49 protein-coding genes and 2 tRNA genes (2 of these 51 running past the window's edge) are annotated in these 57,411 nt (G+C 76.0%); 21 read left to right on the top strand and 30 right to left on the bottom strand.

The features are described 5' to 3' along the window. The 6 genes from AC1050_RS07610 to AC1050_RS07635 form a co-directional block, all read right to left on the bottom strand. Positions 1 to 1,821 carry the 5' portion of a signal peptidase I gene (locus tag AC1050_RS07610; RefSeq protein WP_482386746.1) on the bottom strand. It extends 633 nt beyond the left edge of the window, so 1,821 of the gene's 2,454 nt are visible here — the first part of the coding sequence; the start codon lies at positions 1,819 to 1,821; the stop codon falls past the left edge of the window. Next, complete coding sequence (locus AC1050_RS07615) at positions 1,818 to 2,528, bottom strand: hypothetical protein (RefSeq protein ID WP_482386747.1); 711 nt, start codon at positions 2,526 to 2,528, stop codon at positions 1,818 to 1,820. The genes AC1050_RS07610 and AC1050_RS07615 overlap by 4 nt, the downstream gene beginning before the upstream one ends. Further along, positions 2,525 to 3,229, bottom strand: a complete 705-nt coding sequence (locus tag AC1050_RS07620; protein WP_482386748.1) for a hypothetical protein — start codon at positions 3,227 to 3,229, stop codon at positions 2,525 to 2,527. Before AC1050_RS07620 ends, AC1050_RS07615 begins: the two co-directional genes overlap by 4 nt. A 50-nt stretch (positions 3,230 to 3,279) precedes the next feature. Then, a complete protein-coding gene (locus AC1050_RS07625; RefSeq protein WP_482386749.1) occupies positions 3,280 to 4,659 on the bottom strand; it encodes a hypothetical protein in 1,380 nt (459 codons plus the stop codon). Further along, the gene (locus AC1050_RS07630) at positions 4,656 to 5,207 is read right to left on the bottom strand and encodes a hypothetical protein (protein WP_482386750.1); all 552 of its coding nucleotides are present in this window, start codon (positions 5,205 to 5,207) and stop codon (positions 4,656 to 4,658) included. The genes AC1050_RS07625 and AC1050_RS07630 overlap by 4 nt, the downstream gene beginning before the upstream one ends. A 127-nt stretch (positions 5,208 to 5,334) precedes the next feature. Beyond that, positions 5,335 to 5,988: a hypothetical protein gene (locus tag AC1050_RS07635; protein ID WP_482386751.1), complete on the bottom strand. Its 654-nt coding sequence runs from the start codon at positions 5,986 to 5,988 to the stop codon at positions 5,335 to 5,337. A gap of 523 nt (positions 5,989 to 6,511) precedes the next feature. On the opposite strand from AC1050_RS07635, the gene AC1050_RS07640 reads away from it, so the two are divergent. The 3 genes from AC1050_RS07640 to AC1050_RS07650 all read left to right on the top strand — a co-directional run bounded on the left by AC1050_RS07640 (position 6,512) and on the right by AC1050_RS07650 (position 9,938). Beyond that, positions 6,512 to 9,016: a helix-turn-helix transcriptional regulator gene (locus tag AC1050_RS07640; RefSeq protein WP_482386752.1), complete on the top strand. Its 2,505-nt coding sequence runs from the start codon at positions 6,512 to 6,514 to the stop codon at positions 9,014 to 9,016. A 76-nt stretch (positions 9,017 to 9,092) separates the two neighbouring features. Then, positions 9,093 to 9,164, top strand: a tRNA-Gln gene (locus tag AC1050_RS07645). A gap of 243 nt (positions 9,165 to 9,407) precedes the next feature. Beyond that, entirely contained in the window at positions 9,408 to 9,938 is a 531-nt protein-coding gene (locus AC1050_RS07650; RefSeq protein ID WP_482386753.1) for a MarR family winged helix-turn-helix transcriptional regulator, read from the top strand. A 252-nt stretch (positions 9,939 to 10,190) separates the two neighbouring features. Here the strand turns inward: AC1050_RS07650 and AC1050_RS07655 are convergent, their stop codons facing one another. The 10 genes from AC1050_RS07655 to AC1050_RS07700 form a co-directional block, all read right to left on the bottom strand. Further along, entirely contained in the window at positions 10,191 to 11,360 is a 1,170-nt protein-coding gene (locus tag AC1050_RS07655; protein ID WP_482386754.1) for an ABC transporter permease, read from the bottom strand. Beyond that, positions 11,357 to 12,295, bottom strand: coding sequence for an ABC transporter ATP-binding protein (locus tag AC1050_RS07660; protein ID WP_482386755.1), 939 nt, complete (start codon positions 12,293 to 12,295; stop codon positions 11,357 to 11,359). Before AC1050_RS07660 ends, AC1050_RS07655 begins: the two co-directional genes overlap by 4 nt. A 141-nt stretch (positions 12,296 to 12,436) precedes the next feature. Beyond that, the gene (locus AC1050_RS07665; protein WP_482386756.1) at positions 12,437 to 13,171 is read right to left on the bottom strand and encodes a response regulator; all 735 of its coding nucleotides are present in this window, start codon (positions 13,169 to 13,171) and stop codon (positions 12,437 to 12,439) included. Next, the gene (locus AC1050_RS07670; protein ID WP_482386757.1) at positions 13,168 to 14,493 is read right to left on the bottom strand and encodes a sensor histidine kinase; all 1,326 of its coding nucleotides are present in this window, start codon (positions 14,491 to 14,493) and stop codon (positions 13,168 to 13,170) included. Before AC1050_RS07670 ends, AC1050_RS07665 begins: the two co-directional genes overlap by 4 nt. Positions 14,494 to 14,611: 118 nt before the next feature. Continuing rightward, entirely contained in the window at positions 14,612 to 16,663 is a 2,052-nt protein-coding gene (locus tag AC1050_RS07675; RefSeq protein WP_482386758.1) for a hypothetical protein, read from the bottom strand. A gap of 51 nt (positions 16,664 to 16,714) precedes the next feature. Continuing rightward, positions 16,715 to 17,692: a glycoside hydrolase family 130 protein gene (locus tag AC1050_RS07680; protein WP_482386759.1), complete on the bottom strand. Its 978-nt coding sequence runs from the start codon at positions 17,690 to 17,692 to the stop codon at positions 16,715 to 16,717. A 3-nt stretch (positions 17,693 to 17,695) separates the two neighbouring features. Next, complete coding sequence (locus AC1050_RS07685) at positions 17,696 to 18,532, bottom strand: carbohydrate ABC transporter permease (RefSeq protein WP_482386760.1); 837 nt, start codon at positions 18,530 to 18,532, stop codon at positions 17,696 to 17,698. 1 nt (position 18,533) lies between these two features. Continuing rightward, positions 18,534 to 19,481: a carbohydrate ABC transporter permease gene (locus AC1050_RS07690; protein ID WP_482386761.1), complete on the bottom strand. Its 948-nt coding sequence runs from the start codon at positions 19,479 to 19,481 to the stop codon at positions 18,534 to 18,536. 1 nt (position 19,482) lies between these two features. Further along, positions 19,483 to 20,772 carry an extracellular solute-binding protein gene (locus AC1050_RS07695; RefSeq protein WP_482386762.1) on the bottom strand — a complete coding sequence of 430 codons (1,290 nt, stop codon included), beginning with the start codon at positions 20,770 to 20,772 and terminating at the stop codon, positions 19,483 to 19,485. Then, entirely contained in the window at positions 20,769 to 21,806 is a 1,038-nt protein-coding gene (locus AC1050_RS07700) for a LacI family DNA-binding transcriptional regulator (RefSeq protein WP_482386763.1), read from the bottom strand. Before AC1050_RS07700 ends, AC1050_RS07695 begins: the two co-directional genes overlap by 4 nt. Positions 21,807 to 21,892: 86 nt before the next feature. Here AC1050_RS07700 and AC1050_RS07705 point away from each other — a divergent pair, with 86 nt between their 5' ends. The 8 genes from AC1050_RS07705 to AC1050_RS07740 all read left to right on the top strand — a co-directional run bounded on the left by AC1050_RS07705 (position 21,893) and on the right by AC1050_RS07740 (position 32,274). Continuing rightward, positions 21,893 to 23,704, top strand: a complete 1,812-nt coding sequence (locus AC1050_RS07705) for an ABC-F family ATP-binding cassette domain-containing protein (protein WP_482386764.1) — start codon at positions 21,893 to 21,895, stop codon at positions 23,702 to 23,704. 122 nt (positions 23,705 to 23,826) lie between these two features. Then, positions 23,827 to 24,231 (top strand): hypothetical protein, encoded by a 405-nt coding sequence (locus AC1050_RS07710; RefSeq protein WP_482386765.1) that lies wholly within the window; start codon positions 23,827 to 23,829, stop codon positions 24,229 to 24,231. A 227-nt stretch (positions 24,232 to 24,458) separates the two neighbouring features. Continuing rightward, complete coding sequence (metG, locus tag AC1050_RS07715; RefSeq protein WP_482386766.1) at positions 24,459 to 26,252, top strand: methionine--tRNA ligase; 1,794 nt, start codon at positions 24,459 to 24,461, stop codon at positions 26,250 to 26,252. Beyond that, positions 26,253 to 27,239 (top strand): TatD family hydrolase, encoded by a 987-nt coding sequence (locus tag AC1050_RS07720; protein ID WP_482386767.1) that lies wholly within the window; start codon positions 26,253 to 26,255, stop codon positions 27,237 to 27,239. 285 nt (positions 27,240 to 27,524) lie between these two features. After that, positions 27,525 to 28,745, top strand: coding sequence for an aggregation-promoting factor C-terminal-like domain-containing protein (locus AC1050_RS07725; protein ID WP_482386768.1), 1,221 nt, complete (start codon positions 27,525 to 27,527; stop codon positions 28,743 to 28,745). A gap of 252 nt (positions 28,746 to 28,997) precedes the next feature. Beyond that, a complete protein-coding gene (locus tag AC1050_RS07730; RefSeq protein ID WP_482386769.1) occupies positions 28,998 to 30,284 on the top strand; it encodes a ubiquitin-like domain-containing protein in 1,287 nt (428 codons plus the stop codon). Positions 30,285 to 30,294: 10 nt separating this feature from the next. After that, positions 30,295 to 31,251, top strand: a complete 957-nt coding sequence (locus AC1050_RS07735) for a ribosomal RNA small subunit methyltransferase A (protein WP_482386770.1) — start codon at positions 30,295 to 30,297, stop codon at positions 31,249 to 31,251. Between the two features lie 78 nt (positions 31,252 to 31,329). Then, positions 31,330 to 32,274: a 4-(cytidine 5'-diphospho)-2-C-methyl-D-erythritol kinase gene (locus tag AC1050_RS07740; RefSeq protein ID WP_482386771.1), complete on the top strand. Its 945-nt coding sequence runs from the start codon at positions 31,330 to 31,332 to the stop codon at positions 32,272 to 32,274. Positions 32,275 to 32,298: 24 nt separating this feature from the next. Here the strand turns inward: AC1050_RS07740 and AC1050_RS07745 are convergent, their stop codons facing one another. From AC1050_RS07745 to rsmI, 3 genes are all read right to left on the bottom strand, one after another. Next, positions 32,299 to 33,015 (bottom strand): head GIN domain-containing protein, encoded by a 717-nt coding sequence (locus tag AC1050_RS07745; RefSeq protein ID WP_482386772.1) that lies wholly within the window; start codon positions 33,013 to 33,015, stop codon positions 32,299 to 32,301. Positions 33,016 to 33,161: 146 nt separating this feature from the next. Further along, entirely contained in the window at positions 33,162 to 34,349 is a 1,188-nt protein-coding gene (locus AC1050_RS07750) for an aminotransferase class I/II-fold pyridoxal phosphate-dependent enzyme (RefSeq protein WP_482386773.1), read from the bottom strand. A 63-nt stretch (positions 34,350 to 34,412) separates the two neighbouring features. Continuing rightward, on the bottom strand, positions 34,413 to 35,270 hold the full coding sequence (rsmI, locus tag AC1050_RS07755) for a 16S rRNA (cytidine(1402)-2'-O)-methyltransferase (protein ID WP_482386774.1): 858 nt from the start codon (positions 35,268 to 35,270) through the stop codon (positions 34,413 to 34,415). 68 nt (positions 35,271 to 35,338) lie between these two features. Here rsmI and AC1050_RS07760 point away from each other — a divergent pair, with 68 nt between their 5' ends. Then, complete coding sequence (locus AC1050_RS07760; RefSeq protein WP_482386775.1) at positions 35,339 to 35,803, top strand: DUF2243 domain-containing protein; 465 nt, start codon at positions 35,339 to 35,341, stop codon at positions 35,801 to 35,803. A gap of 10 nt (positions 35,804 to 35,813) precedes the next feature. Continuing rightward, entirely contained in the window at positions 35,814 to 36,644 is an 831-nt protein-coding gene (locus tag AC1050_RS07765; RefSeq protein WP_482386776.1) for a cytochrome c oxidase assembly protein, read from the top strand. On the opposite strand, the gene AC1050_RS07770 is transcribed toward AC1050_RS07765, so the two are convergent. Beyond that, a complete protein-coding gene (locus AC1050_RS07770; RefSeq protein ID WP_482386777.1) occupies positions 36,629 to 36,856 on the bottom strand; it encodes a hypothetical protein in 228 nt (75 codons plus the stop codon). The genes AC1050_RS07765 and AC1050_RS07770 overlap by 16 nt on opposite strands. Beyond that, positions 36,853 to 37,374, bottom strand: a complete 522-nt coding sequence (locus AC1050_RS07775) for a hypothetical protein (protein WP_482386778.1) — start codon at positions 37,372 to 37,374, stop codon at positions 36,853 to 36,855. The genes AC1050_RS07770 and AC1050_RS07775 overlap by 4 nt, the downstream gene beginning before the upstream one ends. Positions 37,375 to 37,568: 194 nt before the next feature. Here AC1050_RS07775 and AC1050_RS07780 point away from each other — a divergent pair, with 194 nt between their 5' ends. Then, complete coding sequence (locus tag AC1050_RS07780) at positions 37,569 to 39,380, top strand: dolichyl-phosphate-mannose--protein mannosyltransferase (RefSeq protein WP_482386779.1); 1,812 nt, start codon at positions 37,569 to 37,571, stop codon at positions 39,378 to 39,380. A 19-nt stretch (positions 39,381 to 39,399) separates the two neighbouring features. On the opposite strand, the gene AC1050_RS07785 is transcribed toward AC1050_RS07780, so the two are convergent. Next, positions 39,400 to 40,887 (bottom strand): family 20 glycosylhydrolase, encoded by a 1,488-nt coding sequence (locus AC1050_RS07785; RefSeq protein WP_482386780.1) that lies wholly within the window; start codon positions 40,885 to 40,887, stop codon positions 39,400 to 39,402. A gap of 288 nt (positions 40,888 to 41,175) precedes the next feature. Here AC1050_RS07785 and AC1050_RS07790 point away from each other — a divergent pair, with 288 nt between their 5' ends. Further along, complete coding sequence (locus AC1050_RS07790; RefSeq protein ID WP_482386781.1) at positions 41,176 to 42,408, top strand: DUF4349 domain-containing protein; 1,233 nt, start codon at positions 41,176 to 41,178, stop codon at positions 42,406 to 42,408. Positions 42,409 to 42,441: 33 nt separating this feature from the next. Here AC1050_RS07790 and AC1050_RS07795 read toward each other — a convergent pair whose 3' ends face one another. The 6 genes from AC1050_RS07795 to AC1050_RS07820 form a co-directional block, all read right to left on the bottom strand. After that, entirely contained in the window at positions 42,442 to 43,473 is a 1,032-nt protein-coding gene (locus AC1050_RS07795) for a bile acid:sodium symporter family protein (protein WP_482386782.1), read from the bottom strand. A 60-nt stretch (positions 43,474 to 43,533) separates the two neighbouring features. Then, positions 43,534 to 44,091 (bottom strand): dihydrofolate reductase family protein, encoded by a 558-nt coding sequence (locus AC1050_RS07800; protein WP_482386783.1) that lies wholly within the window; start codon positions 44,089 to 44,091, stop codon positions 43,534 to 43,536. A 96-nt stretch (positions 44,092 to 44,187) separates the two neighbouring features. Further along, positions 44,188 to 44,260: transfer RNA gene (locus tag AC1050_RS07805), tRNA-Ala, on the bottom strand. Positions 44,261 to 44,330: 70 nt separating this feature from the next. Continuing rightward, positions 44,331 to 45,437, bottom strand: coding sequence for a hypothetical protein (locus AC1050_RS07810; protein WP_482386784.1), 1,107 nt, complete (start codon positions 45,435 to 45,437; stop codon positions 44,331 to 44,333). Positions 45,438 to 45,570: 133 nt separating this feature from the next. Beyond that, positions 45,571 to 46,176, bottom strand: a complete 606-nt coding sequence (locus AC1050_RS07815) for a GNAT family N-acetyltransferase (protein ID WP_482386785.1) — start codon at positions 46,174 to 46,176, stop codon at positions 45,571 to 45,573. Then, a complete protein-coding gene (locus AC1050_RS07820; RefSeq protein WP_482386786.1) occupies positions 46,176 to 47,399 on the bottom strand; it encodes a molybdopterin molybdotransferase MoeA in 1,224 nt (407 codons plus the stop codon). The genes AC1050_RS07815 and AC1050_RS07820 overlap by 1 nt, the downstream gene beginning before the upstream one ends. Positions 47,400 to 47,490: 91 nt before the next feature. Here AC1050_RS07820 and AC1050_RS07825 point away from each other — a divergent pair, with 91 nt between their 5' ends. The 5 genes from AC1050_RS07825 (at position 47,491) to AC1050_RS07845 (ending at position 50,327) form a co-directional block, all read left to right on the top strand. Beyond that, a complete protein-coding gene (locus AC1050_RS07825; RefSeq protein WP_482386787.1) occupies positions 47,491 to 48,141 on the top strand; it encodes a 5-formyltetrahydrofolate cyclo-ligase in 651 nt (216 codons plus the stop codon). Positions 48,142 to 48,227: 86 nt separating this feature from the next. Next, entirely contained in the window at positions 48,228 to 48,560 is a 333-nt protein-coding gene (locus AC1050_RS07830) for an FmdB family zinc ribbon protein (protein ID WP_482386788.1), read from the top strand. Between the two features lie 128 nt (positions 48,561 to 48,688). Next, positions 48,689 to 49,363, top strand: coding sequence for an SAF domain-containing protein (locus AC1050_RS07835; RefSeq protein WP_482386789.1), 675 nt, complete (start codon positions 48,689 to 48,691; stop codon positions 49,361 to 49,363). A gap of 41 nt (positions 49,364 to 49,404) precedes the next feature. Then, positions 49,405 to 49,962 (top strand): large conductance mechanosensitive channel protein MscL, encoded by a 558-nt coding sequence (gene mscL / locus AC1050_RS07840; RefSeq protein ID WP_482386790.1) that lies wholly within the window; start codon positions 49,405 to 49,407, stop codon positions 49,960 to 49,962. Positions 49,963 to 50,150: 188 nt separating this feature from the next. Further along, a complete protein-coding gene (locus tag AC1050_RS07845) occupies positions 50,151 to 50,327 on the top strand; it encodes a hypothetical protein (RefSeq protein WP_482386791.1) in 177 nt (58 codons plus the stop codon). A gap of 207 nt (positions 50,328 to 50,534) precedes the next feature. Here AC1050_RS07845 and AC1050_RS07850 read toward each other — a convergent pair whose 3' ends face one another. Then, entirely contained in the window at positions 50,535 to 55,265 is a 4,731-nt protein-coding gene (locus AC1050_RS07850; RefSeq protein ID WP_482386792.1) for a hypothetical protein, read from the bottom strand. Between the two features lie 646 nt (positions 55,266 to 55,911). Between AC1050_RS07850 and AC1050_RS07855 the strand changes: the two genes are divergently transcribed. Continuing rightward, positions 55,912 to 56,325: an OsmC family protein gene (locus AC1050_RS07855; RefSeq protein ID WP_482386793.1), complete on the top strand. Its 414-nt coding sequence runs from the start codon at positions 55,912 to 55,914 to the stop codon at positions 56,323 to 56,325. Here AC1050_RS07855 and AC1050_RS07860 read toward each other — a convergent pair. Further along, positions 56,291 to 57,411, bottom strand: partial view of a helix-turn-helix transcriptional regulator gene (locus tag AC1050_RS07860; protein ID WP_482386794.1) — the 3' end only. Its footprint extends 1,447 nt past the window's final position; only the last 1,121 of its 2,568 coding nucleotides appear in the window; its start codon lies off the right edge, out of view — the gene reads right to left on this strand; it ends in the stop codon at positions 56,291 to 56,293. The two genes, AC1050_RS07855 and AC1050_RS07860, sit on opposite strands and share 35 nt — an antisense overlap.

Raw genomic sequence — 57,411 nt, forward strand, 5'->3', positions numbered from 1 at the left:
AGCGGTGACGGGAGCGGTGACGGGAGCGGTCACCGGCGCGGTCACCGGCGCGGGGGTGGTGTGCAGCCCGGTCACGAGCCGAACACCACCCGGGTGGCGACGCCCTGCCGGTCCACCGCGGACCCGAACGGCGTCGCGAGCGTCGCGTCGTTGAAGTCGTAGATCCGGTACCCGTGCCCCGCGTTCACGACGCAGTTGCGGTAGTCCGATCCCACGACGGTGCTGCCGCCGAACGCGTACATGGTGCCCTCCTCGTCGGTCATCCAGGTGGTGCAGGCGGTGCCGCCCAGGTCCGTGACCCGGACGTCGTCCGGGACGGCCCACACGCGGGTCGCGTACCAGACGGCACCGGCCGGGCGCAGGCCGGTGGTGGCGGTCGACCCCTGCTGGTGGCAGTTCCCCCCGTTGCGGTCCGGGTCCGCGTAGCCGCCCGTCGAGTGGATCCCGATCGCCTGGCACCAGTTGTTGGCGCCCCAGCCGTAGACCTGGCCGTCGGTGGTGACGACCTGCACCGCGCCGGTGCGCGGAGAAGTGGTGCACGGAGAGCGTCGGGCCGTCCTGCGACGTCTGGATCGGCGCGGGCACGTACCCGCCGGCGGAGGTCGAGGTCGAGGCCACGTAGCGGCCGAGGCTCGGCCAGCCGTAGCTCGCCGTCGAGGCGGCCCAGGTGGACATCTGGTGGTTCGCGAGCAGCACGCGGAAGGTCCGCGCGCCGGTGCTCAGCTGCCGCACCGGGCAGCCGGAGTCGTCGTACGCCCGGGTGACGTCGTACGCGCCCGTGCAGACCTCGCGGCCCTTCATGTCCTGGTAGATGGCGGCGTAGGTGGTCCAGTACGCCGGGTCACCGGCCTGCAGCGTGCGGCCGTCGGCGGCGTGGTAGATCTCCGGGTAGGTCTCGAACAGCAGCGCGTTCACGCCGCGGGCGTCCCGCGGGGCGCGCTGGTTCACGGTGCTCGACTCGGTGGCGACACCGGCGTGCGCGTCGAACCCCCACACGTAGACGAGGCCCTCGCGGGTGACGCCGAACGACGAGTTCTGCCCGCCGTACACGCGGTGCCAGGCGACCGACCGGGCGCCGTCGCCCGTGCCCGGCAGGATCCGACCGTCCTGCACGACGCCCACGGAGTTCACGCCGGTGGCGACGTCGACGGTGATGTTCGCCGGCAGCGGGACCGTGCGGGCCGTGCCGCCGCCGACCGGGTTGGGCAGGTTCTCGCCGGCGTGGCCCCAGACGTACATGGTGCCGTCGGCGTCCAGCGCATAGATCTGGTTCTCGGACGACGTCAGGTCCACGACCGGGGGCAGCGGGTGGGTGCCCGTGGTGCCCCCGCTCGGGGAGTACGTGGTGACCGCCCGGGGCCGGTTGCCCGTGCCGGAGATGCTGCTCCCGTAGTTGGATCCCCACTGGTAGACCACGCCGTCGGTGCCGAGCGCGGCGAACCAGGTGGTCGACGCAGCGGCGCCGTGGTCGAAGTTGTCCGTGGCGCCGACCACCTTGACCACGGGGACCGGCAGGTCCACCTGCGTCGGCGGCTGCGTGGCGCCCACCGTCGCGACCCCGGTGCCCGAGGCCCCGTTGCCGCGGAAGCCGCCCAGGTACACCTTGCCCTCGGCGAGGAACGCCGCCGTGGACGACGTCCAGACGAGCTCGGGCTGCACGGCCGCCCAGGTCTCGGTGGTGAGCTCGGCGACCGCGTGCGTCCGGTCGGTGTAGTCGGCGGCCGTGACCCCGGTCCCCAGGACGAGGGCGGCGGCCGCCGCGACCCCGGCCAGCGCGGCGGCGCGGGCGCGGGGACGGGTGCGGGTGCGCGCGGTGATCATGTCGAGCTCCCTCCGATCGTGATGGCCAGGACGGGCGACCCGCTCTGCCGGCCGGCGGACTCCGGCGTCGGCGCGAGGTGCAGCCACACCTCGACGGTCGCGGCGGAGCCGGCGGCCCCGACGGTGTAGGCGTCGCCGTCGCCCAGCGGGTCGGCGGCGCGCGGGGCGAGCACGCGCCCCACCACCGCGGTGGCCTCGGCGAGCGTCACCGGGCTGGCCGCCGGGTCGGCCGGCGTGCCGAGCAGGTCCTCGACGTGGCCGTCGTCGTGCACGGCGCGGGCGGACACCCGGATCGCGGCGGCGAGCGCCTCGTCGCACTCCGGCCCGGCCGCGACGGCCAGGTCGAGCCGGGCGTCCAGGACCGGGCTGTTGTTGAACACCTCGACCGACGCCGACGCCGTGGTGCCGGGGGTGTACCTGCCGCGCGCCGCCTCCGGGACCGCCAGGTGCATCGCGGTGCCGCCGGGACCCAGCGCGTGCACCGTGCCGCCCGCGGCGTGCACCGCGCCGATCTGGAACGCGCTGGTGAGGTCGTCCAGCCGCAGGTACGCGTCGTCGCGGTAGGCCGCCGTCGTCGCGGCGGCCGGGACCACGAGCACCGCGGCGGCGAGGACACCGCCGGCCGCCAGCAGCCGGCGCGGTCCCCGGGGGCCACGGCGCTGCCTGCGCGGGGTGGCGGCGTGGCGGCCGCGGGACGAGCGGGTCACGTCAGGACCCCCTCGAGCACGACGGGGGCGCCGGCGACGCTGCGGCCCGCGACCGTGACCCCGACGTCGACGGGCAGCAGCGCGTGCTCCGTCGGCGCTGACCGCAGCATCCAGACGCGGACCTCGACGGTCCTGCCGCCCTCGGCCGGTGGCAGGAGGATCCCGCGGCCCTCGTTCAGGGCGTTGATGCCCGCGCCCTCGAGCGGCACCGGACCGGAGAGCAGGCCGTCGTCCGCGGCGACCGCGAACACCAGCGAGGGGAACGGGGACACCCCCGCCGTCCGGTCGGACAGGGTGAGCGTGAGCTCCCCGGTGATGGCCGCGTCGTGGCAGACCGTCACCCGGAACGTCGCGGGCGCCCGGTCGGGGATCCCCGTGAGCGGGACCGGCACGCGGCGGATCTGCTGGGACGACCCGCGGTCCAGGACCAGGTGCGCCTCCTCCTCGGTGCTCGCGGGCACGGTCGCCGAGCAGTCCCCGCCGGCGGCCGGCTGGCTGACCGCGAACGTGCCGTCGAGGCCGTGCACCGGGAGCTCGACCTGGTCGCGGAACGCCGCGGACGTCGCACCCACCAGGCCCACGAGCCCGGCCACGGCGGCCGGGGCCACCAGGGCGGCGAGGGCGGCCAGGGACCCGCGCGACGGCAGGGCCCGGCGTCGGCGCTCCCGTCGTCCGCGTGCGGGCGGGGTGTGCGGTGTCACGGGGTCCCTCCAGGGGCGGTCGGGGCAGGTCGGCTGGTCGGTCGGGTCGGTCAGGTGGTGGCCGTGAGGTGCGCGGTCAGCGACGCGACGCCTCCGTTCGCCAGACGCAGGTCGCCGTCGGCGGGCAACCGCACCTCGAGGCCGACCAGGCGGGCGGTGTCCGCCGGCAGCGTGCCGAGCACCGCCGGGACGTCCTCGACCGGCAGGTCCGCGGCGACCGGCTCGTCGTCCAGCAGGACGTCGACGACGATCTGGTCCAGGTAGGCCGCGTTGGCCTCGCCGACGGTGGCCGCGGTGCCGTCCGCCCGGACCGCCCACGTCGACGGCGTCGGGTCCTCGACGTCGCCGCGGGTGAGCAGGGTGAGCCCGAGGGTCGCGTCGAGGGACGCGGAGGTGTTCCGCACCGGGATGTGCACGGCGACGGGCTCGCCGCCGGGGCGCAGGGTGCCGCCCAGGGGCAGCGGCACGCTGCCGCCCTGGCCGTCCTCCGCGAGGCGCTGCCAGGTGCCGTCGTCCGACAGGTCCCGGGTGTTGTGGTCCTTGACCTCGAGGTGCATCTGCTCGGGGGTGCCGATCCCGGAGCCGCCCAGCCGGAGCCGGGCGCGGTCGGTGAACGCGGCCGCGGTGCCGAGCGCGACGACGACCAGCACGACGCCGCCGGCGACGACGGCGCGGCGCGGGACGCCGCGGGCCGCCCGGGCGGAGCGGGCGGAGCGGACGCCGCGGGCGGAGCGGACGCCGCGGGCGGAGCGGGCGGAGCGGGCGATGGGCGCGAGGCGGGACACGGTCACTCCGGGAGGTCGGTCGAGGGAACGGTCGCCGCAGCCCGGCGCCGCCGGGCCAGGAGCAGCCCGGCCCCGACCAGGGCCGCCGCGACCACGGCGAGGGACAGGACGGACCCGCCGGTGACGGCCAGCCGTCCGGCGTCCGCCGGCCTGCGAGGCGACCAGCGTGAGGCGGAGCGTCATCCCCTCGCCCTGCAGGTCGTCGCCCGCGGTGGCGGGCAGCGTCGCGAGCCCGGCCAGCCGGAGCGGCTCGGACCCGAGGACGCCGAGCGGGACCGGCGCGGCGGCGATCTCGGCCGCGGTGCCCTGCGCGACGACGTGCCCCGCGGGGTCCGTGATCGTGAGCTGCAGGGCGTGCGGGCCGGAAGCCAGGGGGCCGGTGCCGCCGTCCACCAGGAGCACCAGGTCGCTCGATGCGCCGGGGCGGCCGGTCGCGGTGAGGTCGAACGGCACGCTGCGGCCGGGGTAGGGGACGCTCAGCCGCGCGGTGCCGGTGGTGCCCTCGACGAGCGGGAGCACGGTGGCGGCGGCGGGCACCGCGGCGACCAGCGCGAGCGCCAGAGCGAGCGCCAGGGTGACGAGCGGGGTCACCGGCGTGGCGGAGCACGAGGCCGCGGTGCTGCGCGGGCGGCGGGAGCGGGTCATCGGCTCGTCCCCTGGACCAGGACCTGCACGCCGGTCCGGACGCCGGCCCAGCGGTCGTCGCCGGTGGCGGGGGTCTGGATACGGAGGTCCAGGACGCGGTGGCCCTGCCGGTCGGCGGGCACCTCGCCCGCCAGCTCGGCGAGCACCGCGGGGGCCGGACCCTCGGCCAGCAGCACGCCGTCCTCGGCGATCCGCACGTGCAGGGCCTCGAACAGGTCGCCCGCACCCGTCGGGTCGGGGTCGGACAGCACCACCACCGCGGTGGCCGGCACCGCGGCCGCGCTGCGCACGGCCACCCGGACGTCGATCACCCCGCCGGCGGCGGGGGTGTGGTCCGCCACCTGGACCTCGACCGGCCGGTCGCTCGGGTGCCAGTCGGCCTCCACGGGGACCCAGCCGGGCGCCGAGCTGCCCGCGACCTCGAGGTCGAAGGTCACGCCCGCGAACTCGACGGCGGTCTCGTCGCGGTGGACCGGCTGGGCGCCCGTCACGGTGACCAGCAGGCTCAGCGGCACCGCGAGCGCGGCGGTGCGGCGGTACGGGGACATGTCCGTCCTTCCGGTGGGCGGTGCGGTGCCGGTGCTGCCGGGCGGGCTGCGGCGGGCTGCGGCGGGCGGCGGCGGGCGGCGGCGGGCTGCGGCGGGGCGGTCGGGCCCCGCCGCAGGCGCACGCGCGTCAGACGGACGAGCCGTCCAGGACCGCCTGGAGGTGCGCGCCCTTGCCGGAGAGCGTGTTGTCCTCGTGCGCGGCGCCGGAGTCGGCCTGCGACAGCAGCCGGATCCCGAGCGAGACCACGGACTCCTCCTGCGCGGCGAGGTCGTTCAGCGGGAGCGCCCGGACCTCCTGGTAGGTGAGGCCCGTGTGGGTCGACACCGGGGCGAGCGAGGTGGCCGGCATGGTCACGTCGAACCGCAGGCTGGAGAGGTAGCTCGGGTCGGTGACCCGGCCGGCCTCCTCGTCGTCCGCCAGCTGCGCGAGCGTGAGCGCGAGCGACGACGTGAAGGTCGCCGAGTCGTTGCGCACCGGGATGTCGATGCCGATGGCGTCGGAGCCGGGGAACAGCGACTGGGCGCCCTCGAGGTGCACCGGCACGCCGACCGGGTCGTCGGCCTCCTGCCAGCCGTCGACGAAGCGGCCCTCGGCGTCGGTGGCCCCGACCTGGATGTTGTAGGTCGAGTCCGCGCCGCCGATGCCGTTCGCACCGCCGAGGTTGAGGAACGCGTTGTCGGTGAACGCGGCGGTGGTGAGCAGCGCGGCGACGCCGGCGAGCGTCCCCCAGGCGACGAGGCCCTTGCGGCGGCGCTTGCGGTCGTGGGTCTGCGTGGTCATGAGGTTCCTTCAGCAGGGAGGCCCGGGCTCCCGGGCTCGTGAGCGGGGTGGCACGGTCCAGGGTCCCGGCGCGCGGCCTCACGGGCCCCGGCCCCCGCGGGGCGTGTAGGCGACGTCCCCGCCCGGAGCGTCGCGACGTCGCCGCAGGTCACGGCGTCGTCCGGTCCCCCCGCACCCGGTGCCGGCGCCGGGTGCGGACGCGTGCAGGTCGTGGGACGACCCGGGGCCGCTGTGAGTCCGCGGGGCGCGGGCTGTGCGTCGAGCGGCCGCTCGCACGCCCCGGCGTCGGGCCGCCGCGGTCGCGCCGGGCCACGCCCCGGTGCCCGTGCGTGCTCCGGCGACGTCCCGCACGACCCGGCCGATCGAGGACCCCCGGGGTGGTGCACCGGTGCTCCGCACGTGCGCACGGCGCCGCACCCGGGTGGCCCGGGTGGTGCAGGTGGCTCCGGTAGGTGCCCGGGGCCCACGCACCCTGCCCGCTATGGTGAGGACGAGCAGGCAGACGGTGAACAGTCTGGGGGCGGTGACGACGAGCGCAGAGCTGCGCCGGTGGCTGGCGCTCGGGCGGGACGTGGTGCTCCGCGGCGACCACGGCGCCGGCAAGAGCACGGCCCTGCGGAGCCTGCGGGCCGACCTGTCCGGGCGGCGCCGCCCGGGGATCCTGGTGCGCGGCGCGGGGCCCGGTGAGCTCGCCACCCTGCTGGACCACCCGTCCCAGGACGACGACGACCCCACGGGCCACCAGCTGCTGCGCTGGCTGGTCGAGGAGCTCGAGGCACCGCGCAGCGTGCTGATGCTGGACGACCTGGATCAGGTGGACGCCGCGTCGGTGCGGCTGGTGCACCGCGCGCTGCGCCGCACCGGGGCCGCGCTGGTCGCCACGACCACGGTCAACCCGCTGCGCCTCGAGGTGCCGGAGGCCCGCTCGCTGCTCGCGACGCGCGCGCCGGCCGCCGTCCGGGTCCGGCCGCTCGACCTCGCGGCCGTCTCGGCGATGCTCGGGACGCTCCTCGGCGCACCGGCGGACACCGGGCTGACCACCGCGCTGCTGGCCCAGAGCGGTGGCAACCCCGGCGCGATCGCCGCCCTCGTCGCCGCCGCGCGCGCCGGCGGCGCCCTGCGCCAGGTCGACGGGCACTGGACGGTGGCGGGCAGCCTCACCGACGTGCCCGCCGACGCGCTGGCGTTCCAGTTCCTGGGCCGGCTGCGCGAGGAGCTGGTCGCCGGCCTGCTCCAGGTCGCGGCGATCGGGCCCGTGCCCGCCGACGAGGCGATGCGCGTCGTCGACCCGGAGGTGCTGCACGAGCTGATCGACCGCGGGCGGCTGGTGAACCACCCGGTCGCCCCCGCCGGTGACGTCCTGGTGGCCGCGCCTCCCGCGCTGGCGCGTGCGCTGCGCCAGAGCGTGAGCACCGTCGAGCGCCGGCGGGCCGCCGCGCGGGCGAGCGCGAACATCGGGCGGCGGCTGGACCCGGTGCTGCTGCGCGAGGACGACCTGCCGGGGCTGGTCGACGCGGACCTGAGCGAGGAGGAGGGGTTCCTGCGCTGGACGACCGAGCTCGCCGGCCTGGTGCACGAGCAGGAGCAGATCGCCGAGAGCACCGCCCGGGCGGCCTGGCTCGCCGACAGCTCCGTCGCGCACGCCAACGCCTACCTCGCGCTGCTGATGCTCCGGTACGCGACCACGCAGATCGACGGCGTCTTCGCCACCACGGTCCTGTCCCAGCAGGACACCGCCGCCGACCGGCTGACCTTCCGCTCCTACCACCTGTCCTGGCTGAGCGCCCAGGGCGTCGCCGAGGACGAGCTGCGCGCGCGGACCGCCGGCTGGGGCGACGACGCCCGCGCGCTGGTCGACGTGCACGGGCTCAAGGACCGGGCCGTCGCCGCCGTGCGGCAGGGAGAGCCGGCGTCCGCGGTGCTCGCCGTGGAGTCCGCGCGGCACGAGGACCCCCTGGTGCAGGGGCGGCGGGTGCTCGCGCTGGCGGCGGCGGCGCTCGAGGTCGGGCAGCCGGGCACCGCCCTGGCGCTGTGCGACAGCCACCGGGGTGCGGGCACGTCGGTGACCAGCCGGCACCACCTCGCCGCGCTGCGGGTCCTGGCGCTGCTGCTCCTGGGCCGGGTCGCCGAGGCGGAGCGCGACGCCCGCGGGCACCTGTCCGCCGCCTACGACGCGTACGACACCCTCGGGATCCGCCTCTACGCGTGCGTCCTGGCGGAGACGCTCACGTTCGGCGGACGGCTGGCCGCGGCCTGGCGGGTGCTCAGCACGTCGCTGGTGCTCGGCCCCGCCGGCCCGCTCGACGAGGCGTTCTACCGGCGCGGCCTGACCATCGGCGTGATGCTGCAGGTCAACGCGGGGCAGGCCACCATGTCCGCGGCGCTGGTGCGCGAGCTCGACGCGACCGCGCGGGGAGCCCGGTCGATCATCAGCTCCCTGGACGAGCTCGCGCGTGCGGCGCACCTGCGTCGCACCGGCGTACCCGCCGAGGCGGTGGAGGCCGGGTGGCAGGCGGCCCGGAGCTACGCCGACGCGGGTCTGCTGCACCCCGCGCTGCTGTCCTGGGCGTACGGGCCGCCGTCGCTCACCCCCGAGCGCGCGCGGCAGGTCCGCGACGTGTGGGCCCGGGCGTCCGTGCCGCTGCTGGACCCCTACCTCGCCCTGCAGGTCGCGCTGGCCGAGGGCGACGTCGACGCGGGCCGGCGCGCGGTCGGGGGCGTCGACCCGGTCGTCGCGCCGAGCCTGGCGCGCGCGGCGGCCGAGGTGCTCGGGGTCGGCGCCGCGTCGGCGAACCCGGCGGCGGGGGCGGACGGCCGGGTCGCTCCCCCGACCGAGCCGCTGACCGCCCGCGAGCGCGAGATCGCCCAGCTGGTGCGGTCCGGCCTGGCCAACCGGCAGATCGCGGGCCAGCTGCACATCAGCGTGCGGACCGTGGAGAACCACGTGAGCCGGGTGCTGCGCAAGCTCCGGCTGTCCGGGCGCGCGGAGCTGTCCTCGTGGCAGGACGACGGCGCCGGAGCCGCCTGAGGAGCACCGTGCCCGCGCCGGCCTGGCAGACTGGCTCACCGACGCGGTGGGTGCCGGCACGCCGGCCCGGCCGCGGTCCGCCCTGGTGTAACGGCAGCACACAGGCCTTTGGTGCCTCGAGGTCCGGGTTCGAATCCTGGGGGCGGAGCGGTGCCGGGCTGCTCCGGCACCCGGAGGTCACCAGCGTGACGTCGGTGCGCAGCCGGACGGCCCGGCGGGCTCTCGTGGAGGTCCTCGACCACGACGATGCTCTTGCGTCGGGCCTCGGGCGTCCCGGGCCGCGGCGGATCGTCCGGGCGGCTCGGAGGTCGGTGGATCCCGGCATCGACCGATCGGTGGGTGCCGCGCCGCCTCGCAGGCCGGAGCGGTGCCGTCGAGTAACGTCGCCCGCATGTCCGCCCCCGACCCGTCCGCGCCCGCTGCCCCGGGCGCCCGCGACGAGGTCGACCGCATCGTCGAGGCGTGGGCCCGCGAGCGTCCCGACCTCGACGTCGCACCGCTGTCCGTGCTGTCGCGGGTCACCCGGCTCTCCCGGCACCTGGACCTGGCCCGGCGGCAGGCGTTCGCGCGGCACGGGCTCGAGCCGTGGGAGTTCGACGTGCTGTCCGCCCTGCGGCGTGCGGGCGCGCCCTACCGGATGTCCCCGGGCGCGCTGCTGACCCAGACCCTGGTCACGAGCGGCACCATGACCAACCGGATCGACCGGCTCGCGTCCCGTGCGCTGGTCGAGCGGCTGCCCTCCCCCGACGACCGCCGGGGCGTGCTGGTCAGCCTGACCGACGAGGGCCGCACGCGCGTCGACGCCGCGATGTCGACGCTGCTGGAGGTCGAACGCGGGCTGCTGGCGGCGCTCCCGGCGGCCGACCGCGACCGGCTGGCCGACCTGCTCCGCGCGCTGGTCTCCCCCTTCGACACCCCCTGACCCGCACGGCTCTCGCGGCCGCGGCGGCCCTCGACGAATGTCCACAAACTGAGGGACGAACCGGTCGATAGCGCGCGGGTTTCTGGACACTCGTGGGGCCTCGCCACGGAGCGCGGGGTCCGGGCAGCGCGGGGTCCGAGCAGCGCGGGTCCGAGCAGGGCGGGCTCCGGGCGGAGCGCGGTCCGCGGGTCCGCGCAGACGACGGCGCGCGCGGCACCCCCCTGCGGGTGCCGCGCACGCCGGTCTGCGGGGTCAGGCGGCCTTGGTCAGGGCCTCCGACAGCTTCACGCGGCGGCCGGTGCGCAGCACCGAGCGGGAGTAGATCCGCGCGCCGATCGCCGTGACCGCGACAGCGGTCGCCGCGAGGATCACCAGCGAGATGATCGGCTCCCACCAGGACGCCTCGCCGAGGAACAGCCGCACCGGCATCCCGACCGGGGCGCTGAACGGCACGTACGACATGATCGTCAGCACCAGGTCGTTGTCGTTGAAGAAGATGACGCCGAAGTACGGGATCATCACCAGCATCATCACCGGGGTCAGCACCGGGCCGGTGTCCTCGATCCGGGAGACCAGCGACGCGGCGGACGCGAACAGCGCCGCGAGCAGCACGAACCCGACCAGGAAGAACAGCACGAACCAGGCGACCGGCGCCCCGACCAGGCCGAGCAGGTCGTCCTGACCGGTGACCACGAGACCGACCACGGCGACCGCCGCGATGGCCGCGATCTGGCCGACCGCGAGCACCGTGTTGCCCAGGATCTTGCCGGCGAGCAGCGCCCGGGGCGGCAGGGTGGACAGCAGGATCTCGACGATGCGGGACTGCTTCTCCTGGACCGTGTTCTGCGCGATGGTGCTGCCGAACGTCATCGCGGCCATGAAGAACGCGATGCCGAACACGAACGAGACGATGTAGCGCAGGCCCGCGGAGGTGCCGGACTCGTCGAGCAGCTCGACCGGGGGCGTCACCGCGAGCGCGTTCAGCACGCCGTCCGGCGCGGAGTCCAGACCGACCACGACCACGCCGAGCGGGTTGTCGGCGTCGTCGTCGGGCAGCACGGCGGCGGAGACCTCCTCGGACTCCACCAGGGCGCGGGCCTCGTCGGCGTCGGCGGCGTCGACCGCCTCCAGCCCGTCGACGTCGGTCACGACCGAGGCCGTCTCCGGGACCACGGCGACCTTCGTGTCGCCGCCGCCGAACCGGTCGCCCAGCACGGAGGTCAGGATGATGCCGGCCAGCACGAGCACCAGCAGCACGGCCGTCGAGATGAGGAACGACTTGCTGCGGACCTGCGTCATGATCTCGCGCTCGGCGACCATGAGCGTGCCCTGGGCGGTGCTCGGCCGCGCGGGGCGGGCCGGGCGACCGGGGGCGGGCCGCGGCTCCGGGGTGTTCGGGAGCATCGGGGTGCGGGGGCTCATCGGGCCGTCTCCTTCGTCCGCTCGCCGGCGGTCTCGTCGTCGTGGCGCTCCTCGTCGCGGACGATGTCGCGGAAGATCTCCGCGAGCCGCGGCCGCACCGGGGCGAACTGGCTCACCGGGGCGGTGTCCAGCGCGGCGCGCAGCACCCGCTGGGCCGTCGCCTCGTCGGACTCGAACAGCGCGTAGCCGCCGTCGAACTCGACGACCTGGACGCCGGGCTCGGTGCGCAGCCAGCCCATGTCGCCGCCCGAGGTGATCTCGTAGCGCGGCTCGGCGTACCGCTGCCGGAGCGCCTCCTTCTCCCCCGACGCGCGGATCTTGCCGCCGGCGATGACGACCACGTCGTCGCAGAGCCGCTCGACCACGTCGAGCTGGTGCGAGGAGAACAGCACCGGCACCCCGCGGGCCGCGTGCTCGGACAGCACGCCGAGCACGACGTCGACGGCCATCGGGTCGAGGCCGGAGAACGGCTCGTCGAGGATCAGCACCTCCGGCTCGTGCACCAGCGCGGCGGCGATCTGCGCGCGCTGCTGGTTGCCGAGCGACAGGTCGTCGACCGGGTCGTTCAGCCGCTCGGCCAGGCCGAGCTTCTCGAGCAGCTCGCGCGCCCGCTCGGTCGCGGTGCGGCGGTCGTAGCCGTGCAGCCGCGCGAGGTAGGCGATCTGCTCCAGCACCCGCATCTTGGGGTAGAGGCCGCGCTCCTCCGGCATGTAGCCGAAGCCGCGGCGCTGGTCGGCGCCCAGGGGGTCGCCGTCGAGGGTGACGCGGCCGGAGTCCGGCGTGAGCACCCCGAGGATGATCCGCATCGTCGTCGTCTTGCCGGCGCCGTTCCCGCCGACGAACCCGGTGAGCTTGCCCCGCTCCACCGAGAAGCCGACGTCGTCGAGCACCAGGCGGTCCCCGAAGGACCGGTGGATGCCGTCGAGCTGCAGCATGGTGTCTCCCGTTGCTGACCTGTCCGGACGGGCTCGTCCGCTGAGGTCAACGCTAGGAGGGCGCGCCGCGCGGCGCCTCGGCCGCCGGGCGGAACTTCGCGGGCGCCCGCGCCTCCACCCCGGGGCGGAGGCGGCCCGCCCTCAGTCGGTCAGCCCGTTCTCGAAGGCGTACACGACGGCCTGCACCCGGTCCCGCAGGCCGAGCTTGGTCAGCACGTTGGACACGTGCGTCTTCACGGTCGCGCGGCCCAGGACCAGCTCCCCGGCGATCTCGTCGTTGCTCAGGCCGCGCGCGACGAGGCGCAGCACCTCGAGCTCCCGCTCCGTCAGCCCGGCGGCCGACCCGGAGCCGGCAGGCGCCGCGGACGGGGTCCGTCCCGAGGCGGAGCCCGCGGTCATGGCCCGGGCGATGACCGAGCGGGTCACCTCGGGCGAGAGCAGCGCGTCCCCGGCGGCGACGGCGCGGACGGCGTCGGCCAGCTGCTCGGGGCGGGAGTTCTTCAGCAGGAACCCCGCGGCGCCGGCCTGCAGCGACTCCAGCAGGTAGTCGTCCCGGTTGAACGTGGTGAGCACGAGCACGCCGGCGGTCACGTCGGGGTCGGCGACGATCCGCCGGGTGGCCTCCAGACCGTCCATCTCCGGCATCTGCACGTCCATGCAGACGACGTCCGGGCGCAGCGCGCGGGCGAGCTCGACCGCCTCGCGGCCGGTGCCGGCCTGGCCGACGACCTCGATGTCCGGCGACGCGCCGAGGATCGTGGCGAGCCCGGCGCGCAGCAGGGCCTGGTCGTCGGCGAGCAGCACCCGCACCGGGCGGTCCGGCCCGAAGCCGGCCTCCGCCGCGTCGGCCTGCGTCGCGCTGTCGGCGCCGGTCATCGTGCCCCTCCCGTCCGCGGTGCGAGCGGCACCCGCGCCCGCACCAGGTAGCCCCCGCGGCCGCGGGCGCCCGTCTCGAGCGTGCCGCCGTCGGCGGCCACCCGCTCCTGCATGCCGAGCAGCCCCAGGCCGCCCGACCGCATCCGCACCCGCCGGCCGCCCGTGCCGTCGTCGGCGATCTCGAGCTCCACCGCCTCGGCCTCGTACCGCAGCCGCACGTCGACCCGGGCGTTCGCACCGGCGTGCTTGCGCACGTTCGTCAGCGCCTCTTGGCAGATCCGGTACAGGTTGAGCGACGTCAACGGCGGCACCCGCACGGGCTCGCCGATCACCTGGAACGCCGCCGCCAGCCCGGAGTCGGCGGCCTGCTGGACCAGGTCCGGCAGCCGCTCGACGCTGAGCGAGCCCACCGCGGCGGCGTCGGGGTCCAGCCCGGAGTCGCGCAGGGTGCTGAGCAGACCGTGCAGCTCGTCGACCGCCTCGCGCGCCGAGTCCTCGACCTGCTCCAGCGCCGCGGCGGCCTGCTGCGGGTCCTGGGTCAGCACCGTGCGGGCGGCCGCGGCCTGCACGCCCATCATCGACACGTGGTGCGCGACCGCGTCGTGCAGCTCGCGCGCGAGCCGCAGCCGCTCGATGGCGACGGCCTGCTCCTCGACCCGGTGCCGCTCGCCGACCAGCTGCCGGCCGCGGAAGTCCGTGCGGGCGCGCTCCCGGGCGGCGTTCCACGCGTGCTCGCCGAACCACCAGGCCCCCGCGAAGTACAGGACGTTGGTCAGCAGCTGGATCAGCAGGAACGCCACCAGCGGCGAGAACGCCCCGGCATTGGAGAAGCCCTCGACGCCCTCGGGATCGGTGACGGCCTGGAACATGGCGACCAGCAGCCAGCCGAACATGGCCACGACCACCACGCCGCGCACCCACGCCGCCCGGGTCCGGCGCGGCTCCCACGCGCCGACCGTGTACAGCGCCATGAACAGCGCGATGTTGGCGAACAGCGTCTCCGGCACGCGCGCCTCGCCGACCACCACGAACACCACCGCGACGACGACGGCGACCGCCGACGGCCAGCGCCGGCGCACCGCGAGCGGCGCCGTCAGCCCCAGCAGCGTCAGCAGCCCGACCCAGCTCTCCGCGGGCTCCTCGTACATCCCGGCGGTGCGGCCGAGCGCGAGGCTGAGCACGCCGCCGATCAGCAGCCCGGTGGCGAGCAGCAGGTCGACGCGACGCTGGTCGTCGGTGACCGGCTCGCGACGCCAGCCGGGCTGGTCCGGGTCGTCGACGCCGGTCTCGGGGGCGGCGGAGTCGCTCTCGGGCTGCAGCACGAGGCCACCGTAGCCGGACCGGCGGCTGCGGCAGCCCCGCGCCCGGCGCTGCAGCGGGGCAGTCCGGCCGCGCCGACCCCGAGGGCGGGCGGGCGGGGCAGCGGCACGGTGCGCCGGGTCAGCGGGTGATCGTGAAGCCGCCCGCCTCGACCCGGACCGCCGCGCCCGCCTCGACGCGGACCCGGCGGGCCGCCCTCCCGTCGGCCTCGTACGCGGCGCCGCGGCCCGCCGCGAGCGCCGGCACGTCCGTCGCCCGTGCCGTCGACCCGGCGTAGAGCACGGCGTCGCCGCCGGTCGTGGTCCAGCGCGCCGTCGCCACCGCGGGGCGCAGCAGCAGCGCGTCCAGGCGCAGCTCGCCGCTCTCGCAGGTGCACCGCACCGTCACGGTCACGCCCGCGGGCAGCGCCCGGTCCAGCAGCTGCGGCACCAGGCTCCCGTCGGCCTCGGTCAGCCCCGCCGCGCCGGTGCCGCCGTTCGCCGTCCGGCCGAGCCGCGGCCCGCCGACCACGTCCCAGCGTGCGCGCCCGGACTCGGCGGCGGTCCGCCACACCACCGGCAGCGCCCACGCGCCGGCGGCGCCCGGCACGTCGAACTCGACCGTCTCCCCCGCCGGCACCCGCACGTACCCGCCGCCGACCAGGTTGCCCTCGCCGGTCCACGCGCCCTCGGCGGGCCGGACGACCGCGCACCCCGCGCTGAGCCGGGCCCCCTCGGCGTCCAGCACCCGCAGCCCGTCGTGCGCGGCGAGGCCGGTGACGCCCCGCGCGACCTCGGCGACGTCGGGCCGGGCGTCGAGCAGCAGCATGGTCAGCAGCCCGTGGATGGTCGACTCGGCACCGGAGTTCCGGTTGACCCGACCATCGGTCTCGACGCCGTCGAAGGTGACGCCGGTCGCCGGGTCGTAGGTCGGCACGCCCGCGCGGTTCGCGCCGAAGAACCAGCCCGCCGCCAGCCCGCCCAGCACCCGCAGGCCCGGTCCGCCGCCCGCGTCGGCCGCCGCGAGCGCCGCCGCCACCCGCCCGTGCGCGCCGTACGCGATCTGCGCCTCCCCCGGCGCCGGGGTCCACGCGTTGTCCGGGCCGCCGGTGGCGAGCACCAGCGGGGTGAACGTGCCGGCGTCCGCGAGCGCCGCGCGCCGCCACGACCGCTGCCCCCGCAGCGCCCCGGCGGCGGCGAGCGCCTCGGGCGCGGCCGCGCCCCACGCGTGCCAGAACCCGAGCGACCCGGTCCACGGCAGCACGGCGCCGAACGGCCACGCGCGCACGTCGGCGGACCCCATCGCGGCGATCCCCTCGGCGTACCGGTCCAGGGCGCGGCTCAGGCGACGGTCCCCGGGCCGGGCGCGCACCGCGGCCACCAGCCCCAGCACGGCCTCCGCGGTCGCGTCGGCGCCGCCCGCGATCAGCCACGCCGGCAGCCGCACCCCGTCGCTGCGGACCCACGGGCCGTACCGGGACAGCGACTCGCGCTCGAGGGCGCCCACGGCCAGGTGCAGCCGGTCCAGCAGCAGCTGCGCGAACGCGGGGTCGTCGGCGAGGAACGCGGCGTGCCCCTCGCCGAGCGCCCAGACGGTGCGGGCGAGCCAGTACGACTCGGCCGAGTCCGACGGGTCCGGCAGCTCGACGGGCTCGGCGCTCGGGTTCAGCACGCCGTCCGGCTGCTGCCAGAGCACGACCCGGCCGGCGTCGGGACCGACGGCGGTCTGCAGGTACACCAGCGCGCGGAGCACCTGGTAGGCCTGCTGCCGGCTGTCCGCGTCCCCGGTCGCCTGCCAGTGCCGCAGCAGGACCACCGCGCACCGGGCGATGTCGTCCGCGTTGTACGCGCCCTGCGACCAGTGGCCGGTCGCCGGGTCGAGCGTCCCCCCGCCGACCCGCCGGAACGTGCCATCGGCCGCGTCCGCGTAGGTCCACGGCACCAGGGCGGTCGGCTCCTCCGCGATCCGGTACGTCGTGTGCGTGCTGGTCGCCGTCAGCGGCACCGCGTCGAGCAGGAACCGCAGGTGCGCGAGGTTGGTCAGCGGGGCCGCCGGTGGCGCGGACCCGCCGGCGGGCCGGACCGCGGGGGCCCAGGACCCGGTGGTGGTCGTGCCGGCCGCGCCGGGTGCCGTCGCCACCAGGGCGGCGGGCACGGCGGCGCAGGCGGCCAGGAAGGTGCGTCGAGTCGTCATCGTCTCGTCTCCGGGTACAGGTGGTGCCGGGAGGTGCAGGACCGGTGCGGGTCAGGCGCGCAGCGACGCCCCCCACGGACGGGCCGGGTCGTGCACCGCCACGGCGAGTGTGGTGTCCGACTGCCCGTAGTACGCGAACCACTTGCCGTCGAAGTGCACGAGCCCCTCGACGAACGTCACGTTCGACACCAGCCCGTGCCGGTCCTCGAAGGTCTGCGGGCGCAGCCACGGCTCCTGCAGCCGGGCGAGCACCCGGGTCGGCTCGTCGGGGTCGATCGCGATCTGCCCGCACCGGTAGTCGACGTCGACGGAGCCGTCGTCGTGCACGGTGCGGGTCGCGCCGTTGGTCAGCATCACCAGCAGCCCGTTGTCCGTCAGCACCGGCGAGGTGCCGATCTCCACCAGGTCGGCGTCGAACGAACCGGGGGTCGGCGCGTACATCGGCTCGGTGTCCGGGGTGCCGGGCGTCCAGTGGACCAGGTCGTCGCTGGTGGCCCAGTAGATGCCGCCCTCGCCGAAGTACATCCACCACCGGCCCTGCATCCGCACCGGGACGATCACGCCCGCCTTGGACCAGTCGTGGCCGCGGGGGTCCACGGTGGCGAACGTGTCGAACCCGGGGAACAGCGGCCCGTGCCGGGTCCACGTGCGCAGGTCGGTCGACGTCGCCAGGCACAGCCGGGCGGCCTTCCGGTCCCAGCCGGTGTACGTGAGGTAGTACGTGCCGTCGATCAGCGCGATCCGCGGGTCCTCGCAGCCGTACCGCTCGTAGTCCTCCCGCGGGGACAGGATCGGCTCGTCCTCGCGCTCGAAGTGGTAGCCGTCCCGGCTCCGGGCCAGGCCGATGTGGGACACGATGTCCTCGGCGTGCGCCCGGTAGAGCAGCACCACCTCGTCCCCGTCGACCAGCGCCGCCGGGTTGTAGAGGTTGGCAGACTCCCACGAGCCGCCGCGGGGCCGCAGGACGGGGTTGCCCTCGTACGGCACGAACGGGCCGAGCGGGAACGCCGCCCCGGTGAACATGGTCATGGGTCAGCCCTTCACGGCGGAGCCGAGGTCGGTGGCGCGGAAGTACCGCTGGAACAGGCAGAACAGGACGACGACGGGGAACGCCAGCGCGCAGGCGCCCGCGAGGATCGCGCCGTTGGGGTTGGCCGCGGTCTGCGCGACGTTGGAGATGTAGTTGGCCAGCGACACCGCGAGCGGCTGGAGCGTCGCGTCCTTGGTGATGAGGAACGGCCAGAGGAACTCGTTCCACGGCCCGATGAAGGTCACCAGCACCACGGTCGCCAGCGCCGGCCGGACCAGCGGCAGGGCGACCGAGCGCAGGATCCGCAGCTCCCCCGCGCCGTCGATCCGGGCGGCCTCGAACATCTCCCGCGGCAGCGCACGGAAGAACTGGGCGAAGATGAACACGGCCGTGGTGTTGATCGCGAACGGCAGGATCATGCCCAGGTAGGTGTCGCCGAGCCCGAAGCCGCGGGTGATCTGCACGTACAGCGGGATCATCAGCAGCTGGAACGGCACCATCTGCACCAGCAGCATCAGCACCCAGGTGAGCCGCCGCCCGGGGAACTGCAGCCGGGCCACGGCGTAGCCGGCGAGCGTCCCGAGCACGATCGTCCCGAGCAGCACCCCGGCGGTCATGATCAGCGAGTTGACCAGCGACCCGGCCAGGTCGATCCGCGCGTCGATCTGCGCGAAGTTCTGCGTGGTCCAGCCCGAGGTCGGCACCAGCCTGTCCGGGGTGTTGGTCGGGTTCTCCTGGAACGCCCCGACCACCATGAAGTAGAAGGGGAACGCGAACACCAGCGCTGCCACCGCGAGCAGCACCTGGCGCGCGACCGCCCCCGTACGACGTCGTCGCATGTCACCGCTCCCGGTTCAGTCGTTGGGCGACCAGGGACAGCAGCCCGACGACGACCACCAGCAGCATGCCGATGGCGGCCGCGACGTCGGGGTTCTGCTGCTGGATGCCGCGCTGGTAGATGAGCAGCACCGGCGTGACGGACGCCCCGTCGGGGCCACCGCCGCCGGTCAGCAGGTACGGCTCGGTGAACAGGTTGGTGCCGGTGATGATCGCGAGGATCAGCACGAGCGTCGTCGCCGACCGCACGCCGGGCACCGTCACGTTGAGGAACCGCTGGAACCCGTTGGCCCCGTCGGTCTCGGCGGACTCGTGCAGCTCGCGCGGCACGTTCTGCAGCGCGGCCAGGTAGAGCAGCACGTAGAACCCCAGCTGCTTCCAGGTCACGTACAGCGCGATGGTCGGCATCGCCAGCGCCTTGTTCACCAGCCACGACGGGTCGGGCGCGAGCGGCCCCAGCACCTGGTTGACCAGGCCGGTGGACGAGAACAGCAGCATCCACACGCCGACCAGCGACACGCTCGCTGTCAGGTACGGCACGTAGTACGCCACCCGGTAGGCCGCGGCCCACCGCACGCCCGCGTTCAGCGCCGACGCCAGCACCAGCGCGAGCACGACCGTCAGCGGCACGTTGATCACCAGGAACACCGCGGTGTTCCGGAACGACCGCAGCACCTGCGGGTCGGTCAGCACCGCCTGGAAGTTCTCGAGGCCCACGAACGGCTTCGGCACCTCCACGCCGGGCGCCGTGAAGAAGTAGTCGTGCACCGACATGTACCCCGCGAACCCGAGCGGGTAGGCGAACACCACGAGCACGAACACCACGTAGGGCGCCGCGAGCAGCGACCCGATCGGCTGGCCGCCCCACCACCGGCGGCGACCCCGTCCCCCGGGCGGCGGGGCGGGTGCCCGGCCGACACCCGCTCCCGCGCCCGTCGTCAGGGCGGTCACGTCAGCCCTGCACCAGGGCGTCGATCTCCGACGCGGCGGTGCTGAGGAAGTCGTCGACCGACGTGCTGCGGAAGATCACCGCGGACGAGTACGCCTCACGGAACGTCTGCCACGCCTCGATCGAGTTCGGGATGCTCGGCACGTCGCCGGTGCGGGCCGCCTGGTCCGCGAACACCTCGTACTCCGGGTTCGCCGCGAAGTAGTCGGGGTAGGTCGCCGCGAGGTCCTGGCGCAGCGGCATCTGGCCGGTCGCCTCGAGCAGGGCGCCGTCGCTGGCCTCGCTCGTGGAGAACTGCAGGAACTCCCACGCGGTGCCCTGGTTCTCGCAGGACGTGAACATCGAGACGTTCTTGGAGTCCGCGAACGTCGTCACGTCCTCGCGCCCGTCCGAGGTCGGCACCGGCATGAAGCCGACGTCCACGCTGTCCTTGTAGGACGCGATCGCCCACGGGCCGGCCATCTGCATCGCCGTCTGCCCGGTGACCATCGCGTCGTCGGTGGACTCCTCCTGCGGCGCGAGCCCGGCGGCGTAGACCGACGCCCAGAACTCGGCGACCGCGTGCCCGGCCTCGCTGTCGAACGTGGACTTCCCGTCCTCGACCAGCAGGGTGCCGTCGGTCTCGGCCAGGTACGTCGGATAGAAGTCGAACCACGGCTGGTAGAAGTCGTTGGTCGGCGACGGCCAGATCGCGCTGGGCGCGGCGCCGGAGTCGACGATCTGCTGCGCGCCGGCGAGGAAGTCGTCGTAGGTCGCCAGGCCCGGGTCCTCCGGGTCGAGGCCGGCCTGGGCGAACAGCGCCTTGTTGTACATGACCATGACCGGGTTCGACTTCCACGGCAGCTGGTAGTACCCGCCGTCGGTCTCGTACACGGCCACGCCGTCGCCGCCGCGCTCGGTCAGGTACTCGGTGCCGCCGTCCATCGTCGCCAGGTCGACCAGGCCGCCCTGCCGGACCCAGCCCGGCACCGCCGCGCTGGAGATGTTGTAGACGAGGCAGGGCGCCGTCCCGGCGGTGATCGCCGCGGTGATGGCCTCCTCCGACGACGCGCCGGCGGGGATCTCCTGCGCCGTGACCTGCTCGTCGGGGTGCTCGGCGTTCCAGGCGTCCACCACCTCCTGGCCCCAGGCGACCTCCTGCTCGTTGTTCGACAGCCAGATGGTGATCGGGCCGGTGGCCGCGGCGCCGTCGCTGCCGCCCCCGGCGTCGTCCGAGCCGCCCGAGCACGCGGCGGCGGCGAGCGCGACGGCGGCGACCAGGGTGATGCCGGCGGACTTTCGGGTGTGCCTCATCGGAACTCCTCCTCGAGCTCGGGACGGGGATCGCTCGGCGCGGGGGCGTCGGTGCTCGCGCGCAGCTGCAGGACGGTGCAGTCGACCGTCACGGAGGTGGGCGGCTCGCCGGCGAGGTCCGCCAGGAGCCGCGTGGTGGCGACCCGGCCGCGGCGGCCCGGGTCCGTGGAGACGCTGGTGAGCGGCGGGCTGAGGTGCGCCGACAGGTGGTCGTCGTCGAAGCCGGCCACCGCGAGGTCGGCCGGGACGGCCAGCCCGCGGCTCTGCGCGTACGAGGCGCCGGCGATCGCCATCGTGTCGTTCGCGTACAGGATCGCGGTCGGCCGGCGCGGCAGGGCCAGCAGCTCCGCCGTCACCGCGCGCCCGCTGCCGGCGGTGAAGTCGCCCTCGCGCAGCAGCTCCCGCGACCCGACGGCCTGCACGTAGGCCCGGGCCCGCGCGTACGAGTGCACGTAGTCGATCGGGCCCGCGACGTGCGCGATGCGCGTGTGGCCCCGGGCGCGCAGGTGCGCCACCAGCTCGCGCACCGGGGCGTCGTCGTCCGTGCGGACGCAGGACAGCTCGCTCGGGCCGTCGTAGGCGCCGAGCAGCACCGCCGGCAGCCCGAGCTGGCGCAGGAACGGCACCCGCCAGTCCTCGCGGTGCAGGTCCAGCACGATCACGCCGTCGGCGCGGCCCGCCACCATCGCGCGGTACGCCCGCTCCTCCGCCGCCCGGGTGCCGACCACCTGCAGCACCAGGGCGACCTCGCGCTCGGCCAGCGCCTGCTCGACGCCCGCGATGAACGCCGGGAAGAACGAGTCCGACGCCAGGATCGCCGGGTCCCGGCGCAGCACGACGCCGATCGCGTTCGCGCGGCGGATCGCGAGCGCCCGGGCGCTCGAGCTCGGCACCCAGTGCAGCTCCTTCGCGGCCGTGAACACCCGGGCCCGCGTCGCGGCGCTGATCGGGCGGTTGCCGCTGTACGCGTGCGACACGGTGGCCTTCGTGACGCCGGCGGCGCGGGCCACGTCGGAGATCGTCGGGCGGGTCATCACCACTCCCTCGTGATGGACGTGGCTCGACGGTAAAAGCGGTTTGACGATCCGGGCAACCGGTTTGACGACCGTAGGCTGGCCCGATGGCCCACCTGCTCGGCGGCGAAGCGCTGCACCTGTCCTTCCCCACCAAGAACGTCTTCGACGCGGTGACCGTAGGCCTCAACGAGGGCGACCGGGTGGGCATCGTCGGCCGCAACGGCGACGGCAAGTCCTCCCTGCTCGCGCTGCTGTCCGGGCGCCTGTCCCCCGACGCCGGACGCGTCACCGTCCGGGGCGGGGTGCGGATCGGCGTGCTCGACCAGACCGACACCCTGGACCCCGCGCTCACCGTCGGTGCCGCCGTGGTGGGCGACCGGGCGGAGCACGAGTGGGCCGGCGACCCGAAGGTCCGCGACGTGGTGTCCGGCCTGGTCGGCGACCTGCCGTGGGACAAGCTGGTCGGCGACCTGTCGGGCGGCCAGCGCCGCCGGGTCGCCCTGGCCGCGCTGCTGGCCGGCGACGACGACGTGCTCATGCTGGACGAGCCCACCAACCACCTCGACGTCGAGGCCGTGACCTGGCTCGCGCGGCACCTCAACCGCCGCTGGTCGGCCTCGGCCGGCGGGCTGCTGGTCGTCACCCACGACCGGTGGTTCCTCGACGAGGTCTGCACCGCGACCTGGGAGGTGCACGACGGCATCGTCGAGCCGTTCGAGGGCGGGTACGCCGCCTACGTGCTGCAGCGCGTCGAGCGCGACCGGATGGCCGCCGCCAGCGAGGCCAAGCGGCAGAACCTCATGCGCAAGGAGCTCGCCTGGCTGCGCCGCGGCGCCCCGGCCCGCACCTCCAAGCCGAAGTTCCGCATCGAGGCCGCCAACGAGCTGATCGCCGACGAGCCCCCCGTCCGCAACGCGGTCGAGCTGTCCCGGATGGCCACGTCCCGGCTCGGCAAGGACGTCGTCGACATCGAGGACGTCTCCGTGTCCTACGGGGACCACCAGGTGCTGCGCGACGTCACCTGGCGGATCGCGCCCGGCGAGCGGACCGGAGTGCTCGGCGTGAACGGCGCCGGCAAGTCCACGCTGCTCGGCCTGGTCACGGGCAAGGTCACCGCGACCTCCGGCCGGGTCAAGCGCGGCAAGACCATCAAGGTCGCCACCCTCACGCAGGAGCTCGCCGAGCTCGCGGACATCGCCGACACCCGGGTGAACGACGTGATCGCCCGGTACCGCACGTCGTACGTCGCGGGCGGCAAGGAGATGACGCCCGGCCAGCTGCTCGAGCGCCTCGGCTTCACCGCCGTGCAGCTGCAGACCCCCGTCAAGGACCTGTCCGGCGGGCAGCGCCGGCGCCTGCAGCTGCTGCTGATCCTGCTGGACGAGCCCAACGTGCTGGTGCTGGACGAGCCGTCCAACGACCTCGACACCGACATGCTCGCCGCCATGGAGGACCTGCTCGACACCTGGCCCGGCACGCTGCTGGTCGTCAGCCACGACCGGTACCTGCTGGAGCGGGTCACCGACCAGCAGTACGCCGTGCTCGACGGGCACCTCCGGCACGTGCCGGGCGGCGTCGACGAGTACCTGCGGCTGCTCGAGCGGGCCCGCGCCGGTGCCGGGGCGTCGTCGACCGGCGCGCCGACCGAGGCGTCCGGGGCCGTCGGCGGCGAGACCTCCGGCGGCGGGCTGGACGGCGCGGACCTGCGGGTGGCCAAGAAGGAGCTCGGTGCTCTGGAGCGGCGGATCTCCAAGCTGACGGGGCAGATCGAGGCGCTCGACAAGAAGATGACCGAGCACGACCCTGCCGACTACGGCGGTCTCGCCTCGCTCGGCACGGACAAGGCCGCGCTGGAGGCCGAGATCGGCGAGGTCGAGGAGCGGTGGATGGCGCTGGCGGAGGCCGTGGAGGGCTGAGGCGGCGCCCGGGCGGCGGCGAGCGGGCACCGATCCGTCCACAGGCCGCGGGCCCGAGCGTCGTCCCCAGGTCGGTTCCCGGCGTCGGGCAGGTACCGAGCCGGCGACCCTAGCGTCCCCCTATGACGGAGACCGGCTGGCTCGGCACGTTGTCGCTGCTGGGGCCCGTGGCCACGGGAGCGGCGGCGCTGGTCGCGCTGGCCGTCGGCATCGCCACGATCCGGCAGCGCGACCGGGCCGACCGGCGGGAGCAGTGGTGGCGGCGGGCCGAGTGGGCGCTGGGCCTGACGCTGTCCGGCGACGAGGAGGCCGTCCGGCGCGGGTACGCGGTCCTGGACCACCTGGTCCGCTCCGACCTCGCGACCGACGACGAGCGCGGGCTGCTCAGGGCGGCGAGCGAACTGGGGTTGAACACCCCGGACCTGCCGCCGCACGATGGGAGAGGGGCACCGAGGGCCGATGACGGAGGAGAGGTGTCCGGTGGACCGGTTCGACCAGGAGATCGAGGACCAGGTGCGTCGCCGTGAGGCGATCTACCGGCGGCCGGAGGTGCGGCGTGAGGTGGCCCGGCTCCGGGTCTCCGCGGACGAGCAGCTGGGGCTCGAGACCCCGCAGTGGATCCGTGATCTCGCGCAGCGCCCCCTCCCGCCCCGCGGACGCTGAGGTCTCGGCCTCGCCGGCGGGCGCCGTCCGCTGACCGGTGGCGCTCGCGGACCCGTCCCGGCCACCCCGCGCGCCTCACTAGGATCGACGCATGTCCCGCATCCTCAGCGCAGTCGCCTGGCCGTACGCCAACGGCCCGCGTCACATCGGCCACGTCGCCGGCTTCGGCGTCCCCTCCGACGTGTTCAGCCGCTACATGCGGATGGCGGGCCACGACGTCCTCATGGTCTCCGGCACCGACGAGCACGGGACGCCGATCCTCGTGCAGGCCGAGCAGGAGGGCGTCACGCCCCAGGAGCTCGCCGACCGGTACAACCGCGTCATCGTCGAGGACCTCACGCAGCTGGGCCTGAGCTACGACCTGTTCACCCGCACCACCACCCGCAACCACTACGCCGTGGTGCAGGAGATGTTCCGCACGGTGCACAAGAACGGGTACATGGTCGAGAAGACGACCATGAACGCGATCAGCCCGTCGACGGGCCGCACGCTGCCCGACCGCTACATCGAGGGCACGTGCCCGATCTGCGGCTACGACGGCGCGCGCGGCGACCAGTGCGACAACTGCGGCAACCAGCTGGACGCGATCGAGCTGAAGAACCCGCGCAGCCGGATCAACGGCGAGACGCCGAAGTTCGTCGAGTCGAACCACTTCTTCCTGGACCTGCCGGCGTTCGTCGACGCGCTGGGCGACTGGCTGCGGACCCGCACGGAGTGGCGGCCCAACGTCCTGAAGTTCTCGCTGAACCTGCTGGACGACGTCCGCCCGCGCGCGATGTCCCGCGACATCGACTGGGGCATCCCGATCCCGCTGCCGGGCTGGGAGGAGGACTCCCACAAGCGGCTCTACGTGTGGTTCGACGCGGTGATCGGCTACCTGTCCGCGTCGATCGAGTGGGCGCGCCGCTCGGGCGACCCCGAGGCGTGGCGGCAGTTCTGGACCGACCCCGAGTCGCTGTCCTACTACTTCATGGGCAAGGACAACATCACCTTCCACTCGCAGATCTGGCCGGCCGAGCTGCTCGGCTACGCCGGCGGCGGGTCGAAGGGCGGCGAGCCGGGCGCGTTCGGGAGGCTGAACCTGCCGACCGAGGTCGTGTCGTCCGAGTTCCTCACGATGGAGGGCAAGCAGTTCTCGTCCTCGCGCGGGGTGGTCATCTACGTCCGCGACATGCTCAGCCGGTACCAGCCGGACGCGCTGCGCTACTACATCTCGACCGCCGGGCCCGAGGCGCAGGACGCCGACTTCACCTGGGCCGACTTCAAGCGCCGCACCAACGACGAGCTGGTCGCGGGCTGGGGCAACCTGGTCAACCGGACCGCGAGCATGATCCACAAGAACGTCGGCGCGATCCCGGCGCCCGGCCCGCGGCTCGGCGTGGACGAGGCGCTGCTGGCGACGACCACCACGGCGTTCGGCCGGGTGGGCGAGCTGATCGGCACGCACCGGCACCGCGCCGCGATCGGCGAGGCGATGCGGGTGGTCCAGGAGGCCAACCGCTACATCTCCGAGACCGAGCCGTGGAAGCTCAAGACCGACCCCGAGCGCCTGGGCACCGTGCTGCACACCGCGGCGCAGGCCGTGAGCGACTGCAACACGATGCTGTCGCCGTTCCTGCCGCACTCGGCGCAGAAGGTGCACGAGGCGCTCGGCGGCACGGGCCAGTTCTCCCCGCTGCCGCGGATCGACGAGGTCACCGACCTGGACGACCCGTCGCGGCAGTACCCGGTCATCACGGGCGACTACCGCCGCGGCGTGACGCTGCCGGCGTGGCAGCCCCGCGCGCTGGTGCCGGGCACGCCCGTCGCCAAGCCGGAGCCGGTGTTCACCAAGCTCGACGACGACATGGTCGAGGCCGAGCTCGAGCGCATGCGGCAGGACTGAGTGGGGCGCTCGCGCAACCGGCCGACAGGCTGGGCGCCGTCGCCCGAGCCGCTGCCGGTCCCGGTGGCCGACAACCACACCCACCTGGAGTCGGTGCTGGGCGTCGTGGCGCCCGCCGGTGCGGACGCCGACGGCGAGCCCGCGCCGGTCACGCTCGACGACCACCTGGACCGGGCGGCCGCCGCCGGCGTGCCGCGGATGGTGCAGGTCGGCTGCGACCTGGAGGCCGTGGCGTGGACGGACGCGGTGCTGCGGGTCGACGCCGGGGACCCGGACGCGTCCGCCCCGGTGCCGCTGCGCGCCGGCCGCCGCGCGCTGCTCGGTGCCGTCGCGATCCACCCGAACGAGGCGGTGCTGCACGCCGGCGTGCACGAGGTCGCGCCCGACGGCCTCGAGCCGGACCCCCGGCCGCAGCACGACGTGTCCCTGGACGACGCGATCCAGCGGGTCGCCGAGGTCGCGCGCGCCAACGACCGGGTGCGGGCGATCGGCGAGACCGGGCTCGACTTCTTCCGGGCGGGCCCGCGCGGCCGGGAGGTGCAGCGCGCGGCGTTCCGGGCGCACGTCGCGCTGGCCAAGGAGCTCGGCCTCGCGCTGCAGATCCACGACCGCGACGCGCACGACGACGTGGTCGACGTGCTGCTCCGCGACGGCGCCCCGGAGCGCACGGTGTTCCACTGCTTCTCCGGCGGCGCGGCGCTGGCCGAGGTCTGCGCGCGCGAGGGCTGGTTCGCCTCCTTCGCCGGACCGGTCACCTACGGCGCCAACGACGACCTGCGCGCCGCGCTGCGGGTGCTGCCGCCGGACCTGGTGCTGGTGGAGACCGACGCGCCGTACCTGACCGCGCACCCGCTGCGCGGCCGGCCGAACGCGCCGTACCTGCTGCCGCACACGGTCCGCCGGATCGCGCAGGAGCAGGGCGCGGACCTGGCGGACGTCTGCCGGACGCTGGCCGCGACGACCACCCGCGTCTACGGCGACTGGTAGCCCGCCGTTCCCGTGCGGGCCTGCGGCGCCCTGCAGTCCCGGTGCGCCAGGTTGCCCCCTCCTCCTGGTACCCCTCCCCGGGCAGACCCTGAGGTCGTGGTGACGACCTCGCCGAGCCGCGCCGGCCGCGTGCGGGGCGCCGCCCGAGCGGGTGGTTCCGCCCGTCCCGGGTTCCCGTCCGGGTCACGAATCGGTTACGGTCGTGAGGTTGTCCCGGCGTGCGTCCCCCTCCCCGCGCCGAACCGACCTGCTGGAGCCCCCCGCGTGCCTGCGCCCGAGCCCTCCGTGACCGCTGTGCCGTCGACCGGTGACCCCGCCCGTCACCCGGAGCGGGACCGGTCCCGCCGACGAACCCGTCGGCTCCGCCTGGGTGCGCAGGGCCTCGCGCTCGTGCTGGTCGCCGGCGCGACGACCGCGTTCGCCGGCCTGCACAAGACGGTGACCGTCGAGGTCGACGGCGACACGGTCGAGGTCACGGCGTTCGGCCGCACGGTGGGCCAGGTGCTCGCGGCCGGCGACATCACGGTCGGCGACCAGGACCTCGTGGCCCCCGGGCTCGGCGAGACGGTCGGCGACGGTGCGCAGATCGTCGTCCGGCACGGCCGCGAGCTCGCGGTCGAGGTCGACGGCGAGGAGCGCACCGTGTGGACGACCGCGCTCACGGTCGGCGAGGCGGTCGAGGGGCTCGGCCTGCGCGACGACCAGACGATGCTGTCCGCGTCCCGCTCGGCGTCGCTGACCCGCGAGGACGTCCTGCGCGTCTCCACGCAGAAGACCCTGCACCTGGCCGTCGACGGCCAGGTGATCGACGGCGTGACCAGCGCGGGCACCGTCCGCGACGCGCTGCGCGAGATCGGCCTGGTGCTGAACGAGGGCGACCGCGTGTCGGTGCCGCTCGACGCGACCGCGACGGACGGGCTGGTCGTCCTGGTGACCCGCGCCGCGACCGCCGGCGAGACCGTCACCGAGGCGGTGCCGTTCGAGGAGCAGGAGGTCGAGGACCCCACGCTCGCGAAGGGCACCCGCGAGGTCGAGACCGCCGGCCGCGCCGGCGTGCGGACCACCACCTACAGCACCGCGACCGTGGGCGGCGCGGTCGTCGACCGCCAGGTGGTCGCGTCCGCCGTCACCGTGCCGCCGGTGACCCAGGTGGTCAAGGTCGGCACCATGGAGGTCGCCGCCGGCGTGAACATCTCCGTGTCGCCGGGCAGCGCGCAGGAGATCGGCAAGCAGCTCGCCGCCGCGCGCGGCTGGGGCGACGACCAGTTCGCCTGCCTGCTGCAGCTGTGGAACAAGGAGAGCGGCTGGCGCGTCGACGCCGAGAACACGTCGTCCGGCGCCTACGGCATCCCGCAGTCGCTGCCCGGGTCCAAGATGGCCAGCGTCGGCGCGGACTGGCGCACCAACCCCGCGACCCAGATCACCTGGGGCCTGAACTACATCGGCGGCCGGTACGGCGACCCGTGCGGCGCATGGTCCGCCTCCCAGGCCAAGGGCTGGTACTGACCTGCGGGTCCGCCGCGAGCACTTGGCAGAGGGTCACGAATAGGTTACGGTCGCGTGTCGCTCGTGACAGACCGGTGATCCCGGACCACGGGCAGCCACCCCGTGCGAACGCGCGCGGATCGTAGGACCACCGCCGGATCGAGGATCCGGGACCGACGGGTGCGGCACCTCCCTCCAGGTGCTGCCGCCGCCGCGGGGCCACCGGCCCCGGGCACCGCCGGGCGCCGCCTCGCGTGACGCACCCCGAACCTCGTGCCCGGGACCGCCGTCGTCTGGAACACCTTGACCTCCTTCTCCCGTCGCGCCCTCGCGCGTCTCGCCGCCACGCCCGCCGCCCTGCGCACCCGCGTCGTCCGCAACACCACGGACCCCGGGTCCGCGGACGGCACCCAGCCCGCCGACGAGCGCCGGTCGCGCCGGGGACGCGTGCGCCTGATCGGCGCCGCGACCGCGGTCGTGGTGCTCGCCACCGGCGGCGTCGCCGTCGCGGACGCCCACAAGACCGTCACGCTGGACGTCGACGGCGTCGAGACCACCGTCTCCACCTTCGCCGGCAGCGTCGAGGGTCTCCTCGACGAGCAGCAGCTGGACCTGGGCGAGCGGGACACCGTCAGCCCGTCCGGCGCCCTGCAGGACGGCGTCGACGTCGTCGTGCGGCACGCGCACCAGGTGACCATCCAGGCCGACGGCGCCGAGCAGACGGTCTGGACGACCGCGCTCACCGCCGACGAGGCCCTCGAGATGCTGGCCACCCGCGGCGACGACGTGCGCCTGGTCGCCTCCCGCTCCGCCGCCGGCGGCCGCCCGGACCTGTCCCTGGACCTCACCCTCGACGGCCCCGCCGCCGTGCAGGTGGACGGCCAGACGCTCACCGTCCCGGACGGCAGCACCACCGTCGCCGAGGCGCTGGACGCGTTGAAGATCGAGCTCACCGCGCTGGACCGCGTCAGCGTCCAGCACGCCGGGGACCGCGTCACCGTCGTCGTGAACCGCGTCGTCGTGCAGGACGTCACCACCACCAGCGAGGTGCCGTTCAACGCCGTCGAGCAGGAGGACGCCTCGATCTACGTCGGCACCTCCAAGGTGACCACCGCCGGCGTGCCCGGCGTGCGCACGGTCGTCGAGCGCGTCACCACGGTCGACGGGGCCGAGACCGCCCGCGAGCCCGTCTCCGACGCGGTGACCCAGGCGCCGGTCGACCAGGTCACCAACGTCGGCACCAAGAAGAAGCCGGTCGTCACCGCCGCGCCCAGCGCGCCGGCCGGCGGCGGCACCCCCGCGGTCGGCGGCGGCGACGCCGCGGGCCTCAACTGGGGCGCCCTGGCCGCCTGCGAGTCCGGCGGCCGCGTGGACGCCGTCTCCGCGAGCGGCAAGTACCACGGCCTCTACCAGTTCTCGGTGGCGACCTGGGGCGCCGTCGGCGGCGCGGGTCTGCCCTCGCAGGCCTCGGCCGAGGAGCAGACGGCGCGCGCGCAGATGCTCTACAACCGCTCCGGCGCCGGCCAGTGGCCGCACTGCGGGCCGCGCCTGTTCAGCTAGGCTCGCCCGCATGTCCTCGAGCACCGGCCCCGTCGCACCAGCGGCGGGGCCGTTGCTCGGTCCGGCCGAGATCCGCGCGCTCGCCGAGCGCGCCGGGGTCCGGCCGACCAAGACCCTCGGGCAGAACTTCGTGCTCGACGGCGGCACGGTGCGCAAGATCGTGCGCCAGGCCGACGTCGTCGCGGGCGAGCGCGTCGTCGAGGTCGGGCCGGGGCTCGGCTCGCTGACGCTGGGCCTGCTGGAGGCCGGCGCGGACGTCGTCGCCGTCGAGATCGACCCGGTGCTCGGCACGCTGCTGCCCGAGACCGTCCGCCGGCACGTCCCGGGCGTGGTGGTGGACTCCGTCGACCTGCCGGACGTCGTGCCCGGCCCGGCCGGCGAGCCCGACCCCGGCCCGCCCGCGCACCCGTCGCTGACCGTCGTCCGCGGTGACGCGCTCGACGTGACGGCGCTGCCGGGCCGCGCCCCGACCGCGCTGGTCGCCAACCTGCCGTACAACGTGTCGGTCCCGGTGCTGCTGACGTTCCTCGAGCGGTTCCCGACCCTGGAGCGCGTGCTGGTCATGGTGCAGGCCGAGGTCGCCGACCGGCTGGCCGCGCCCCCGGGGAGCCGGACCTACGGCGTGCCGTCCGCCAAGGTCGCCTGGTACGCGTCCGCGCGCCGCACCGCCACCGTCGGCCGGTCCGTGTTCTGGCCCGCGCCGAACGTCGACTCCGCCCTGGTCCGGATGGACCGGCGCGAGCCGCCCGCCACGACCGCGACGCGGGAGCAGGTGTTCGCCGTGATCGACGGGGCGTTCGCGCAGCGGCGCAAGATGCTCCGGTCGGCCCTGGCGTCGATGGCCGGCGGCGCCGAGCACGCCGTCCGCGCGATCCAGGAGGCCGGCGTGGACCCGCAGGCCCGGGGCGAGGCGCTCGACGTGACGGCGCTCGCCCGGGTCGCCGAGCGGCTGCACGCCGGGGCCTGAGCCGGCTCGGCGCACCGGCCGCCCGGCCGGTCCGCAGACCTCGCGCCGGACGCGCGCGGACCTGGCACAGTGGGACCCGTGACCGACCTGCGCCTCGCCCCCCGCACCGGACGTGAGGTGCGGGTCCGGGCGCCCGGCAAGGTCAACCTCTCGCTGCGCGTGGGCCCCCGCCGCCCCGACGGCTACCACCCGCTCGCCACCGTGTTCCAGGCGGTCTCGGTCTACGAGGACGTGGTCGCGTCCGCGGCGGACGACCTGCGGGTGACCGTCTCCGGGCCGCAGGCCGACCTGGTGCCCACCGACGACTCCAACCTCGCGCTGCGCGCGGCCCGGGCCCTCGCCGCCCGCACCGGCGTGGACGACGGCGTGCACCTGCACCTGCACAAGGCCGTGCCCGTCGCGGGCGGCATGGCCGGCGGCTCCGCCGACGCCGCCGCCGCGCTGCTGGCCTGCGACGCGTTCTGGGGCACGGCGCTGCCCCGCGAGGAGCTGCACGAGGTCGCCGCGGAGCTCGGCTCGGACGTGCCGTTCCTGCTCATGGGGCAGACGGCGGTCGGCTCGGGCCGCGGCGACCTGCTGACCGCGGCGCTGTCCCGGGGCGAGTACCACTGGGCCTTCGGCGTCCGGGACTCCGGCCTGTCGACGCCGCGGGTCTACGAGGAGTTCGACGCGCTCGCCCACGGCCGCGACGCCCTCGACACGGACGGCGACGTCGCCCTGCTGCAGGCCCTGCGCGCCGGCGACGCCCCGGCGGTCGGCGCGCTGCTGCACAACGACCTGCAGGACGCGGCCGTCGAGCTCGCGCCCGGCCTGGTCGAGACGCTGGCCGTGGCCGAGGACGCCGGCGCGCTCGGCGTGGTCGTCTCCGGCTCGGGCCCGACCGTCGCGGCGCTGGCCCGCAGCCGGCAGCACGCGCTGGTGATCGCCGCGGCCATGACCGCCGCCGGGGTCGCCGACTCGGTGCTCACCGCCTCCGGGCCGGTGCCCGGCGCGCGGGTGGTGGCCGGCTCGGACGTGCTCTAGCCGACCACCCGGCCGCCGGCGCGGTCAGTCCGCGCGCGTCACGTCGCCCGAGCCGTCGACCTGGCTGGTGACCTCGGGGTCCCCGGCGTAGGTCACCGAGCCCGAGCCGCCGATCGAGGCGTCCAGGCGGCGCGCCGCGTGCACCTCGATGGAGCCCGACCCGCCGATGGCGGCCTCGACGTCGTCGGCGCGGAGGTCCTCGGCCTCGATGCCGCCGGACCCGTCGATGCCGAACCGGGCGGTGGCCGTGCGGCCCGACAGCTCGACGTCGCCGGAGCCGTCGATGGAGGCCGCGACCTCGTCGGCGTCGACCCCGTCGATCTCGATGCTCCCGGAGCCGGAGATCAGCACGCGCAGCTCGTCGCCGGTCACGTCGGACCCGGTGACGTCGCCGGACCCGGAGATGAGGACCTGCTGCAGCTCGCCGACCACCAGCTCGTACTCGACGTCGCCGAGGTCCTGGAACCCGAACGACCCGCGCGCGTCCAGCACCAGCACGCCGTCCCGGACCTCCGACACCAGCCGGTCCTGCGTCCCCTCGGGGGCGCGCACCGTCAGCGACGGGGTGTCGCCGCGGCGCACCGTCAGGTCGCCGGACGACGCGAGCTCCACCGAGCGCACGTCGTCGATCTCGACGTCGCGGCTCACCACCGGCCCGCCGCCGCCCACGCACCCGGTCAGCCCGAGCACCAGCCCCGCACCGACCGCTCCTGCTGCCAGTGCCGTCGTCCGCCGTGCCATGCTCGCTCCTCGTGCCGGGCGCGGGGACGTCCCCCGCGTCGCGCTCCGAGCCTGCCAGCCCGGGGCACCGCGCCGACATCGGGGAGTCCCCTGAACGCACCCTGAGGAGGACCCGAGGGTCCCGCTGCTGGAGCGGCGCGGCGAGGTCAGGACTCCAGGCGGGTCAGCCCCCGGCGCAGCCCGCGGACGGCCTGGGCGATCCGCTGCTCGTTCTCGATCAGCGCGAACCGCACGTGCCCGTCGCCGCCCGGGCCGAACCCGACACCCGGCGAGACGGCGACGTCGCAGTCCCGGACCAGCATCTCGGTGAACTCGATCGAGCCGAGCTCGCGGTACGGCTCCGGGATGCGCGCCCAGGCGAACATGGTGCCGCGGGGCCGCAGGATGTCCCAGCCGATCCGGCCCAGGCCGTCGACCAGCGCGTTGCGCCGGCTCTCGTACACCGACGACAGCTCGGCCGGGTAGTCGAGCGCCTCGTTCAGCGTCACGGTCGCCGCGATCTGGATCGGCTGGAACGTGCCGTAGTCCAGATACGACTTGAGCTTGGCCAGCGCGCCGACCACGTCGCGGCGGCCGACCAGGAACGCGACCCGCCAGCCCGCCATCGAGTACGACTTGGTCATCGAGTACAGCTCGACCGCGACCTCCGTCGCACCGACGCACTGCATGATGGACGGCGGCGTCCAGCCGTCGAAGCACATGTCCGCGTACGCGAGGTCGTGCACCAGGACGACGTCCCGCTCCCGCGCCCAGTCGACCAGCCGCTGCAGGTCGTGCAGCTCGACGGTCGTCGTCGTGGGGTTGTGCGGGAACGACAGCACGACCACCCGCGGCTTGGGCCAGCCCAGGTCCCACGCCTCCATCACGCGGTCGACGTAGCCGGCGCCGTCGGTGCCGTCGCCGATCGGCACCTGGCGGGCGTCCGCCCCGGCGAAGTACGGGCCCCAGATGTGGATCGGGTACGACGGCGTCGGCACGAGCGCGGCGTCCCCGGGCTGCAGCAGCACCCACATGAGGTGGCTGAACCCCTCCTTGGCGCCGATGGTCGAGATGACCTCGGTGTCCGGGTCCAGCGTCACGCCGAACCGGCGCAGGTAGTGGTCCGCCACCGCCTGCCGCAGCTTGGGGATGCCGCGCGAGGCGGAGTACCGGTGGTTGCGGGTGTTCTGCGCCGCCTCGGCCAGCTTGTCGACCGCGATCTGCGGGCTGGGCAGGTCGGGGTTGCCGAACCCCAGGTCCACCACGTCGCGGCCGGCGCGGCGCGCCTCGACCTTGAGCGTGTCGATGATCGTGAACACGTACGGCGGCAGGCCGGGGATGCGACGGAACTCCATGGGCCGACGCTAGACCCGCGGGCCGCGCCGCGCGTGGAGGCCGTGCGGAGGCTTCGGGGCGGGTCAGCGACCGCGCGCCGCGAGCGCCGCCGCGTACAGCTCGCGCTTCGGCACGCCCGCCACCTGCGCGACCTCCGCCACCGCCTCCTTCAGCCGCTCGCCGCCGTCCACCCGGGACAGCACCTCGGCGACCAGGTCCGCCGTCGACGCGACCTCGCGCGCCGGCGCCCCGGCGACGACCACCGCGATCTCGCCGCGGACCTCGCCGGCCGCCGCCCACGCCGCGAGCGCCCCGAGCCCGTCCCGGACGACCTCCTCGTACGTCTTGGTCAGCTCCCGGCACACCGCCGCCGGGCGGTCGGCGCCGAACGCGGTGGCCATGTCCGCCAGGGTCGCCGCGAGCCGGTGCGGCGCCTCGAAGAACACCATCGTGCGGGGCTCGCGGTCCAGCGCGGCGAACGACCGGGCGCGCTCTCCCGGCTTGCGCGGCGGGAAGCCCTCGAAGCAGAACCGGTCCGTCGGCAGGCCCGACAGCGCGAGCGCGGTCAGCACCGCGCTCGGCCCGGGCGCGGCCGTGACCGTCAGCCCCGCGTCCACCGCGGCGGCCACCACCCGGAACCCGGGGTCCGAGACCGCCGGCATGCCCGCGTCGGTGACGACCAGCACCGTGCCGCCGTCCGCGACCACCGCGAGCAGCTCCGGGGTGCTGGCCGCCTCGTTGTGCTCGTGGTGGCTCATGACGCGGCCGCCGACGGTCACGCCCATCCGGGCGGCGAGCGCGCGCAGCCGGCGGGTGTCCTCGGCGGCGACGACGTCGGCCTCCTGGAGCAGCCGGCGCAGCCGGGGCGACGCGTCCTCGACGTCGCCGATGGGGGTCGCCGCGAGCACGAGGCGGCCGGTGCCGGGGGTGGAGGAGGTCACGCGGGCCAGCCTGCCACCTCCGCGCCGCACCGGTTGCCGTCCCGCCGCGCGCTGGCAGGCTGGCCCGCATGGCGACCGACCGCACCGTGCTGTCCGGCTTCCTGTTCGGGTGCGGGATCGCCGCGTCCGTGATCGACCTGTTCGTGTTCCACCTCGGGCTGCAGTGGCACCACTTCTACGACCTGTCGACCACCGAGGTCGCGCTCACCGCCGACGGGCTCTTCCACGCGTTCGGCTGGTTCGTCACCGTCGCCGGGCTGTTCCTGCTGGCGGACGTGCGGCGCCGCGACGGCGTCCGGTGGGCCCGCTGGACCGGGGCGGTGCTCGCGGGCGTCGGCGCCTTCCAGCTGCTCGACGGGGTGGTGAACCACAAGCTGCTCGGCATCCACCAGATCCGGTACGGCGTGGACCTGCTCGTCTACGACGTGACGTGGATCGGGTCGGCGGTGCTGGTGCTGCTGGCCGGGCTGGTGCTGCTGCGGCGCACCCGGTCCCGGGTCGCCGGCGGACCCGCCCCGGCGCGCCCGGCCTGAGGGGCCCGTCGTGCACGGCCACGGGACCGGGGAGGCGTCGGGCCGGCTGACCGGGTGGGAGCTGCTGGACGTGGTGGTGGTGCTCGCGCTGCTCGGTGCAGCGGCCCTCTACCTGTCCGCGCTGCTGCTCGCCCGGTCCCGGAGCCCGTGGCCGGTGCGACGGACCGCCCTGTGGCTGCTCGGGCTGGCCTGCGTCGGTGCGGCGCTGGTCGGGCCGCTCGCCACCGCCGCCCGGCAGAGCTTCACCGCGCACTCGGCCGCACACCTGCTGCTCGGGATGCTCGGGCCGCTGCTGCTGGTGCTGGGGGCGCCCGTGACGCTGGCGCTGCGGGCGCTGCCGGTCACCGCGGCGCGGTCCCTGGTCCGCGTGCTGCGCACCCCGGTGGTGCGGGTGGTGACGCACCCGGTCGTGGCGGGGACGCTCGACGCCGGCGGGCTCTGGCTGCTGTACGGGACGGACCTGTACGCGCGGATGCACACGTCCCCGCTGCTGCACGCCGCCGTGCACCTGCACGTGCTCCTCGCGGGGTACCTGTTCACCGCGTCCGTCGTGGGCCGCGACCCCGACCCGCACCGTGCGTCGGTGCGGGTGCGGTCGGCGGTGCTGGTCGCGTTCGTCGCCGCCCACTCGGTGCTCGCGAAGTGGCTGTACGCGCACCCGCCCGCCGGCGTCGACCCCGTGGACGCCCGGGTGGGGGCGCAGCTCATGTACTACGGCGGGGACGTCGTGGACGTGACGCTCGTCGTGCTGCTGCTGGGCGGGTGGTACGCGGCGACGCGGCCGCGGGCCGCGGTGCCCCGGCTGGTGGCGGCGGGCGTGGTGGCTCAGAACCGGGGGTAGGTCCTCGACAGGTCGACGATCCACTGCGGCGTCTCGAGCCCCCGTCGCTCGTCGTTCGCCACCTGGACCCTGGCCGCCTCCGCACGCACCGCCGGGTGCACGTCGTGCGCGAACCTCTCCGGCCTCGTCGCCGGCAGGTGCCGGAACGGGGGCGCCGCACGTCCCGTGACGCCCTCGGCGGTCCCGCGGCCGGCCTTGCGTCTCCACCTCATCGAGCACCTCCTCCGCCGAGTCTGTCCGAGGTGCCGGAGCCCCGTCGATCCCCACTTTCCGGACATCCCGCGCGTTCCCGGTCGTCGGGTTCCGCCTCGCTCTGCCAGAGCCGGTCGACCGCCGCGTCGACCAGGTCGCTCTCGTGCTCACCGGCCCACTCGCTCCGGGCCAGGGCGCGCAGCATCCGCAACCCGATCGCCTGCGTGCGGCCGTCGTCGCTCAGCACCCGCTCGAGCGCCCACTGCGCACGGGCCCACCACTGCACCTTGCGGTCCACCCACTGCTGCCGCGCCGCGTTCGCCCGGGCGGCGCGGTACGCGATCGCGGCCGCGACGATCGCCGCGGTGCCGCCGAAGCCCGCGCTGCGCGACCACTCCGCCAGCCACCGCGCGGCCTCGGCGGGCTCCGCCGAGGCCCGCACCCGCCCGAGCAGCACGCCCGCACCGAGCAGCATCGCCGCACCGAGCACGACCGCCGCGGCGCGCACCGCGCCGCCCATCCGCACCGCGTCCCGCACCCGCCCTCCTCCCGTCGCCTGGCGCCTTGCGGCTTGCGCCTGGCGCCTGGCGCCTGGCGCCTGGCGCTCACCGTGCCAGCGGCCGTCCCGGCCGCGCCAGCCGCTCGAGCCCGCCCTGGGGACCGCACCCCGGCGCGCCGTGCACCGGTCGGCGCGTCGCACCGCGCAGGTGCTGCTCAGCGGCCGCCCCTACGATGACGACCGTGCCCCAGCCCGACGACCAGCCCGCGGCCCGGTCCGACGTCCCCGGCACGTCCGGCGAGCCCGCCGAGCCCGCCGAGCCCGAGCGCCGGTTCCCGCCGGTCGTCGCCCCGGACCCCGCGCCGGCGCACGAGCCGCACGAGCACCACCTGCACGACGCCCCCGCGCGGACGCTCGCCCTGCCCGCGAGCGCCGACCCCGACCGCGCCGACGACCCCGCGCTGTCCACGCACGACCGCCTGCTGGTGCAGCTGCTCGGTGCCCGGACGCTGCTGCTCGGCGCCACCCGTCGCGCCCGCGTCACGGGCTGGCTGTGGCCGCTCGCCGTCACCCTGCTGGCCGGCGTGCTGCGGTTCTGGCAGCTCGGCCGCCCGCACGAGCTGGTGTTCGACGAGACGTACTACGTGAAGCAGGCGTACTCCCTGCTGACCCTCGGCTACGAGGGCCGGTGGGGCGAGGACGCCAACGCGCTGTTCGCCGCCGGGGACGGCTCGGCCCTCGGCACGGGCGCGGAGTACGTGGTGCACCCGCCGGTGGGCAAGTGGCTGATCGCGCTGGGCATGCAGCTGGGCGGCGGGTTCGAGTCGTCGGCCGCCTGGCGCCTGGCCTCCGCCGTGGCAGGCACGCTCGCGGTGCTGCTGGTCGCGCGGATCGGCCGGCGGCTGTTCGCGTCGACGGCGCTCGGCACGGTCGCCGGCCTGCTGCTGGCCGTCGACGGCGAGGCGATCGTCCACTCCCGCACCGGCCTGCTGGACAGCTTCGTGATGTTCTTCGCCCTGGCGGCGTTCGGCGCGCTGCTGCTGGACCGGGACCAGGCGCGGCGCCGGCTCGCCGCCCGGACGGCGGCGGTGCTGGACTCCGGCGCAGCGCTGGGGAGCGGACCGGGGCTCGGCTGGCGGTGGTGGCGGTTCGCCGCCGCCGTGCTGCTCGGGCTGTGCATCGGGACCAAGTGGTCCGGGCTGTACTTCCTGGCCGTCTTCGGGCTGCTGTCGGTCGCCTGGGACGCCACCGCCCGCCGGTCCGTCGGGGTGCGGCACTGGGTGCCGGCGACGCTCTGGCGGGACGCCGTGCCCGCGGGGCTGGTGGTGGTGCTCACCGCCGCCGCGACCTACCTCGCGACCTGGTGGTCCTGGTTCGCGCACCCCGGGTCGTACCTGCGGCAGTGGGCCGTCGAGCACCCGGGCGAGGGCGTCACGTGGCTGCCACCGGCGCTGCGCTCGCTCTGGCACTTCCACGGGGAGATGTGGCAGTTCCACACCACCCTGACCGCCGAGCACGCCTACGCGGCGCACCCGCTCGGCTGGATCGTCCAGTGGCGGCCGACCTCGTTCTACTACCCGACGAGCGTCTCGGGGCTGTCGGGCGCGGAGGCGCAGGAGGCCTGCGGGGCGGACGCGTGCTCGCAGGCGATCACCTCGCTCGGCAACCCCGTGCTGTGGTGGCTCGGCGCGCTCGCGGTGCTGGTGGCGCTGTACTGGCTGGTCGTCCGCCGGGACTGGCGCGCCGGGGCCGTGCTGGCCGGGATCGCCGCCGGCTGGCTGCCGTGGTTCGCCTACGCGCACCGGACGATCTTCACGTTCTACTCGATCGCGTTCACGCCGTGGGTGGTGCTGTCCGTGGTCCTCGTCCTGGCGCTGCTGGTGCAGACCGACGACGCGCGGCAGCGCCGGCGGGGCATCGCGGTGACGGCGGCGCTGCTCACCGTGGTGGTCGCGGTGAGCGCGTTCTTCTACCCCGTGTGGACCGGGTGGGTCGTGCCGTACGACTTCTGGCACCTGCACATGTGGCTGGCCTCCTGGATCTGAGGTCCGCCCGCCGCGCCGGTCAGGAGCGCTGCACGTGCCAGTCCACCTGCGGGCTCGGGTACCAGGCCAGGCCGTCGGCGTCCCAGTAGGGCCCGTGCGCCGCCACGCGCACCGCGAAGTCGTCCCAGTCGCGCTGCGCCGCCGGGGTCCACGCGACCTCGGCGACCGCCGCGAGCCGGGGCAGCAGCATGGTCATCAGGTCGTCCAGGCTGCGGAGCGTCTCGGTCCACACCGCCGCCTCGACCCCGATCACGGAGCCCTCGGGCAGGCCCGGCACCAGCGTCGTCGGCTCCCACTCGTAGGCGTCGCGCAGCTCGACGTGCCCGGCCCACTCCAGCCCCAGCTCGGTGTCGCCGTCGTACTTCATGTCCAGGTACGCGCGCGAGCCGGGCGACATGAGCAGCCGCGCCCCCGCCCGCGCCGCCTCGACGATCGGGGCCGTGTCCGTGCGGGTGTCCCAGTACTGCACCACCGTGCCGGGCTCCAGCGGCGTCGTGGCGATCTCCTGCCAGCCGACCACCTGCTTGCCCGCCGCGCGCACGGCGTCGCCCGCCATCCGCACCAGGCGGGCGTACTCCTCGTGCTCCATCGTCAGCACCTCGTCGCCGCCGATGTGCACGTAGTCACCGGGGGTCACGGCCGCCACGTCGCCGAACACGTCCCGCAGGAACGGCTCGGTCTCGGGCAGGTCGGCGTGCAGCCGGCTGAACCCGACCTCGATCCCGGTGTACGCGTCCGTCGGCTCGCCGGACGGCGTCAGCGCGCCGACGGCGTGCAGCGCCGCGTTGACGTGCCCGGGGACGTCGATCTCCGGCACCACCCGCACGCCGCGCGCCGCCGCGTACGCGACCAGCGCCTCGAACTCCTCGGTCGTGAAGAAGCCCCCCGGGTCGCCGTCGACCGCGGTGCCGCCGGACCGCGCCGCCAGCTCGGGCCGCGACGGCAGGTCCAGCCGCCAGCCCTGGTCGTCCGACAGGTGCAGGTGCAGCACGTTGAGCTTGTACGCCGCCATCAGCTCCACGACCACGCGCAGGTCGTCGGCGCCGAAGAAGTGCCGCGCCACGTCGACGGACAGCCCGCGCCAGGAGTGCACCGGCTCGTCCTCGACGTGCAGCGGCCAGGCCGCGAGCGTGCCCTGGTACGGGCGCAGCACCTGGTGCAGCGTCGCCAGCCCGCGCATCAGCCCCTCGGCGGTGCCCGCCGCGACCTCGATCCGGTCGGACGCGACCTCCAGCCGGTACTGCTCCCCCACCAGGTGGTCCGGGTCGAGCACGAACGCGACGTCCCCGGCCTGGGTCGGCTCGGCCACGTCCCGGTACCGCACCTCCACGGTGCTCCCGGAGATGCGGCTCAGCGACTCGGCGGCCAGCACCCCCAGCGCGACCTCGTCGGGCCCGACGCCCACCGTCACGGTGGTCGAGGCCGACACGACGAACGGCGCACCCTCGCCCGCTCGTACCAGGCGAGGAGCCGGGACGAGACGCAGCGGTGTGGTCGGAGCGGGCACGGGGGTCCTTCCGGAGCGGAGTCGGCTGCGGGCGCGTTCGTGCCCGGCCCCCTGCGCACAGTGTGCCTCCTCGCGGGGCCCGCGAGCAGCGACGCGCGGGTCCGGAATGTCGGATCCTGCGCACCGTCCCCGACGCAGCGCCGTCACCCGTTCGCCGGCCGGCCGGGTTACGGCGGGGACTCGGTGCGGTCACGGCCCGGACGCGGTGAACGGGCGGCGGGCAACGATCGGGTATCCGTGCAGGTGAAGGCGGTACGGACCCACCCCGGCGGCCCTAGCGTCCCCGTCATGCGGACACAGGGGCTGGGCCGGGGCCGTACCGGCCGGCGGACGGGGACGAGCGGATCACGGGCCCTCCTGGGGCTCGCACTGACCGGGCTGCTGCTCGCGGGCTGCAGCGCCGGGACGGACAGCAGCGCCGAGCAGGGCGGGGACGTCGCGCGGGTGGCGCCGGACGAGCTGTCCGGGGGCGACCGGGGCGGCGTGCCCGACGCCGGCGCGCAGGCCGGGAACGTGCCGGCCGGTGACCCGCCGGCCGACGCCGGCGCCGACGTCGCGGGCGACGCGGCCGGCGAGGCGCAGGGCGCGGGTGGCCTCGCTACCGGCACGGGTGTCGGCAGCACCTCGGCCGACGCGGGCGGCCGCCAGGTCATCACCTCCGGAGACGTGCGCATGCTCGCCGACGACCCGCGTGCCGCCGCCGACGCGGTGGTCCGGCGCGTGGAGGACGCGGGCGGGCGGGTCGACGAGCGCCGCGAGACCGCGGCCCGGGCCGACGACGGCACCGAAGCGAGCGCCGACCTGACCGTCCGGGTGCCGTCGGCGGCGATGACCGGGCTGCTGGCGGCGCTGGACGAGATCGGCGAGGTCGCGCAGGTCGACCTCGGCTCGGACGACGTCACCGCCGCCGCGCTCGACCTCGACGCCCGGATCAGCGCGATGGAGCTGTCCGTCGCGCGGATGGCGGACCTGCTGGCCCGGGCGAGCACGCAGGAGGAGATCCTGTCCGCCGAGAACACGCTGACCGAGCGGCAGGCGTCCCTCGAGGCGCTGCGGTCCGAGCGCGCCCGCATCGCCGAGCAGGTGTCGCTGTCGACCCTGACGGTGTCGATCGCGACGCCGCCCGAGCCGGTCGCGCCCGCCGAGCCCGAGCCGGAGCCCGCACCGGAGGAGCCGCGGCCGCGCGGGTTCCTGGGCGGCCTGGCCTCGGGGTGGTCAGCGCTGGTCGGGGTGCTGGACGGCGTGGTGACCGTGCTCGGGCTGCTGCTCCCGTGGCTCGCGCTCGGCGGCGCGATCGCCTGGGTGGTCCTGGCGGTGCGCCGGCAGCTGCGACGGCGGCAGGTGACCGCGACGACCGCCGGCGGCCCGGGTGCGGGCGGACCGGGTGCGGGCGGCACGGGTGACGCGGGTCCCGGCCAGGGCGGTCCGGGGCACGGCGGACCGGGGCCCGACCCGGACGGGGACCCGGCCGAGCCCGACCCGGCGGAGCCGCGGGACCGCGAACCGGTCGGCGTCGGCTGACCCGGCGCGGACGGCGGCGCCCGGCCCGGGCCGTCAGACCGGCGTCGTCGCCGGCTGCGGCTCGGGCTCGGTCGCCGCGAGCCGCCGCGCCAGCACCGCGCAGGTCGCGAGCTGGAGCTGGTGGAACACGATCACCGGCAGGGCGACGCCCGCGGCGGCCACCGGCCCGAACAGGACGCTGGCCATCGGCAGCCCGGTCGCGAGGCTCTTCTTGGACCCGCACATCAGCAGCGCGATCCGGTCGGCCCGCGTCAGCCGCAGCAGGCGCCCGCCGCTCCAGGTCACCGTCAGCATCACGGCCAGCAGCACGGCGCAGACCACGAGCAGCGCCACCAGCACCCCGACCGTGAGGTCGTCCCAGGCGCCCGAGCTCTCGGCCTCGGACACCGAGCCGTAGGCGACCAGCAGGATCGTGCTGCGGTCGGTGATCAGCGTGATCGGCTTGTGCGCGCGGATCCACGCGCCGATCTTCGGCTGCACCAGCTGCCCGACCACGAACGGCAGCAGCAGCTGCAGCAGCGTCGCCCCCGCGGAGCCGCCCACCGGGCCGCCCGCCCGGGACATCAGCACGCCGACCAGCAGCGGCGTCAGCACGATGCCGAGCACGTTCGACACGGTGGCGCCCGTGATGGCGCCGGCGACGTTGCCGCGCGCGATCGAGGTGAACACGACCGACGACTGGATGGTCGACGGCAGCAGCGACAGGTAGAGCAGGCCCGTCTGCAGGTCCTCCGGGAGCACCGACCCGGGCAGCAGCTGCACCGCGAGCCCGAGCACCGGGAACACCACGTAGGTGGACGCCAGCATCCCGCCCTGCAGCCGCCAGTTGCGCAGGCCGTCCCAGACGTCGCTGGTCGCCATCCGGGCGCCGTACAGGAAGAACAGCAGGACGACGGCAGCCGTGGTCACGCGGTCCAGGCCGGTCGCGAAGCCGCCGGAGGCCGGGGCGAACAGGCCCAGCAGCAAGACCGCCACGATCATCACGACCAGCGGGTCGACCCAGGTCGTGAACGTCTTCCAGGAGCGGGACCACCGGCCCGGTCGGGTCGGGGTCACGTCAGGCACCCGGACATCATGCCACCGGCAGCGGGGTCTCCCTCGCCCCGGCGGCAGGCGCCGGGGGCCTCAGGCGGGCGGCCGGACGTCGTAGGTCAGGTGCGCGAACTGGCCGAACCGCTCGACCGAGCGCAGGTGCAGCCGGTCCGGCCCGACCGTCCGGGGCAGCACCGGCGCGCCGCCCGTGAGCGCGGCCGGGGCGACGCTCACCTGCACCTCGTCCAGCGCGCCGGCGTCCAGGAACTGCCCCGCGAGGTCGCCGCCGCCGACCACCCACACGTCGCCGTCGCCGGCCGCCTCGCGGATCGCGGGCAGCGCGTCCGCCACGGAGCCGCGGACGAACCGCACGTCAGCACCCGCGGGCACCGGCAGGTCCCGCGTGGTGAACACGAACTGCGGCCGGTCGCCGAAGTACGTCGGCCAGTTCTCCGGGTGCGCGACCAGGTCCTCCTCGCGGAGCACCCACTCGTAGGTCGTCGAGCCCGACACCAGCACGGTGATCGGTCCGAGGAACGCCTCCTGGTCGGGCTGGGAGTCCGACTCCACCGCGAAGAGCCAGGCGAGCGAGTTCTGCTCGTCCGCGATGTAGCCGCTGATCGTCGTCGCCGTGTTGTAGATCACTCGCATGCGGCCGACCGTAGCGCGGGGGTCCGACACGGACCCGGGACGGACCCGAGAACGACGAAGGCCCGGGATCCGTGGATCCCGGGCCTTCGACCGGTGTGGAGCTGAGGGGATTCGAACCCCTGACCTTCTCATTGCGAACGAGACGCGCTACCAACTGCGCCACAGCCCCTTGAAGCGGTAGACAGCCTAACACCCCTGAAGGGCTGCTCACGACACCGCCCGTGCCCGCGGCCGACGGGCTACTGGCCGACCGCCCGCCGCCGCGCGAGCACGGCGTTCAGGTCGATGGAACCGGTCGGCTCCGCCGTCGCCGGAGCGGTGGTGCCCGCCTCCGCGGCGGGCGCGGGCGTGGTCTCGGCGGCAGGCTCCTCGGCCGGGGTCGCGGTGCGCGCCGTCGTCGGCACGGCCTCCTCCGGCACGACCGCGGCGGGCGCGGCCGCCTCCTCGGGCGCCGTCACCGACCGGCGGACCGGGGCGGCCAGCGTCGATCCCTCGACCTCGCCGAGCGGGGCGGGCTCCCGGCGGGGCGCCGGCGCCTTCATCGTGTACGTCGGCGCGGGCACGGCGACCGGCGACCAGGTGTCGCCCTCGCGTCCGCCGTCCTGCACGCGGGTGGACGTCCGCGCGGGGAGGTCGGCCCGCACGCGGGTGATGGCCTGGGTGTCGGACAGCGACGGCTTCACGGCGTGACCGCGCGCGCCCTGGCGGCCGGGGCGTGCCGTGCGCTCGCGCAGCGGCGCGGACGCCTCGGTGATCCGGCGCTCCCACTCGTCCTCGGCGGCGCGGCCCTGCAGCACGGCGCGGCGGCCGAGCCCGAGCACCCCGGCGAGCAGCACCGTGGGCACGACGCCCGCGAGCACGCCGAGCGCGGTCACGCCGACGACCACCCAGCCGGCGACGGCGGCGACCAGCAGCGCACCGGCGAGCGCGCCGCGGCGGCGCGCGGCGGCACCCCGGCGCGCGGTGGCCGCCGCGTGGGCGGCGTGCAGCTGCGCGACGCGTCGGGCGGCGTCGGCGCCGATCCTGTCCTGGGTCCCGTGCGGTCGGTCCACGTCGGTGGCTCCCCTGTCCGTTCCGGCGATCCGGTTCCCCGTGCCCGGGGTGAGCAACCCGACTCGCTTGTCCACCGGGCCGCAGTCCCACCGGACCCCCCGGGCCGCGTCCGCCCGCCGCCGGCGGTCCGACCCGTCCGGGCCGGTCACGGCGAGCACGCGCAACGCGTCGGAGAACCGGTCGTCGGTCCGCGACTCGAGCAACTGCTGCCGGTGCCGCAGCTTGTGCGGCACCAGGTAGGCGATCCACAGGCCGACCACCACGAGGGCGGCTGGTCCGGCGAATTCGTACACTCCACGACGGTAGGGGCGTCCTGCCCGGCGCCCCCGGACCCGTCACGGCGTGTCGAGCGGCATCACGGACGAAAATCACACTGGTGTAGTTCCGCGGGGCCGGGGCCAGCCTCCCACAGCCGGGGCCGTCGCGTCAGCGCCCGTCCGCCGTGGTCGCGTGCCAGCGCGCCAGCAGGCCCCGCGGGACCTCCTCCGTGGTGAGCGCGAAGGTGCGGTGGTCGCACCAGGCGCCCTGGATGTGCAGGTACCGCTCCCGGACCCCCTCGTCCCGGAAGCCGAGCTTCTCGACGACCCGCAGCGACGGCCGGTTCTCCGGGCGGATGTTGATCTCGACGCGGTGCAGGCCCAGGGTGCCGAAGCAGTGGTCCGTGGCGAGCGCGACGGCCGTCGGCGTGATGCCCAGGCCCGCGGAGTGCTGCGCGATCCAGTAGCCGATCGACGCGGAGTACAGCGACCCGTAGGTAATGCCGGAGACGGTCAGCTGCCCGACCAGCTCGCCGGCGTGCTCGATCGCGAACGGCAGCGACGTGCCGGACCGCGCCTGCTTGTCGAGCGTCCGGACGAACTGCCCGAACGTCGGCCGCCGGCCCGTGACCGGCTCCGGGGACGTCGCGTCCCACGGCTCCAGCCAGGCGTGGTTCACCGCGCGCAGCCGCATCCAGGCGGCCTCGTCACCGCGCCGCAGGGGGCGCAGGCGGATGTCGCCGTCGGACAGCGTGACCGGCCAGCCGCGCGGCATCAGCCCTCCAGCACCAGGCAGTGCACGACCTGCCCGGCCACGACGGCGTCGTCCTGCTCCCCCACGACCGCCAGCGCGTTCGCGTGCGCGAGGCCCGTGATCGACGAGGTCCCCGGGTCGCCGACGGGCGTGACGCGGTAGCCCTCTCCCGGCGTGCCGACGACCGCGGCCGGCACGAACTGCCGGACCCCGGCCGGCGACGGCCAGCCGACGTCCGCGCGCGCCGTGACCGACGGGCGGAACAGGTCGGTGTGCCCGGCCATCGCGCGCAGCGCGGGCCGCACGAACACCTCGAACGCGACCTGCGACGCGACCGGGTGGCCGGGCAGCGCGAACAGCGGCACCGTGTGCACCCCCTCGCCGACCGTGCCGAAGCCGTGCCGGAAGCCCGGGGACATCGCCACCTGGTCGAACCGCACGGTGCCGAGCGGCGCCAGGACGTCGGCCAGCGTGTCGTGCTGCGACTCCGACAGCCCGCCGGTCGTCACCACGACGTCCGCGCGGACCAGCTGGTCCTCGAGGGCCTCGCTCAGCACGGCGCGGTCGTCGGTGACGACGCCGACCCGCCGCGGGGTCGCCCCGGTGTCGCGGACGGCGGCCTCCAGCGCGTGGCCGGCCGCCTCGTACACGCCGCCGTCCCGGGCGGGCGTGCCGGGCTCGGCCAGCTCGTCGCCGATCGACACGATCACGACGCGGGGGGCGGGGTGCACGCGCAACCGCCCCCGGCCGGTCGCCGCGGCGACGGCGAGCTGGCGCGCGCCGAGGCGGGTTCCGGCGGCGATCACCACGGCGCCCTGCCGCGTGTCGGTGCCGGCGGGGCGGATCTGCTCGCCCGGCGCGGGGAGGCGGTGCAGCGTCACGCGGACGGCGCCGCGGTCGGTGTCCTCCGCCGGGACCACCGCGTCGGCGCCCGCGGGCACCGGCCCGCCCGACGCGATCCGCACGGCCTGGCCGGGCGCGAGCCGCAGCGCGGCCGGGTCGCCGGCGAGCACGTCGTGCGCCACGGGCAGCACCGTCGGCGAGCCCGGGGCCCCGCCCCGCAGGTCGCCGGTGGCGACCGCGTAGCCGTCGCAGGCCGCCACCGGTCGCGCCGGGACGTCCGCGGGCGCGACCACGTCCTCCGCGAGGATGCAGCCGGAGGCGTCGGAGAGCACGACGTCGAGCGGGGCGACGGGCCCGACCGCGGCCAGCACGGCCGCGAGCTGGTCCTGCACGGATCTCATGGCGGCATTCTGCCCGCCGGACCCGGGAGCGGCGCGCACGTCACGCCGATGGTCCTACCCGCACGCCGTCCCGTTTGGGAGACTGAGGGACATGAGCACCGCTGCCCAGCCGTATCCGCACGCGTCCGACGGCAGCACCATCACCGAGGTGAAGGACGAGTTCCGGGCGCTCATCCGGGCGGCACGGCAGGCCAGGTCGCCGCGCCGGCGGGCCGAGGCCGCGGACGCGCTGGTGGACGTCGTCGAGACGATCCCCGCCCTCGCGGACGCCCGCTGCGTGGCCGTGTACTCCGCGCGGCCGACCGAGCCCGACACCCTCCCGCTGCTCGACGCCCTCGCCGCGCGCGGGGTCGACGTGCTGCTGCCGGTGCTCGGCGCGGGACTGCAGCGCGACTGGGCCCGGTACGCCGGCCGGCACGACCTGCTGCAGCGGGCACCCGGCCGCCCGCCCGAGCCCTCGACGCCCGCGCTCGGCCCCGACGCGCTCGCCGGCGCGGACGTGATCGTCGCCCCGGCGCTCGCCGTGGACACCGCCGGGACCCGGCTGGGCCAGGGCGGCGGCTGGTACGACCGGGCGCTCGCCCACGCGCGGCCCGGCACGCCCGTGATCGCGCTGGTGTTCGCCGAGGAGCTGTACGACGCCGCGGTCCGTCCGCTGCCCCGGCAGCCGCACGACCGCACCGTCGACGTCGTCGCGACGCCCGAGCGGTGGATCTCCCTGCGGGCCGACGGCGGGGAATAGCGCGCGGCCGCGTATCATTGGCACTCGGACACGGGGAGTGCCAACCGGCCCCGACCCACCGAGCCACGTCATCGCGGGAGACAGCAGTGCCCACCTACGCCTACACCTGCACCGAGTGCGGCCACGCCTTCGACATCCACCAGTCGTTCAGCGACGCGGCGCTCACCGAGTGCCCGGCCTGCGGCGGCAGGCTGCGCAAGGTGTTCTCGTCCGTCGGGGTCGTGTTCAAGGGCTCGGGCTTCTACCGCAACGACTCGCGCTCGACCACCACGTCCTCGACCGGGGCGAGCAGCAGCTCGACGTCGACCACGGGCTCGGGCTCGTCGTCGTCCACCTCGTCGACCACCAGCACGACCCCGGCCGCCCCGGCCGCGGCGTCGACCTCGACCAGCACCGCCGCCAAGCCCGCCGCGAGCTGATCACCGCCGCCCGCGCCGCGCCACCGCGCGGCGCCGGGTGGTCCCCAGGCCGCGGGCCGGTGCGCGGTCCCCAGGTCCCGGCCCCCTGCTGGTTGGCGACCGGTCGCGTGCTGCCTAGCGTCAGGCGCATGCCCCTCGACCCGTTCCCCGAACCCGTCCGGTACCGGCTGCGCGTGCTCACGTGGCGCGCCCGGCGCCCGCTCGCCGCGCTGTGCGCCGGCCTGGCCGCGCTGGTCGCCGTGCACCTCGCCCGCCCCGCCGAGCTGCCCACCGCGCACGTGCTCGTCGCCGCCCGCGACCTGGCGCTGGGCGACGAGCTGACCGACGACGACGTCGTCCTCGACGCCGTGCCGGTCGCGCTGCTGCCCCCGGGCCTGGCGGCGCCCGAGGACGTGCTCGGCCGGCGGCTGGCCGTGCCCGTGCCCGCCGGGCTGCCCCTCGTCGCCGAGCTGCTGGTGGACGACGCCACGACCGGTCCGCCCGGCACCGTCGTGGTCCCGGTGCGGTTCGCCGACACCGGGATCGCCGGCGTGCTGCGACCGGGCATGCGCGTCGACGTGGTGGCCGCGGCCGTGCTCGACGGCGCCGAGCCCGTCCGGCTCGCGCGCGAGGCCGTGGTGCTCGCCCGGCCCGGGGGCGGTGCCGACGAGGCCCCCGACGCGGCGGGCGGCGGGCTGCTCGGCACCGGCGGCGGGTCGACCGCGGGGTCGGCGCCGGTGCTGCTGGCGGTCACTCCGGACGAGTCCGTCGAGCTGGGCGGCGCGACCGGCTCCCGGGTGCTCGGAGCGGTCATCGTGGGATGATGCCGACATCTCGCCGCCGCACCACGGAGGACCACCCGCGCATGAGCGACGCACTGACCAAGGGCCTGCGTGGCGCCACCGACCGGGCCCGCGGGCTCGCCGGGGTGTTCCAGGGGTTCAAGGACTTCATCTCCCGCGGCAACGCGATCGAGCTCGCGGTCGGCGTGGTGATCGGCGCGGCGTTCGGCGCGGTCGTCAGCGCCCTGCAGGCGGGTCTGATCGCCCCGCTGATCTCGATGGTCTTCGGCAAGCAGGACATCTCGCACCTCTGGGTGATCGGCCCCGCCGGTGGCGCCAAGATCGACGTCGGGCTGATCCTCAACGCGGTGCTGCAGTTCCTCATCACGGCGGCGGCGGTGTACTTCCTCATCGTGCTGCCGCTCAACAAGCTCGCCGAGCGGCGCAAGCGCGGCATCGAGGCGGAGCCCACCCGCCCCTCGGAGGACATCCTGCTGCTGCAGGAGATCCGGGACCTGCTCGCCGCCCGGCCGGAGCCGGCGCTCGCCCAGGACGTCGCACCGGACGGGCGCCCGGGCGCGCACCGGGCGCCGGACCCCGTCGACGCGCCGCCCGGCACGAGCCGCCCGACCGCCGACTGACCCACGCCCCGGCACCGCGGGCGGTGCGCCCGCGCACGGCCGAGCGGTCCGCCCGGCACGTGCGGCCCGTGCGGCACCTGCGGCGCCTGCGGCACGTGCGGCACCTGCGCCACGTGTGGTGCTTGCGGCACGTACGGGCGCGGCGCCTGGCGCCGTGCACCCCTGCCTCCCGGTGGGAGACTGAAGGCGTGAGCACCTCGTCGCCCGACCGCCGACCCCAGGACCCGGACCGCCCGCGCCCGCCGGTCGACGACACCCCGCTGATCCCCGGCCGCAGCGCCGACGACTCGGACTCGGGCTGGGGCGACGACCGCGGCGACTCCAACGACGACCGCCTCCTGCGCGACGTCCCCCCGCACTGGTGACCCCAGCCTGACCCGGACCCGCCTGCAGCGGACGCTCGCGCCCGCCACCGCCCGCTCGCCGCGAGACACGACCTCGCGGCGAGAGAGGGCCTCCCCGGCGAGAGAGGACGTGCCACGGCCCTCTCTCGGGGCGGACGCCCTATCTCGACGTGGCGGCGACGGTTCAGCAGGCGCGCAGGGACCAGAGGCCGGGCGGCGGCCGCCGGGTCAGGCGGGGTGGGTGCCGGTGGCGCGGTGGACGGCGGCGCCGACCACCGAGTCGACGCGGGAGCCGCGGCGGGTCAGGCCGAGCTCGGCGCGGACGGCCGCCGCCAGCTCGTCGGGGGTGCGCTCGGATCCGTCGGACACGAGCCACGCGACGAGGTCGTCCAGCAGGTCGTCCGAGTAGGTGCTGATCGGCAGGCCGGGGCGCACGTCGGGCCGGGGTCCGCCCGGCACGGCGAGGGTCGGCTGCACGGCGCGGACCGCGCCGGTCATCGGGGCCGCCGCCTCCATGACGCCGGGGATGTCCGCCGCGATCGCGGGGACCGGCGAGGTCGCCGGACGCGCCTGGTCGGTCACGCCCGTCGGGTCGCCCTCGCCGGACGCGGTCGCGCCGCCCGCACCCGTTGCGCCGGCCGGTGCGGTCGGCGCGGTCCAGGTCGGCGCCTGGTCGGGAGCCGGGACGCCCGTACCGGCACCGTCCGGAGCCGGGACCACGCCGAACGCCGCGGTCGCCGGACGCGGCTCGTCGGCCCAGGTCCCGCCGCCGGCGGGCACGTCGGCGCCGGGCAGCACGCCGAGCCCGGTCAGCGTCGGCGCCGGGCCGGTGCCGTCGTCGTCCAGGTACGGCGCGGGGACGAGCGTCAGCCCGCGCTGCCGGTCGGCCCGGGCCTGCGCGATCCGGCGGTCCGCGACGGCGTGCAGGGCGCGGCGGATCCGGTCCACCTCGGCCTCGGGGTCGAGGAACGCGGCGGCCGACCAGACGCGCAGCACGCTCCAGCCGAGCCGCTCGAGCCGCTCGGCGACCTGGCGGTCGCGCACCCGGACGCTGGGCTCCTCGAGGTAGGCGTCGTCGTCGGTGAGCACGGCGACCAGCAGCTCGCCGGGCAGGTCGGGGTGGCCGACGGCGAGCGGCAGGTGCAGGCCGCCGGGCAGGCCGTGGTCGAGCTCGACGACCAGGCCGTGCCGCCACAGCCGCTCCGCCAGGTCGATGACGAGGCGGTCGGGCGCGTGCTGCTCCGGGGCGGTCGCGAGCTCGGCCACCACGGGTGCGCGCTCGGCGGTCGGGGCGTCCTCCTCGGCGACGGCCGGGGCCTTGACCTCCTCGGCCACGGGCTCCTCGGCGGGCGGCTCGGCGATCGCGAGGTCGGTCTCCCCCGCGGCGCGGCGCTCGGCGAACCGCAGCAGGTCGCCCAGCAGCCGCGGGCCGGGGCCGCGCAGCCGCTCGGGGTCGACGTCGGCGACCGCGAAGCAGGACACGACGTCCAGCCGGTGCCGGGTCACGCCGAGCGCGGCGAGCAGCAGGGCGTCGCCGCCCGGGCCGCTGATCGGCCCGAAGCGGTGCAGCACGCGCCCGTGCGGGGTGCGGCCGAACCCGAGCGACAGGATGAGCGCGTCGCGGCGCAGGCCGGCGACGTTGGTCAGGTCGGTGACGACGAACGGCTCGGGGCGCGACCCGTCCAGGCACGCGGCCAGCGACGGCGAGTCGCGCACCTGCGCCAGGACGGCCTCGCGGACCTGCGCGGTGTGCAGCGCGGAGGCGGTGACGACGGCCAGCGACTCCTCGGGGTGCGTCAGCGCGTGCTCGATGACCAGCTCGACGACGCGGTCGACGTCGGCGCGGGTGCTCTGCACGGCACCGGAGGCGTCCGGCATGCCGGTGCCGTCCACCAGGTGGTGCCCGACGGCGGCGACGCTGGTGGGCAGCGGCGTCGGGGAGAGCACGTCGCCGTAGCCGTGCGCGGCGAGGAACGCCGTCAGGTACGGGTCCCGCCGGGAGGCGTCCGCGCGCAGCGGCACGGTCGGCAGCACGTCCGCGAGCTCGCGCACGGCGGTGCCGGACGCGCAGCGGCGGTCGCCGAACACGACCACCTGGCGCCCGCGGGCCAGCGCGGGCAGCGCGACCTCGACGGGCAGGTGCGCGGCGGCGTCGAGGACGACCAGGTCGACGGTGCGCGCGGCAGGCAGCACCTGCGGCACGAGCATCGGCGCGGCCGCGAGCACCGGCCGCAGCCGGCGGGCGACGTCGGGGTAGCGCTCGAAGGTCTCGGGCAGGCCGGTCAGCCGGTCCTCGAGCAGCTCGGCGAACAGCGCCTCGGTCTGCTCGGTGTGCGCGGCCATGGCGTTCCGGACGTGCGCGGCGGCCCGGGCGCGGACCGGGCCGGACAGCGCCGCGGTGTGCGCGAGGTCGAGCTCGCGGTACTCCGCGGCGAGCCGGCCGAGCGTGCGGCCGTCGTAGCCGGCCAGGGCCGGGTCGGCGGTGAGGATCTGCTCGAAGACGGTGGTCCACCAGGCCAGCTGCAGCTCGGCGGCGACCAGCCCGGCGGGGACCCGGCGGTCGGCCAGGTCGTCCAGCAGGTCGCCGAGGCCGGCGGCGAGCAGCGACCGGACCAGGCGGGTGCGCTCGGGCAGCGCGGCCAGGGTGTCGCGGGCCGCGACCAGGCGGCGGACGCGGTCGAGCACCTCGCCGATCGGCCGGGTGAGCAGGTCCGCGCCCTCGGGGGTGCCGGCGAGCACGGCGGCCAGGGCCTCGACGTCGGCCCGGACCTCGCGGTGCTCGGCCTCGATGTCGCCGAGGTGCTCGGGCAGCCGCGGCCAGCCGCCGGCCGGGCAGTGCGCCTGCCAGATGGTGCGCTGCTGCTGCACGTCGAGCAGCGCCGCGTGCAGGTCGGCGACGGGACGTCCCGGGCGCAGCAGGTCCTTGGCCTGCTTGCGCAGGCGCCGGCGCAGCCAGTACCCCATCGGGGTGCCGTGCTCCGTGCGCCACGACTTCGACGCGGTGGCGGCGACCATGTCGGCCGGGCTGCGCTCGAACACGATCGGCTGGAACACGTCCAGCACGCCGCGCACGCCGCCCAGCACCGCGAGCTGCTCGCCCCAGGTGGCGAGCGTCGTCGCGGGCGTGAAGCCGGTGACCTCGGCGACCTCGGCGATCCGCCGCTCGACGGCGGGCAGGCCGGTGTCGCCGGCGAGCCGCTCGGCGCGGCGCAGCGCGTCGGCGGCCTCGGCGTCGGTGAGCAGCGTGGCGCCGTACCAGGGGGTGTCGACCGGGCGCAGCGTGAACGCACCCGCCTCCGCGGCCTCGGTCAGCTCGGCGCCGACCGCCGCGCGCCGGTCGCCGTCCAGCGACCGGGCGACCTCGCCGGGCAGCCGGACGGTGGTGCGCGGCGCGGGCCGCTCGGCCGTGAGCCGGGCCAGCGCCTGGAACGCGTCGTAGGCGGACGCGCCCCACGGCTCGCGCACCAGGTGCAGGCCGTCGACGTAGCCGCGCAGCTTCTCCCGGCGCTCGACCAGCGAGCGGCGCAGCTCCGCGGTGGACCGGGGGTCGCCGGGGTCGAGGTCGAGGGTCATCGCGCCCATCAGCCGTCGGGCGGAGGCGGCGCGCCAGGCGGCGTCGGGGGCGACGTCCAGCAGCACCTCCCCCACGCCGAGGTGCTCGAGCCGCTCGCGCAGCGCGACGGCGGCCCGGCGGTGCCCGGGGACGTAGAGGACGGTGCGGCCGTCGGCGGCGGCGTCCGCGACCAGCGCCGCCAGCGTGCCCGTGACGTCGCTGTCCGCCGGCGCGTCCACGAACACGTGCGACCCGCTCGCGACGACGTCCAGCACGTGCTGCTGCGCCGGGTCCAGATCGCCCACGCCGCGCTCGAGGCCCGGGTCGCGGTCGCCGCGCACCGGCTCGGGCAGCGTGACGGCCAGCTGCTCGGCGGCCTCGGCGACACCCGCGAGCGCCGCGACGACCTCGTGCCGCTCCAGCCCGGAGGCGAGCCGGTCCAGGTCGTCGACCAGGACCTGCCCGGGGTGCACGAAGGTGCCGACGACGATGCGGTCGACCAGCTGGAAGTCGTCGAGCACGGCGACGCCGAGCGACGTCAGCCGCGTGATCGCGTCGCGCGGGTCGAAGCCCGAGCCGGTGAACGCGCTCCGGGCGACGGCGCCCGGGTCCAGCAGCGCGCCGCGGGACCGCAGCGCGCGGGCCAGGACGGGGTTCACCTCGAGCGACGGCTCCAGGGTCAGCTCGTAGTCGCTCTCGGCGGTGCCGCGGGCACGCAGGGACACCGGCCGCAGCAGCACGGGGGCGCGCACGCGGCGGGTGCTCGGGTGCGGGGCCTGCGCCGGGTCGGCGTCGCCGTCCTGCTCGCGCGGGTTGGACTCCCGGGTGGCGGTGGCGATCGCCGCGACGTCGTCCGTGGCCACGTCGGGGGTGCTGTGCTCGGTCCAGGACGCGACGCCGATGGCCAGGTAGGTCGGGGCGATGCCGTACTGCTGCGCGTAGGTCCCCGCACGGGCGGCGACGGCCCGGGCGCGGCGGCGCGCGGTGCCGAGCGCGGCGCCCTCCCGCACCAGGTTGGACAACCGGGTCTCGCGGCCCGCGAACAGCTGCGCGATACCGGACGGGTGCGCGGCGGACAGGTCGAGCGCTGCGTCGCCGAGCAGCTCGACGTCGGCCAGGGTGGAGCCGCCGGCGGCCTCGACGAGCGCGGCGCGCCAGGTGCTGGTGGCGCCCTCGACGAGCTCGGCGGCCGAGGGCGGCTCGACCAGCACGGGGCCGGTGGGGCCGGCGGGGTTCGCGGAGTCGGGCATCGGTGCCTCGCCGTGGTGCGCGTCGGAGCGGTCGGGCGCGGGGCCCTCCGTGCCGGTCGCGGGGGTGCGGGGGGACGACGGGGTGGTCGGCGACGCCGGCACCGCCTCGGCGGCGGCCGGCTGCCGGGGAACGGAGCGGCGCGCGGGGACCTTCACCCGCAGCACGCTAACCGGAGCGACCCCCCGGCGCCGGTGTGACGCGCCGCCGAGCGGGGTGATGACGCGGAACTCGCCGGGCGCGAGGCCGTCACGAGGACCGCGGGAGGGGGTGGCGGGCGGAGCGGGGCTCGACGCCGGCCGGAGCTTGATCAACGGTGCGCACCGCGCAGGGGGCAGGCGATGCGCACCGTCGGGAATGAACTATGGCCCCGTGGTGGTGCAGCGGTCAACAACCTGGCCATCTCCCGGGTGAACGCTCACACAGCCTGGTCACAGACCCGGGGCATCGTCGCAGGTCGGCTTTCACCCCCGGTGACCGACGTCACGTCGTCCCGCGCCTCGGGACGGCGCTCCGGGCGGGGTGGTCCGGTGCCCGACGGGGGGCGGTGCCGGGCACCGGAGCTGAGGTGCCGGTGGGACCCGTCAGCCGCTGCGGGCCCCACCGACGTCGTCGATCCTGTCCGCCGCTCACACCCGGTGAGCACCCGCTGAGTGCCCCGCGGCGGTCCGACTAGGTGCTCGCGACGCGGCACTAGGGGGCACCCAGGCGCGGCTGGGTGGTCGGACCAGGGGCTGCCGGCCCGCACGGCCGGGCCACGACCCCGGCGCGTCGCTAGGCTGCGGCCGACGAAGGAGGACGCCGATGTCCGAGGACTTCACGGTCACCGTCGGGTCGGGGACGCTGCGTCCCGACGCGCCGGACGCGGTCGCGCTGCCGCACCGGTGGACGCCCGGAGGCATGCGGGCCACCGCCGCGCCGACCGGGGCGCACCTGCTGCACCTGGCCGTCGCCGGCTGCGTGCTGAACGACCTGCACCGCGAGGCCGCGGCGCGCGGCATCCCGCTGGACGGGGTCGAGGTCGTCGCCGGCGGCGGGTTCGCGCCCGGCAGCTGGGCGTCGACCGGCATCACCTACGCCGTGCGGCTGGACACGCCCGTCACGGAGCACGAGGTGGACCTGCTGCTGGCCGTCGTGGACGAGGTCGCCGAGATCCCCCGGGCCGTGCGGCAGGGCGTGCCGGTCAGTCGGTCCACTCCGCCAGCTCCGCCCGACTGACCATCCCGAGCTTGCGCAGCGCCCGGCTCATGTGGTTCTCCACGGTGCGGACGCTCAGGTAGAGCTGGTCCGCGATCTGCCGGTTGCTCAGCCCCTCGCGCGCCAGCACCGCGACCTCCTGCTCCCGGCCGGACAGGGACTCGGTGCGCGGTCCGCCGACGGGCCGCGCGGTGCCGCTCCCGGGCGCCCGCGTGCCCACGCCGAGGTACTGCTCCGCCGCGTGCGTCAGGCCGGGGGCGCTCAGCGGGCTGATGCCGGGCAGCCCGGCCTCGACGGCCTCGCGGTCGTCCTCGGCGATCCCCACCAGCACCTGCACGTACGGGTCCAGCAGCGGCAGCCGGGTCCGCCCCGCGACGTCCCGGACCTTCTCGGCCCGCTCGCGGTCCAGCGCGGCGTTGCCCATCCCCCAGCACAGCAGCGCCGGCTGCAGCAGGCCCTGCTCCGCGTACGCGCGGCCCGCCTCCCAGGCGGTGCTCGACGCGGCCGCCGGATCCCCGCCCGCCGCCGCGAGGGCGGCGTGCGCGAGCGGGCGCAGCGAGCGCAGCAGCGGCTGGTGCGCCGGCGGCGTGCTGTCCAGCTCGTGCACCAGCACCTCCGCCAGCGACTGGTTGCCCGCCTGCGCCTGCAGCACCGCGCCGACGGTCAGCCCCCGCCGGTAGAAGGTCGTGCCGACCGGCCCGGGCGCACCGAGCCGCAGCGCCGTGCTGAGGGCGCGCCACGACGCGGCGCTGCGTGCGCCGGCGAACAGCACCTCGGCCAGCACGCAGGCGTGGATGCGGATGCCGAGGGCGTCCAGGTCGTCGTAGGCGGCGTCGAGCATCCGGCGCTGCCAGCGCTCGGCCTCCGCGGCGCGCCCCGACTGCAGCAGGCACTGCCCGCGCAGCGCCGCGAGGTAGTGCCGCGCCTCCGGCTCGACCTCCGCCGGGTCGGCCGCGTTCACCCGGCGGCACACCCGCAGCGCCGCGTCCGGCCACCCCGCCTCCAGCAGCGCGGCGGCACGCTGCACGGCCGGCCAGCCGCGGAAGAACGCCGGCTCTCCCGGCGGGTCCGGGTCGCCGGCGACCTGCTCGGGGCACCGGCCGCCGG

This window comes from Cellulomonas sp. NEAU-ZC6, assembly GCF_056844425.1.

Excerpts from the sequence above, each read along its gene's own strand:
- AC1050_RS07625 (WP_482386749.1), bottom strand. The coding sequence starts at position 4,659 with ATGACCCGCTCCCGCCGCCCGCGCAGCACCGCGGCCTCGTGCTCCGCC.
- AC1050_RS07630 (WP_482386750.1), bottom strand. The coding sequence starts at position 5,207 with ATGTCCCCGTACCGCCGCACCGCCGCGCTCGCGGTGCCGCTGAGCCTG.
- AC1050_RS07635 (WP_482386751.1), bottom strand. The coding sequence starts at position 5,988 with ATGACCACGCAGACCCACGACCGCAAGCGCCGCCGCAAGGGCCTCGTC.
- AC1050_RS07650 (WP_482386753.1), top strand. The coding sequence starts at position 9,408 with ATGTCCGCCCCCGACCCGTCCGCGCCCGCTGCCCCGGGCGCCCGCGAC.
- AC1050_RS07655 (WP_482386754.1), bottom strand. The coding sequence starts at position 11,360 with ATGAGCCCCCGCACCCCGATGCTCCCGAACACCCCGGAGCCGCGGCCC.
- AC1050_RS07660 (WP_482386755.1), bottom strand. The coding sequence starts at position 12,295 with ATGCTGCAGCTCGACGGCATCCACCGGTCCTTCGGGGACCGCCTGGTG.
- AC1050_RS07665 (WP_482386756.1), bottom strand. The coding sequence starts at position 13,171 with ATGACCGGCGCCGACAGCGCGACGCAGGCCGACGCGGCGGAGGCCGGC.
- AC1050_RS07675 (WP_482386758.1), bottom strand. The coding sequence starts at position 16,663 with ATGACGACTCGACGCACCTTCCTGGCCGCCTGCGCCGCCGTGCCCGCC.
- AC1050_RS07680 (WP_482386759.1), bottom strand. The coding sequence starts at position 17,692 with ATGACCATGTTCACCGGGGCGGCGTTCCCGCTCGGCCCGTTCGTGCCG.
- AC1050_RS07685 (WP_482386760.1), bottom strand. The coding sequence starts at position 18,532 with ATGCGACGACGTCGTACGGGGGCGGTCGCGCGCCAGGTGCTGCTCGCG.
- AC1050_RS07695 (WP_482386762.1), bottom strand. The coding sequence starts at position 20,772 with ATGAGGCACACCCGAAAGTCCGCCGGCATCACCCTGGTCGCCGCCGTC.
- AC1050_RS07700 (WP_482386763.1), bottom strand. The coding sequence starts at position 21,806 with ATGACCCGCCCGACGATCTCCGACGTGGCCCGCGCCGCCGGCGTCACG.
- AC1050_RS07705 (WP_482386764.1), top strand. The coding sequence starts at position 21,893 with ATGGCCCACCTGCTCGGCGGCGAAGCGCTGCACCTGTCCTTCCCCACC.
- AC1050_RS07710 (WP_482386765.1), top strand. The coding sequence starts at position 23,827 with ATGACGGAGACCGGCTGGCTCGGCACGTTGTCGCTGCTGGGGCCCGTG.
- metG (WP_482386766.1), top strand. The coding sequence starts at position 24,459 with ATGTCCCGCATCCTCAGCGCAGTCGCCTGGCCGTACGCCAACGGCCCG.
- AC1050_RS07735 (WP_482386770.1), top strand. The coding sequence starts at position 30,295 with ATGTCCTCGAGCACCGGCCCCGTCGCACCAGCGGCGGGGCCGTTGCTC.
- AC1050_RS07745 (WP_482386772.1), bottom strand. The coding sequence starts at position 33,015 with ATGGCACGGCGGACGACGGCACTGGCAGCAGGAGCGGTCGGTGCGGGG.
- AC1050_RS07750 (WP_482386773.1), bottom strand. The coding sequence starts at position 34,349 with ATGGAGTTCCGTCGCATCCCCGGCCTGCCGCCGTACGTGTTCACGATC.
- AC1050_RS07760 (WP_482386775.1), top strand. The coding sequence starts at position 35,339 with ATGGCGACCGACCGCACCGTGCTGTCCGGCTTCCTGTTCGGGTGCGGG.
- AC1050_RS07770 (WP_482386777.1), bottom strand. The coding sequence starts at position 36,856 with ATGAGGTGGAGACGCAAGGCCGGCCGCGGGACCGCCGAGGGCGTCACG.
- AC1050_RS07780 (WP_482386779.1), top strand. The coding sequence starts at position 37,569 with ATGACGACCGTGCCCCAGCCCGACGACCAGCCCGCGGCCCGGTCCGAC.
- AC1050_RS07790 (WP_482386781.1), top strand. The coding sequence starts at position 41,176 with ATGCGGACACAGGGGCTGGGCCGGGGCCGTACCGGCCGGCGGACGGGG.
- AC1050_RS07800 (WP_482386783.1), bottom strand. The coding sequence starts at position 44,091 with ATGCGAGTGATCTACAACACGGCGACGACGATCAGCGGCTACATCGCG.
- AC1050_RS07815 (WP_482386785.1), bottom strand. The coding sequence starts at position 46,176 with ATGCCGCGCGGCTGGCCGGTCACGCTGTCCGACGGCGACATCCGCCTG.
- AC1050_RS07820 (WP_482386786.1), bottom strand. The coding sequence starts at position 47,399 with ATGAGATCCGTGCAGGACCAGCTCGCGGCCGTGCTGGCCGCGGTCGGG.
- AC1050_RS07825 (WP_482386787.1), top strand. The coding sequence starts at position 47,491 with ATGAGCACCGCTGCCCAGCCGTATCCGCACGCGTCCGACGGCAGCACC.
- AC1050_RS07835 (WP_482386789.1), top strand. The coding sequence starts at position 48,689 with ATGCCCCTCGACCCGTTCCCCGAACCCGTCCGGTACCGGCTGCGCGTG.
- mscL (WP_482386790.1), top strand. The coding sequence starts at position 49,405 with ATGAGCGACGCACTGACCAAGGGCCTGCGTGGCGCCACCGACCGGGCC.
- AC1050_RS07855 (WP_482386793.1), top strand. The coding sequence starts at position 55,912 with ATGTCCGAGGACTTCACGGTCACCGTCGGGTCGGGGACGCTGCGTCCC.